Origin of the sequence: Hymenobacter saemangeumensis (assembly GCF_039541835.1) — a bacterium.
Taxonomy (GTDB): Bacteria; Bacteroidota; Bacteroidia; order Cytophagales; family Hymenobacteraceae; genus Hymenobacter; species Hymenobacter saemangeumensis.
Window position 1 is genome coordinate 1 of record NZ_BAABGZ010000082.1, and the last position, 57,671, is coordinate 57,671.

Consider the following 57,671-nt stretch of genomic DNA (forward strand, 5'->3'; position numbering starts at 1 on the left):
TACACGCTCGCGTAAATCGGTTGAATAGGCCTTCATCCTGCTAAGTTCGCACAATCCTGTACATGCATCGCGAAACCGCTCTAGTTAAAAGTTAAAAGTGAAGAGTTAAAAGCGGTTCTGCTTTTTAACTTTTAACTCTCAACTTTTAACTCCGCCATACCGCCTAACTTGCCGGCTATGCCCAAGCTTTCGGTTATCATTCCCTGCTACTACAACGAGGCCAACATCCCCGTCACCAGTCAGGAGCTACTGGCCGCCGAGCGCCTGTTTCCGGCCGATGTCACCTTCGAGTATGTGATGGTCGACGATGGGTCGGGCGACCAGACCCTGGCCGCGCTGCTGGCTTTTCAGCGGCAGTGCCCCGACAAGGTGCGCGTGGTGGAGCTGGCCGGCAACGTGGGCTCGTACAACGCCATTGTGGCCGGCATGGCCCACGCCACGGGCGACTGCCTGGCCGTGACCGGGGCCGACCTGCAGGACCCTCCCGAGCTCATGGCCCAGATGTATGGCTACTGGCAGCAGGGCTTTCGCCTGGTGCTGGGCAACCGGCAGGACCGGGAAGAAACCGGCCCCGCCCGCTGGCTGGCCGATACCTTTCACTGGCTCATGAAGCGCTTGGCCTTGCGCAACATTCCCGATGGAGGCTTCGACTTCGTATTCTTCGACCGGCAGGTAGCCAACGAGGTGCTGCGCCTGCACGAGCGCAACAGCAACGTGTTTTACCTCATGGTATGGCTGGGCTACGCCTACGTGAGCATCCCCTACGTGCGGCGCAAGCGCAGCATCGGCCGCTCGCGCTGGACGCTGGGCAAGAAAGTAAAGCTGCTGCTCGACTCCCTGCTCTCGTTTTCCTTCGTGCCCATCCGCGCCATCTCACTCATTGGGCTGAGCCTGGGCATTATTGCCACGCTGTATGGCTTCTACATCATTGGCCTGCGCCTGGTGAGCCCCAACGAGCCCCAGGGCTGGACCACGCTCATGGTGGTGCTGCTGTTTGTATCGGCCTTTCAGATGACGGCCCTGGGGGTGATTGGCGAGTACGTGTGGCGCGGGCTGGATGCCGCCCGCAACCGGCCGCTGTACGTGGTGAAGCAAGTGCACGAGCCGGGTGGCCAAACCGGGCCAGTATCTTTGCCCTGATGCAGGCGCAGGTTCCTTTTCTCTCGTTTGAGTTTCAGCACGGGCAGGCCCGGGAAGCCATTCTGGCCGCTATGGCCCGGGTCTACGACTCGCACTGGTACGTGCTGGGCGAGGAAGTGCGCCGCTTTGAGCAGGAGTACGCGGCGTTCAACGACGTGCGCGAGTGCGTGGGCGTCGCCAATGGGCTCGACGCCCTGGTGCTGGCCCTGCGGGCCCTGCATATTGGGCCGGGCGATGAAGTCATTGTGCCATCGAATACCTACATCGCCAGCTGGCTGGCCGTAACGCAGGTGGGCGCCACACCGGTTCCGGTGGAGCCCGAGCTGGCCACCAGCAACCTCGACCCGGCGCTGATTGAGGCGGCCATTACGCCCCGCACCCGGGCCATTATGCCCGTGCACCTGTATGGCCAGGCCTGCCGCATGCCCGAAATCATGGCCATTGCCGGGCGGCACAGCCTGCTGGTGGTAGAAGACAATGCCCAGTCGCAGGGCGCGGCGTTCGACGGGCAGCTAACCGGGAGCTTCGGGTCCGCCAGCGGTACCAGCTTCTACCCCGGCAAAAACCTTGGCGCTCTGGGCGACGCCGGCGCCGTCACCACCAACCGCCCCGAGCTGGCCCGGCAGCTGCGTGTACTGCGCAACTACGGCTCGGAGCGCAAGTATCACAACGAAGTGGTGGGCTACAACTCCCGCCTCGACGAGCTGCAGGCGGCCGTGCTACGTGCCAAGCTGCCGCTGCTGGCCCAGTGGACGCGGCAGCGCCAGCAGCTGGCCAGCTGGTACGGGCAGCACTTGGCCGGCATTGAGGGCCTGCGCCTGCCCGCCCTGAGCCCGGGCGCCAGCCACGTGTACCACCTCTACGTGGTGCACCATGCGCAGCGCGACGCCCTGCAGCACCACCTGACGGAGCAGGGAATTGGCACGCTCATTCACTACCCCGTGCCGCCGCACCGGCAGCCGGCCTACGCGCACCTGGGCCTGCCGCCCGGAGCCTTGCCCATTGCCGAGGCGCTGGCCGCCACCTGCCTGAGCCTGCCCCTGTGGCCGGGCATGACGGAGGAGCAGGTAGCGGCCGTGGCGGCCGCCGTACGCAGCTTCCGGCCGCTGCCTGGCCCGCATGCGCATTAGTTTAAACGCCGCATGCCAAACACCGCGTTTCTTCCCTTCCTGCTCCAGGCCCTGGCCCTGTTGGGCGCCAGCTTCGGCCTGGGCGAAGGCCTGCTGCGGCTTATGCGCACCCGGCCGCTCGAACCGTACTTTCGGCTTTTTCTGGCCCTCACGCTGGGCCTGAGCGTGCTGGTGGGAAGCTATGCGGCTGTCAGGACTAAGGGAGTAAGCATCATGCTGCCTTTGCTGGGGCTGATGCTGTTGCTGCTGCCCGCGTTAAAGCCCAAGGCTGATGAGCCAGATTCTTCGCTTGTAGATAGGCCTGCTCCGGCGGCTCACCCCACCCGGCCCTGGCCAGCGGCTGGCCTGGTGCTGCTGGCTGCCCTTATACTTTTTGCCACCCGCTGGGCCCTGCTCTACGACCCCGCTTCGCCCTTCCTGCTGACGCCTTTTCAGGACTACATCTATTACGGGCGGGTAAGCGAAGCGCTGAACCGGACGGGAGTGGAAGCCCGCTCGCTGGAGCAGCTTTTTCCGCAGTTTCTGAACGTGCAGCCCTACCACTACTACGAGCTTTGGCTTAACGCCCTGTTGTTGCGTGTAAGCAGCCACCCAGCCGTGTGGAGCCTGTACCTGTCGACTTACACGGTGCTCACCACCCTGGTTTTTGTGGGTTTTCGGGCCCTGCTGGCGTATTTCGGCTGGCGCGGGGTGCAGGCGGCCGGCCTGGCCCTGGGTATGCTGCTGGTCAGCGGCGTGTACTGGCCCGCTTTCGAGCTGCATTCCTTCGCGGAGGGGGGACGCTACGTGGCCACCAGCCTGCTCTTGCTCGAACCCAAGCTCAGTGCCATCTATATCTTCCTGCTGCTGGGCAGCCTGCTGCTGCTGCACCGGCAGTGGCGGGCGGCGGGGCTAGCGCTGGCGGCCCTGCCGCTGGTGTTCGTCACCACCATTCCGGCCGTGGCCGGGGCTTTGACGGGGCTGGTGCTCTGGCTGCGACGGCGCCTGCACCAGCCGCAGCTGCTGGGCCTGCTGCTGCCTTTTTTTCTGAGCTTGCTGTATCTGGCCGCGTTCTACCTGCTGCAGCTGCCTGCCGAGTCGCCTCCCGGGCCTGGCAACGCCCCCTTGCTAATGCAGTTGCCGGCGCTTGGGCAATGGCGCACCCTGGTGAATGTGCTGGGCGGTACCCTAATCAACGTGGCTCTGTACGCCGGGGCCTATGCGCTGCTCTTCGTCGTGCTAGGGTGGGGGAGGCTGCGCGCAAGCGGGCAGCGCTGGTCTTTTGGCCTGAAAGTACTTCTGGGCGGCCTGCTGCTTAGCACGGGGCTCTCAGCCCTGGCTTTCACCCTCACGGCCCATCTTCCCGACAGCTACCAGCTGCTGGGCAACACCTTCCCGCCCTTCTTGGCCCTGGCAGTGGCCGGCATTGCCGCCGCCCTGCTGCGGGGCAGCTCCCGGCTGCGGCGTACGATGGCGCTGGCCGGCCTGCTGGCCCTGGCCTGGGTAAACCACCGCCGGCTCTTTACCCACGACCATTCCATGCACAAGGTCACGCGCTTCTCGCCGGCCTTCCTGCAGCAGGTGCGCGGCGCATTAGCTGAAGTAGGGAACCGCGGCGGCTTCTTCATGGCCGATGCCGACTACGAAACCATCTACCACCTCACCCAGGATACCTTCACCCGGGGCACTTACGTCTCCAACTTCAGCCGCGACTATACCCTGGTGTCCTTGTCGGCCCCTGACCTGCCCACGCTGCGCACCGACCCCCGCTTTGCCCGCGACACTGCGGCGGCCGTAGCCTGCATTCGGCGCGCTTCCCTGGCCCGTTTTGTGCAGCTCAACGCCCGACAGGGCCGGCGCTGGCCCCCAGACAGCGCGCAGTACCAGCTGGTCGTTCAGCACAAGCTGCGCTTTCTCTGCCTGGCCCCGGCCGTTGCCTTGCCAGCTACCTTACAACCCCTGGTGCAGGCCCGCTACCAGGATGCTGTGTCGGGTGAGGCGTTTGTGGTGCTCAAACCCTATCCGCCTACGCAGGCCGCGCCCAGCGCCTCCGCTTCTTTCTAATTGCTTATGTTGCCCACAAACCCGCCCGTCAGCATTGTCATCACGTCGATATACCCACCCACGGAAGCCGTACGGCGCTTTGCCGGGCGGGCGGGCTACCAGACCATTGTGGTGGGCGACCGGAAAACGCCGGCCGACTGGCAGGCCCCCGGCGTGGTGTATTTGTCGGTAGCCGAGCAGGAAGCCGCGGGGTTCCGGCTGAGTACCCGCCTGCCGTACAACCACTATGGCCGCAAGATGATGGGCTACCTGCACGCCATCCGCACCGGGGCCCAGGTGATTGTCGACACCGATGATGACAACCTGCCGTATCCCGACTGGGAGTTTCCGCCTATGGAAGGCAGCTACGCCACGGCTCCGGCCGGAAAAGGCTTTGTCAACATCTACAAAAGCTTTACTACTCACCACATCTGGCCCCGTGGCTATCCGCTCGACCTTATTCTGAGCCCCGCTCACAACCTGAGCGAGGAGCAACTGCTGCCCGCGCCGGCCCGGGTGGGCGTCTGGCAGGCCCTGGCCGATGGCGACCCCGACGTAGATGCCATCTACCGCCTGGTTGACAACACGGAGGTGTTCTTCGACCAGCGCCCGCCCATTGTGCTGGCCGAGGGCACGCTCTGCCCGTTCAACTCCCAGAACACTGCCCTGCGCCGGGAGCTGTTCCCGCTGCTTTACCTGCCGGCCTACGTCACGTTCCGCTTCACAGATATTCTGCGCGGACTGGTGGCCCAGCCCATTATGTGGGCCCACGGCTACCGGCTGGGCTTCACCCAGGCCACCGTGCAGCAGATACGCAACCCCCACGACTACCTCAAGGATTTTGAGTCGGAGATTCCCTGCTACCTGCACCCCAACCGCGTGGTGGCGGCGGTTCGCGCCGTAGTAGAGCCGTCGGTGCCGGTAGGGGAGAACCTGCGCCGCGCCTACGCCGAGCTGGCCCGGCAGGGGCTGGTGCCGGCCGAAGAAACCGAGCTGCTCGAGCTCTGGCTGGCCGACCTGGCGGCCCTCACTACGTAAGCAGCCCCATGCAGGAGTTTCCGTCCGTGTCCGTCATCATCCCGTCCTGGAACCAGGGGCGGTTTATCGAGCGCACCCTCTTAAGCATTCTGCGCCAGGACTACCCCGGGGCAGTGCAGGTTATCGTGTCCGACGGCGGCTCAACCGATGAGACCGTGGCCGTGCTGCAGCGCTACAGCGAGCAGATTACCTGGTGGTCGGCACCCGACCGCGGCTTTGTGGATGCCGTGAGCAAAGGCCTGGCCCGGGCCACGGGCGAGGTGGTCGCCATTCAAAGCAGCGACGACTTCTACCTGCCCGGCGCCTTCCGGCACATGGCCCTGGCCTTCCGGCAATTTCCGGAAGCGGGCTTTATCTCCGGGGGAGAGTACGGCATCGACCTGCACGACCGCATCGAGTATGTCAACGCCTTTACCGGCCTCATCACCCCGCATTCCATTTTATTTCGGTTTGTGCCCCCCCAGCACAGCACCTTTGCCCGGCGCCCCGTGCTGGAGCTGGCCGGCGGCATGCGGGCCGAAGTAGACATGTGCGCCGACATTGATTTGTGGTACCGCGTGGCCCACTTCGCGCCGGGCCAGGCCATCCCCCAGCTGCTGTCTGCCTACCAGCTGCACCCCGAGCAGCGCACGGCCACCTCGCCCAAATGGTTTTCCAGCCTGGTAAACATGGTGGAAAGCTGCGAGGCCGATGCGTTCTACGGCCAGCGCTTTCGCCTGCAGCCCGCCGAGCGCCGCAGCCTCTACACGTACTGGGAAGTAAACTGGGCTGCCCGGCGCAGCCTGGCCGAAGCCCGGCCCCTGGCCTGGCGCAAGCTGCCAGGCCTGCTGGGCTACAGCCCCCGAACCCGCCGCACGGTGCTGGGTGCCACCATCGTGCCGCTGCTGAAAAAGCTGCTTCCCGCACGCCTGCTGGCCTGGCTCCGGCCACCGTCCTATCAGGCGACGTATGAGCAGGCAGTCGACTTTACCTGGTGGAAAAGCTGAGCTACCTGCCAATAAGCACAGGCTAGCCATCTTTGCCTTCTAATTATCAATCCGCGAACGTTAAGCCAGGCCAGGAGTAAGCCGCAGGGAAGAGTTGGCTTTGTAGTAAATGGAAAAAAACGCCAAAATATACGTCGCCGGTCACCGCGGCATGGTCGGCTCGGCCCTGCTGCGCCGCCTGCGTGCGGCCGGGTTCAGCCAGCTGCTGCTGCGCACTTCCCAGGAGCTGGATTTGCGCAACCAGGCCGCCGTAGCGGCCTTTTTTGCCCAGGAAAAGCCGGATTACGTGCTGCTGGCCGCGGCCAGAGTGGGCGGCATTCAGGCCAACTGCGACTACCCCGCTGATTTTCTGTGCGACAACCTGCTGATTCAAACCAACGTCATCCATCACGCCTACCTCAACGGGGTGAAGAAGCTGCTGTTTCTGGGGTCGTCAAGCGTGTACCCCAAGGCGGCCCCGCAGCCTCTGCAGGAGGAGGCCTTGCTCACCGGCCCGCTGGAGCCCACCAACGAGGCGTATGCCGTGGCCAAGATTGCCGGCATCAAGCTCTGCGATGCCTACCGCCGCCAGTATGGCTGCAACTTCATCTCGGCGCTGGCCACCAATCTTTACGGCCCCTACGACAACTACGACCTGCAGCGGGCCCACGTACTGCCGGCGCTGCTGCGCAAGTTTCACGAAGCCAAGGAGCAGCAGGCGCCCGAGGTGGAGGTGTGGGGCAGCGGCACGCCCCGCCGCGAGTTTCTGCACGTAGATGACCTGGCCGATGCCTGCCTCTTCCTGCTGCAGCACTACAACGAGCCCGGCGTAATAAACGTGGGCACCGGCCAGGACCTCAGCATTGCCGAGCTGGCCCAGCTGGTAGGCCGCGTGGTAGGGTACGACTGCCGCATCCGCTTCAATGGCGACTTCCCGGATGGCGCGTCAGCCAAACGCCTGGATGTGAGCCGGATGGCCGGCTTGGGCTGGCATGCCTCCATAGCGCTGGAAACCGGAGTCCGGGCCGTGTACCAGGATTTTCAGCAAGCCGTCGCGGTCTGAGCAAGCAGCCATGATAAAAGCCACGCTGTACGTGCGGGAACACCCTTGCCTGAGCAACGACGCTATTTTCTCAGGCGCTCCCATGGAGGGCATGAAGTCCGACGCCTTTATGGTGATTGAGCTGCGGCGCCTGCTGGCCGAGCACGGCATCGCCCTGGCCACCCAGGAAGTGCATCCTCCCAGCGAATCGGCCATCGTTATCAGCCACGACCATTCCCTGCCTTTCCAGGCCATGCGCCGGGCACCGGGACAGAAGTGGTACCTGCTGCTCTACGAAACCGCCACCTACCACCCGCACAACTACCAGCCCGAAAACCAGCAGGTGTTCGACCGGATTTTCACTTACAACGAAACGGTCGTCGACAACCGGCGCTTTTTCTTGTACCGATACGCCATCGACTTTGAGTCGTATCCCCCGTTTCAGCGGGTAACGGAAGCGGAATTCAACCGCCGCAAGCTGTGCACCCTCGTTGCCGCGGCCTTCGGCATCAGCCCCGCCCAGCCGGGCTCGGGCTCCCTGTTGCACGAGCGGTACCAGGCCCTGAAATGGTTTTCCGATAACCACCCGGAAGAGCTGGACTTTTTCAGCCGCGGCATCGACGAGAAGGAGCTGCAGAGCCTGCGCGGTGCGGGCCTGCTGCGCCGGGTGCTGCCTGCAGCTTTTTTCACCTGGCTGGGCCATCGCCGCCGCCGGGTGTTCGACCGCGTTTTCCGGGGCTCCATTCCGCCCGACGATAAAATCAGCCGGCTGCGCGACTACCGGTTTGCTATTGCCTACGAGAACACTGGCAACGTTCCCGGCTACCTTTCCGAAAAGCTGTTCGACTGCCTGGCTGCCGGCGTAATCCCCATTTATCTGGGCGACCCCACCGTGACAAAGACCATTCCGGCCGACTGCTTTATCGACCGGCGCCTTTTTCCCTCGTATGAGGCGCTCTACGCCTACCTCAAGCAGATGGATTACGCCGAGTATGCCCGCCGTATAGCCAGCATCGAAGCTTACCTGGCCGGGCCAGGACCGGCTCAGCTTAGCTCCCGGTCCAACGCCCAAGCCATTGCCAAAGTACTGCTGCAAGACCTGGAGCCGTCGGGGTAAATAGGACTTAAATTCGGTCACCCAGTCTTTTTGCCGTACTTTTGCAAGCTCGTTAAAGGGGCTACCTAACCTTAGGCTATAGCAATTTTTAAAGGTTATCACACTTTTTTGACACCCGATTCTACCTACACTGCCTCCGGCAAAACCCTGGCTGCTTCGTCAGAGTAAATCGGTCGCGGCAACTCGCCTCCGTCTTACCTTTGCGAGCAGCATTCTAACTGCCAGGACTTTCTTCTTCTTCCCTTTTTCTCCCGAATCCGACCTTTCATTCATGGCTGACACCACTCCCATGCCGCTTGTCGCCGGTGCCAACGTTCCGCCCGGAGGCCAGTACCTGCCGCTCTTCACCACCTACGTGAACCCCTCGGCCCAGGAGCGGGTTGCGGCCGTGTTGCAAAGCACCTTTCTGAGCGAGGGCAAGCTGGTGAAAGAGTTTGAAACCCGCTTGTCGGCTGAGCTGGGCATGGTAAATCCGGCCGCTCTCAACAGCGGCACCAGTGCCCTGCACCTGGCCCTGGAGGTAGCTGGAATCGGAGCTGGCGACGAAGTAATTCTGGCCCCCCAGACCTTCATCGCTTCTGCTCTTACCGTGGTGCAGGTAGGCGCGACGCCGGTATTTGCCGATATTCAGTACAACACCGGCAACATCGACCCCGCCGACATCGAGCACCGCATCACGCCCCGCACCAAGGCCATCATGGCCGTGCACTGGGGCGGCTACCCCTGCGACATGGCCGAGATTAAAGCCATTGCCGACAAGCACAACCTGGTGGTGATTGAAGACGCGGCCCACTCGCCCGGTGCCGTGTACCAGGGCCGCCCCATCGGCTCCATCTCCGACTACACCTGCTTCTCCTTCCAGGCCATCAAGCACCTGACCACCGGCGACGGCGGCGCTCTCTGCGCGCTCGACCCGGAGAAGGCCCGCGAAGTGTTCCGCCGCCGCTGGTTTGGCATCGACCGCGCCAACTCGCCCATGAACGAGGTAGGGGAGCGGGAGTATGACCTGTTCGACGTGGGGTACAAGTACCACCTCAACGACTACTCCGCCGCCCTGGGCCTGGCCAACCTCGACGGCTTTCACGAGCGCATGACCCGCCGCCGCGCCCTGGTGCAGCAGTATAACGAAGGCCTGCAGAACGTAGCCGGTATCACGCACTTCGAGCGCAAAGCCGACCGCGAAAGCGCCCACTGGCTGTATGGCTTCCACGTCGAAAACCGCCTGCAGTTCATCCGCACCCTCAAAGCCAACGGCATTGCTGCCTCGGTGGTGCACGACGGCATCGACAACAATACCCTGTTCGGCAGCAAGCGCATGGAGCTCAGCAACCAGCGCCGCTTCGACGAAACCCAGATTCATATTCCCCTGCACGACAACCTGACGGAAGAGCAGGTTGACTACATCATCACCACCATCAAGCAGGGCTGGTAAGCTATTTTATGAAAATTGTATTGTTTGGAGCCTCGGGCTTTGCCGGCCGCAACGTCGCAGATATGCTGCGCTCGCATGGCGTGGAGTTCGTAGGCGCATCCTTAAGCACCGGCCTGGACCTGCGCGACACCGCTGCTACGGCAGCCTTTCTGCGCGAGCACCAGCCTACGCACATCATCAACTGTGCCGCCCACGTGGGCAGCCTGAACTACGTGACCGAGAAGGCCGCCACCGTAGTGGCCGACAACTCCCGCATGGTGCTGGGTATGTACGAAGCCGTGGCCCAGGAGTGCCCCCGGGCATTGGTGATTAACCCCATTGCCAACTGTGCCTACCCTGCTTCCGCCGATATATTCCGCGAAGACGAGTGGTGGAACGGCCATCTGCACCGCTCGGTGCTGAGCTATGGCACCAGCCGCCGCCTGCTCTGGGCCGCTGCCGAATGCTTCCAGCTGCAGTACGGCATCCGCAGCATTCACTTGCTCACGCCCAACATGTACGGGCCCTACGACTCCACAGACCCCAACAAGGCACATGCCCTGAACGCGCTGATTTCCAAGTTCGTGAAAGCCGGTAAAACCGGACAGCCGGAGCTGCCGGTGTGGGGCACCGGCGTGGCCATCCGCGAGTGGCTCTACGCACCCGACTTTGCTCGCTTGGTGTGGGACGTACTCCAGAATCCCGACCGTGAAGGCCTGCAGCAGCCCACTAACCTGGCCCAGAACGACGGCCTAAGCGTGAAGGAGCTGGTCAACATCATCCAGGACAAGTTCAGCTACCCGGGGCAGATAGCCTGGGATACTTCCAAGCCCGACGGTGCGCCAAAAAAGGTGATGGACGACACCAAGTTTCGCCAGGTATTCCCCGACTTCAAGTTCACCGACTTCGAGGATGGCATTGCCGAAACTGTGAAGTACTACGAGTCGGTTTATCCTTACTAAGCTAGTTATGGCCGGAACTGTTCAACCCCTGCAAAGCGCACAGTACGATACCACCTTGCTGCAAAGCTGCGGCGAAGACGTGTTCATCAGTGCCAACGTCGAAATTCGCAGGCCTCACCTGGTGCGCGTGGGCAGCCACGTTGCCATCGACTCCGGTGTGTACCTGACCACAGCGGCGGAGATTGGCGACTACATTCACTTGTCGCCTTATCTCACCGTTATTGGTGGCGCCCAGAGCAAGCTGGTGGTGGAAGACTTTGTTACCATTGCTGCTGGCAGCCGCTTAATCTGCGGTTCCGACCGGTTTATGGGAGATGGCTTTACCAGCGTAACAGTGCCCGATGAGTACCGCGACACGGTCGACTTCGGCACGATACGCTGCAGCCGCTTCTCGGGAATCGGGACCAACGTGGTGATTATGCCCAACGTAACCATCGGGGAGGGCTCCGTAATTGGCGCCTGCTCGCTCGTAACCAAGGATACTGAGCCCTGGACGGTGTATGTTGGGGTGCCTGCCCGACCCGTAAAGGTGCGGCCCCGCGAAAAAATGCTGGAATACGCCAAGCAACTGGGCTACTAAGTTCTGGAGCCCCCAACCTGACCTGCCGATTACCAATATTTTACTGATAAGTTCCTGTACTGCATGTCCGAATTCGCCATCAGCTACGTCGTAACGACCTACAACAAGCTGCCGTACCTGCGGCAGGTGCTGGGTCGGCTGGTGGCCGCCCGGCTGCCGGACGAAGAAATTGTAGTGGCCGACGGTGGCAGCTCCGATGGTACTGCTGAGTATTTGCGGGGGCTATTTGAGGCCGGGAAGATTCAGCAGTTCGTGTCGGAGCGCGACAAGGGCGAGTCGCATGGCTTCAACAAGTGCATCCTGATGGCCAAGGGTGACATCGTGAAGCTTATCACCGACGATGATGCCTTTAACTACCCAGCTATCCGTAAGGCGGCCGCGTTTATGCAGGCTCATCCAGACGTTGACGTAGCCATGGGCTACACCGGCCTGCTGCCGCTGGAAAACCTGCATACTATTTCCTTGTACGAAGACGTAGCCGACAACTTTAAGCGCTGGCTGAACCATAAAGAGGCCGTATGGATGATTGGGCTGCCTATTTTGATACGGCGCAGCTCTCTGGCGCTTACGGGCCTGTTCAACACCGGCGTGGTGCAGGTTGATACCGAGTTTACCTACCGCCTCACCAGCCTGAATGTAAGCCTGGCCTGGAGCTCCCAGGTGCTGAGTGTGCGCATCGAAAATCCGCAAAGCAACTTCCGGGTGATGGGCCGCAAAACCAGCCAGGACGAGGCCGACCGCATGCGCTACTTCTACGACAAGCGCATCGGCCACGGGTTTATCGACTACATACGGCACAAGTCGGGCTGGCTTGAAAGTCTAAAGAAGCCTATCCGCCCCCTCAAGCGTAGTTTGTTCGGCATGCTGAAGGTACCGCAGTACCAGGACCACGTTCCCATGTCGTCAGGCTACGTGCCCGTACCCGGCGAGGCTCCCCTCGAAGCGGCCTTCCGGGTTGCCGACGACTTTATGGAGCGCTACAACGCCGAGCATCCCGCCGAATTCCTCTACAAAGCCCAAACCCTGACCAAGGCTTTGAAGCAATAGCTTGAGGGGGCAAATTCTTATTGTTTTGCTGGTTTTTTAATCTTTCTCCGTGTCAGCTTACCGCGTTTCATACCTTGTAACGACGTACAACAAGCTGCCCTACCTTAAGCAGGTACTGGGCCGGCTGGTGGCCGCCCGATTGCCCGACGAGGAGATTGTGGTGGCCGACGGGGGAAGTTCCGACGGTACGCCGGCTTTCCTGCAGGAGCTATACGAAGCCGGGAAGATTCAGCAGTTTGTGTCGGAGCGGGATAAAGGCGAGTCGCATGGCTTCAACAAGTGCATGCTCATGGCCCGCGGCGAAGTGCTGAAGTACATCACCGACGACGATGCCTTCAACTACCCTGCCATTCGGGCCTGCGTCGACTTCATGCACGCCCATCCCGACGTAGATGCAGTGATGGGGTATAATGCGACTACTCAGGAGGAAGACTTAACGTATGCCCGCGTAAAGGAAGACCCCGCTGTGGACTTTATGCGCTGGTATGAGCACAAGGAGCCTTTCTGGATGATTGGTCTGCCTTTGCTGATTCGCCGCTCCTCCCTGCCACTGCTGGGCTTGTTCTACACCGGGGTGGTATTTGTCGACTTGGAATACACCTACCGAATTTCTACGGTAAAAGCCAATATCGCCTGGTGCACGGCCCTGCTAAGCATGCACGTCGACAATCCAAATGGCAACTTCAACCGTATGAGCCCGAAAAGCCGGGAGGCGGAGTATACCCGCGTCCGCAATTTTTTCGTGAAGCCTACCCGTCGCGGTCCCGGACAGTTCTTGCGTGATACGATTGAAGCGGCAAAACGACCCATCCGGCCCATGAAGCGTCGCTTTTTCGACCGCATGGGCTGGGCGCAGTTTCAGAACCCGGAAGTGTTTTCAACCGGTTACGTCCCTAAGGAAGGCGAAGACCACCTTATGGCAGTATTTCGGGTTTGCGATGAATTTATGGCTGCACAGAATACGCTGCGTAAAACGGAATTTATTTACAAAGCCCAGGCCGTAACCAAGGTTATGCCTCACTAAGTGGCAGGTGTTGCGCCTTATCCCCTTAATTTTCGCTGAACATTTTATTTTTTCCTTATGAAAGTTGCGCTCATTACCGGTATTACCGGCCAGGATGGTGCTTACCTCACCGAGCTCTTGCTCGAAAAGGGCTACGACGTACACGGCATCAAGCGCCGCTCCTCGCTGTTCAACACCGACCGTATTGACCACCTCATGGCCGACGACCACGGCCGCAAAAACCCGCGTCTGACCAACCATTACGGCGACCTGACGGACTCCACCAACCTGATTCGTATCATCCAGGAAGTACAGCCCGACGAGATTTATAACCTCGGCGCCATGTCACACGTGAAGGTGTCGTTCGACGCTCCCGAGTATGTGGCCGACGTTGATGGCGTAGGCACGCTGCGTATTCTGGAAGCCGTGCGCCTGCTGGGCCTCACCAAGAAAACCAAAATCTACCAGGCCAGTACCTCCGAGCTCTACGGTCTGGTGCAGGAAGTACCGCAGCGCGAAACCACGCCCTTCTACCCCCGCTCGCCCTACGCCGTAGCCAAGCTGTATGGCTACTGGATTACGGTGAACTACCGCGAGGCTTATGGCATGTTTGCCTGCAATGGTATTCTATTCAATCACGAAAGCCCACTGCGCGGTGAAACCTTCGTAACCCGCAAAATTACCCGCGGTGTAGCCCAGATTGCCTTGGGCATGCGCGACGACATTGCCCTGGGTAACCTGGATGCCAAGCGCGACTGGGGACATGCCAAAGATTACGTGGAAGCTATGTGGCTGATTCTGCAGCAAGACCAGCCCGAAGATTTCGTCATTGCAACCGGTGTTACTACGACTGTGCGTGACTTCGTGCGCATGGCCTTTGGAGAAGTAGGCGTTGAGCTGGCTTTTGAGGGCGAAGGCGTTGATGAAATCGGCCGGGTAGCAGCCTGTAATAACCCTGATTACCAGATTCCCGTAGGCAGCGTCGTGTGTCGCGTTGACCCGGCTTACTTCCGTCCGACGGAGGTGGAGCTGCTCATCGGCGACCCTGCCAAATGCAAGGCCAAGCTGAACTGGGAGCCCAAGCACGACCTGCCCTCTCTGGTAAAAGATATGATGGAGGCCGACCTGGACCTGTTCAAGCGCGATGCTTACCTGCTTAAAGGGGGTCACAAAGTATCCTGGCAGCACGAGCAGCACCAATAGTCATTTCTGAAAGCCAAGACCCTACCTGCCTCCGCCCGGCCGAATGGCCGGGCGGTTTGGGCATATATCCCTCCCTACCATGCCTACAGCTCCTCTGCCGCGTCCCTCCTTGTGGCAGCGCACAAAACGGGTGATTGACCGCGCTTTGGGAACGGCGAGTAAAGCCTTAAGCAGGGCACCTGCGGCGCGGGAAATTGAAGTTGCACCCATTCCCGATAGTGCCCAGGGGCCTCTCCCGGTGAATGCACACATGGTGCCACCGGTGTTTCTACAGGGCTTCGCAGATATTTTTGCCGAGATTCAGCCCAACCTGCGCCAAGTGGTCTACCACCTGCAGCAGGTGCAGGTGGCCTGGCACGGTACCGTGTTGCGCGGGCTGCGTGTTTTTCTGCCCAGCCTGCCGCAGCCCTGGATGGAGCTGGAGTTCGCCGGTACCTTCCTGCTGCGCCAGCTTACCGGGCGAAAGGTGCCGTTGCTGATGGAAAATCCGGTTGGCCTGGCGTTCGACAGCTGGTCGGGTAACTACTTCCACTGGATTGCCGAGGTGCTGCCCCGCTTGGTGCTGCTGCGCAAGGTACAGCCCAACTGCGTGGTGCTCCTGCCCGGGCCAACGCCACCGGAATACATCACCCAAACCGTGAGCGCGCTTGGTTTCAACCGCACCTACACCGTGTCGCCCGGCGAGCTGGTGCACGTTCCCGATTTATGGGTGGCAGTGCGGCCCGGCCGCCACGGCTACATGGTGCCGGAGCTGGTGCGGGAAGTGCGGGAAGCCCTGATGGTAAAGCTGCAGCCGCATTTCGACCCCGGCAAGAAAGCCAGCCGCCGCTTGTACGTTTCCCGCAGCCGCCAAAGTTGGCGGCAGCTGACCAATGAGGAAGAGGTGGTAGCCGTGCTCAAGCAGTACGACTTTGAGGTAATTTACTTTGAAGACATGACCTTCGTGGAGCAAGCCCGCACCATGTACGAGGCAGCTATATTTATTGGGATTCACGGCGCTAACATGACCAATATTCTGTTCATGACCCCTGGAAGCCATGCGATTGAGCTGATGAGCAACACGTATGTAAATCCCAGCTATCTGTCGATGGCTAGCAGCATTGGCGTAAACTATTCGCTGGTTCCTTCCACGCTGGGCTCGCCGCCGGAGGTGGAATATAACTACGCCGATATTACTGCCGACCCCGCTCTCGTGGAGCAGGTGGTGCGTCCGCTGTGCGTTGGTCAATAGCCGGATGGGCGGGCATTTTCTTTTGTAATACTCCGTTAATTTGAAGCATCGCATCAAGCAATTTGTGCGGCAGAACTTGCAGGCATTACTGCAAAAAGGCTCGTTCGCACAAAACTTCGCGGTTACCCTGTCGGGCTCGGCAGCCGTGACGGCCATTGGGTTCCTGCTCACGCCGGTAATGTCGCGTATTTACCCACCGGCCGCGTACGGGCAGTTTGCCGTGTTTAACTCCTTGCTCAGCAACCTGAGCATGGTAACGACCCTCACTTATCAGGGAGCATTTTTGTTGCCCAAGGATAAAGAAAAATTCTTTTCCCTGGTGCAGCTTACCGTAACGCTCACTTTTATTACCACGGCCAGCCTGCTGGTTATTTTGCTGCTGGCAGGCGAGCATGTGATGCGGCTTTTCAGTCTGGAGGCCATGGGCAAGCTGTTCTACACCTTGCCGGTGCTGATGCTGCTGTTTAATCTCAACAGTATCATGCACAGCTGGTACCAGCGGGAAAAGCAGTTTGTTAAGCGCAGCAGCGTGGAGGTAACTACCTCGCTGGTAGGCCGGGGCGCTACTATTGGCTACGGCTGGTGGGCCGGTGGGAGCGTAGTGGGCTTGCTGCTGGGCGAGTTCTTTAACCGCCTGACCAGTACCGTAAGCCTGGCAGCTGGCACCATCCGCCATTCGTTTGGTGAGCTATGGCGCGGCTATACCTGGTCGGGAGTAAAGGCGGTTGCCAAAGAGTATAAAAGCTTCCCGCTATACATGTTGCCGGCCAGCTTTATCAACGTGTTTTCTTCTCAGCTGCCCATCTATGCCCTTAGCTCGGGCTTTGGCTCAACCCCCGTTGGCCTGTATTCCTTTTCGGTGGGCCTGCTGGAAATTCCTATCACGCTGATTGGAAATGCTATACTGCCCGTGTTCTGGCAAAAAGCGGCCGAAACGCATCACAACGAGCCCGAGCGGCTGCCCGGCATTACACTTAGCTTATTCAACAAGCTCCTGTATCTCGGCCTGATACCTTTTGGCATCATCACGGTGTACGGCGATATTCTTTTCAAATTCGTCTTTGGTGCCCGCTGGGAGATGGCCGGCGTGTACACGGGCTATCTGGGCTACTACTACGTGTTCAAGCTCATGTCGCAGGCTACTTCGCCTATCTACACCATCATGGAAAAGCAGCGCTATATCCTGTGGAGCAACATTGCTCTGCTCAGCGTCCGGGGGCTCGGACTGGGTATAGGCTTGTGGCAGAACGACCTCAACCTGGCCTTGCTGCTATTTGGTTTGGGTAGTCTGCTGGCCACCTTTGTTATTGATTTACAGGTGCTGTCGCTCCTGCGCTTGCCCATACTCCGCATCGGGCTGCGCACCATCGTCATTGTCGGTATTACCCTTCTGGCGTTGAAAGCTACTCGTATAGGGTTTGAGTGGATAATGCTATAACTGTCGGCAGGTAGAAGGCCTGTTAATCTCACGCGTTGCGTAAGCTTGGGTTCCTCCGCCTGGTAATAACCCTGGTTTGAGCTCTACCCCATGATGCCGCCTTTCCAGCAGCGGGCGGCTATCTCTCCTGAGCCTGGACAATCCTACACCCGCTTAGCACGAACATACACTACGGGAGTCCAAATGGTACCATTTGGACTCCCGTAGTTGTAAATGCCCCTTCCTATACAAGGCATCCTCTTTTTGATGGGGACGTACCTTTGCCCCATGAGTGCACCGGCTTCTCCTTTCTTTTCTGTCGTCATTCCCACCTACAACCGGGCCACGTTTATTGCCGCCACCCTGGATTCGGTGCTGGGCCAGACGTTTTCCAGCCTGGAAATCCTGGTCGTCGACGATGGCAGCAAAGACAACACGGCCGAGGTGGTGGGCCGCTTTACCGACCCGCGCCTGAGCTATTACCCCAAGGAAAACGGCGAGCGTGGCGTGGCCCGCAACTACGGCTTTGCCCGCGCCCGGGGAGCGTATGTGCTGTTTCTCGACTCCGACGACCGGTTTCACCCCGAACACCTGGCTACGCTGCACCGCAAGATTCAGGAGCTGAAGCAGCCCAACTTCATTGCCACCAAATACGACTTCGACCGCGACGGCGTAATTGCGCCCAGCGACATGGCCGGCCTGCCCGAAGGCTGGTACGGGCTCGACACCTTCGTACGGGGCAATGCCCTGGCCTGCAACATCTGTGTGCGCCGCCAGAACCCAGCGCTGCACCTGTTCGAGGAAGACCGCCGCTACGCGGCCGTGGAAGATTGGATGTTTATGCTGGAAAATACCCAGCAGGACCGCATCTACATCGTGGACGCCGTGACGCTGACGATGAACGACCACGACCAGCGCTCCATGCGCTCCGACAACTCGGCGCTGGTGCGGCGCCTGCAGCTGGCCCTGGACTGGATGCTGCAACGCGTAAAGCTAACGGCCGGGCAGCGCCGTATTCTTACTGGCCGGGTGTATTACCTCTGCGCCATTCATGCCTATGCCGACGGGCACCGCGGCGAGTCGCTGCGCTTCGCCCGGCTGGCGGCGCCCCACCTGCCCAAAACCCAGGCCGCGGTGCTGCTGGCCCGCTGCGTGGTAGGCCCGGGGCTGGTGGGCCTGGTAAAAAAGCTGCGCGCCTGAAGCCCAGGGTGAAGTAAACACCGGCCTCTGCTCACTTTTCGAGCCTTCTTATTGTTAATGCTGCTATGCGCATCCTGTTTTTAAGTTATTGGGGGCTGAACGACGGCCTGACGACGTCGACGGTATTTCCGCACCTGCGCTTGCTGCAGGAGCGGGCCGATGTGACGGCTATCCGGCTCGTCACCATCGAGCGCGGACCCGATGCCCAGGCGGAGCTTACTTTCCAGCCCGGCTTTGCGGCCGATAAAATCACCTTCGAGCCGCTACGCTCCCGGCCCGGGCGCAACGTCATCCTCAACAAGATTGAGGACTTCACCCGCTTCCCGCAGGAGCTGATTCGGCAGGCCGAAGCGTTTAAGCCGGATTTCATTCTCGCCCGCGGCGCGCCGGCCGGCGCCCTGGCCTACCTGGTGTGGCAGAAAACCAGGCTGCCTTTCTACGTGGAGTCTTTTGAGCCGCATGCCGACTACATGCTGGAGTCGGGCGTGTGGCGGCGCTACGACCCGCGCTACCTTTTTCAGCGCTATTGGGAAAAGCGGCAGAAGCAGCTGGCACTGGGACTGATGCCGGTGGCGGAGAACTACCGCCGTCAGCTTATAACGGAAGGAGTGCCCGCCGGCCGCATCGTCACGGTGCCCTGCTCGGTCGATGCCCAGGCTTTTGCTTTTGATGCAGCCAGCCACACCCGGGTGCGCCAGCAGCTTGGCTTTGCCGGGTCGGACACCGTGGGCATTTACGTCGGCAAATTCGGCAGCATCTACTACGATGCCGAAGCCTTTGACGTCTTCAAAGCGGCTGCCGACCATTTTGGCGCGGGCTTCCGTCTCATCATCCTTACGCCCGACCCCATTGCCGACGTGCAGCGCAAGCTGGCGGCGGTTGGTCTGCAGCCCGGGCAGGTGTTTATCACCAAGGCCCCGCATGGCGAGGTGCCGGGCTACCTGTCGGCGGCCGACTTTGCCTTTGCCACAATCAAGCCCGCTCCCTGCCGGCTGTACTGCTCGGCAATCAAGATTGGTGAATACTGGGCCAGCGGGCTGCCAGTGCTGGTGCCGCCGGGCGTAGGCGACGATTCGGCTATTATTGAGGCGGAAAGTGGGGGAGCAGTATTCGACCTGGACCGCCCGGGCAGCGTGGCAGCGGCCCTGGCCCGGCTGGATGCCATTATGCAGGTGCCCGATTACCGGGCTCGCATCCACGAGCTGGCCCTGCGCCACCGCAGCCTGAGCCGGGCCCGCGAGGCCTACGCTGCCCTGCTCCCGGCAGAGAACGTCGCCACTGTTTAACTTCGTCGTGTTCCGGCAGCGTTGCTGCCTTACTTCTGCGTGCCTACTGCTGTTCGCCCTCTTATTTCCATCGTCAGCCCCGTATATGGCGCCGAAGCCGTGGTGGAGGAGCTGGTGCGGCGCATTCAGGCCAGTGTGGGCACGCTGACGGAGCACTATGAAGTGCTGTTGGTGGACGACCGCAGCCCGGACAGCTCCTGGGCGCATATTCAGGCTGAGGCGGGCCGCGACCCGCGGGTGCAGGGCCTGCGTCTGAGCCGCAACTTTGGCCAGCACCGGGCCATCACCGCGGGGCTGGACCAGGCCCGGGGGGAGTGGGTGGTGGTAATGGACTGCGACCTGCAGGACCGCCCGGAGGAAATACCGGCCCTGTATGCCTTAGCCCAAGGCGGCTACGACCTGGTGCTGGCCCAGCGCCTGGACCGGCAGGATGCTTGGAGCAAGAAGCTGCTCTCGCGGCTGTTCTACCGGGTGTTGTCTTATCTCACCGAAACGCCCCAGGACCCCAGCGTGGCTAACTTCGGCATTTACCACCGCCGCGTGATTGATGCCGTGCTGACCATGCGCGAAAGCGTGCGCTACTTCCCGACCATGGTGCGCTGGGTGGGCTTCCGGACGGCTTACCTGGGCGTAGCGCATGCCGGCCGCAGCAGCGGCCGCAGCAGCTACGGCCTGAGCCAGCGCCTGCAGCTGGGGCTCGACATCCTGCTGGCCAATTCTGATAAGCCCCTGCGGCTGACCGTAAAGCTGGGGCTGCTGCTGTCGGGAGGCGCCTTCCTGCTGGTTCCTATTACCCTGCTGCGCTACCTGGGCGGACAGATTTCCCAGCCCGGCTACACCAGCCTGATTATTTCCATCTGGTTTTTCTCGGGCTTGCTGCTATCCGTTTTGGGCATGGTTGGCCTTTACATCGGCAAAACCTTTGAGCAGGTAAAAGGCCGTCCCCTCTACATCTTGGATAAAGCCACGGAGCCTGCGGCTACCCCGCCGACACCATAATGGGAGGGAAGCTGGAGAAACTGCCCTGGGACAGCCAATGGCTAGGCCTGCCGGTGGCACGCTACGTGGCAGACGCGGGCACCATGGCCGAAGCCCAGGCCGCAGCTAAAGAGGCCCGGGAAGGTGGCATCCGCCTGCTTTACCTGGTGATGCCACCACATAGCAGAGAAGAAGTGTCGGGTATTCAGGCATTGGGGGCCAGGCTGCTAGATGAAAAGCTAAGCTATGTTATGGCCCTGGTAGCCGAGCGGCCGGTAGAGCTGCCTCATGGCCTGGTATTACAAAAGGTTAAGGCACCTGTGAGCCCACTGGAAGAGCTGGCCATTCAGAGCGGTGCTTATTCCCGGTTTAGGCTGGATGCCCGAATCGGGCCGGCGGCGTTTGAGGCGTTGTACCGCCGCTGGCTGCACCAGTCTGTGGAGAAAGGTGACGTCTGGACAATTCAATCAGCAGGAAAAGAGCTTGGGCTTTTGGCTCTGGGGCAGCGTGGGACTATGCTTAGCATCGAGCTGTTGGCCGTGGCACCGCCGGCCCGGCGCCGGCGGCTGGGGCGCTTACTGGTGGCGTGCGCGGCGCGCGAAGCCCGGCAGCAGGGCCTGGACGGATTGCAGGTGGTTACCCAGGGGGCAAATGAGCCCGCCCGCCGCCTTTACGAAAGCTGCGGCTTCGAGCTGGCCCGCACGGAGTACGTCTACCACTGGTGGCTGTAAGCGCAGCCCAAAGCCAGGCCCTACCTTTGCAGGCCTTTCCGCTGCGCATGCACCCCCGTATTCCCTTTAACAAACCGTATTTCTCCGGCAACGAAACTCGCTACATCGAGCAAGCGGTACGCTCCGGCAAAATTTCCGGCGATGGGCTCTTTACCCAGCGGGTGCACCGGTTTTTCGAGCAGGAAATGGGGTTTGCCAAGGCGCTGCTGACCACTTCCTGCACCGATGCCCTGGAAATGGCCGCCCTGCTGCTCAACATCGGGCCCGGCGATGAGGTCATCATGCCCTCCTTCACCTTTGTGAGCGCCGCCAACGCTTTTGTGCTGCGCGGCGCCAGCGTAGTGTTTGCCGACAGCACCGCGCTAAATCCCAACCTGGATGCGCTGGCGCTGGAAGAGCTGCTGACGCCCCGCACCCGCGCCATCGTGCCGGTGCACTACGCCGGCATTGCCTGCGACATGGACCCTATTCTGGCCCTGGCCCAGGCCCGGGGCGTGGCAGTGGTGGAAGATGCCGCTCATGCCATTGCCAGCTACCACCGCGGCCGACCACTGGGTAGCCTGGGCACGCTGGCGGCCTTTTCCTTTCACGAAACCAAAAACATTATTTCCGGTGAAGGGGGACTGCTGGCCGTCAACGACCGGCAGTATGGCCCCCGGGCAGAGGTTATCCGCGAGAAAGGCACGAACCGCTCCGCTTTTTTTCGGGGCGAGGTAGACAAGTACGGATGGCTGGACGTGGGCTCCTCGTTTCTGCCTTCGGATATTATTGCCGCCTATTTATGGGCTCAGATTGAAAACCTGCAGGATATTCAGCAGCAACGCCGGGCCATCTGGCTGCGCTATGAGGCCGGCCTGTCGGCTCTGGCAGCACGGGGCGTGGGCTTGCCGGCTCTGCCCGACTATGCCAGCAACAACGGGCACCTGTTTTACCTCGTATGCCGCAGCCTGGACGAGCGCACGGCCTTGATTGACCACCTCAGGCAGCAGGGCATCTGGGCCGTGTTTCATTACCAGCCCCTGCACCAAAGCGCCTACTACGCGGCCCGGCACGACGGCCGGCCCCTGCCCTGGGCCGTGCATTACGCCGATTGCCTGCTGCGCCTGCCCCTTTATTATGAGCTCAGCGAAGCCGACCAGCACTACATCATCGATGCCGTCCTAGGCTTTTACCAGACTTATTAATCTACTACCGTGCGTATTCTGTTTCTAGTTCCTTACCCACCCGGCCGCGCGCCCTCGCAGCGCTTCCGCTTCGAGCAGTACCTCGACGCACTCAAGGCCCATGGGCACCAGTTCGTCATGGCGGCCTTCCTGGACGAGGCCACCTGGGCGATTCTCTACAAGCCCGGCCACACCGCCAGCAAGGTGCTGGGCATCCTGGCCGGGCTGTGGCGGCGCTTCCTGCTGCTGTTTACCATGAGCGGCTACGACTTCGTGTTTATTCACCGCGAAGCCGCCCCCATCGGCCCCCCGGTTTTTGAGTGGATTATCGCCAAAGTGCTTGGTAAGAAGATTATATACGACTTCGATGATGCCATCTGGATGAAAGACCCGGCCGGGGAGCAGGGCATTATCGGCAAGCTGAAGTGGCAGCAGAAAGTGGGTTCCATCTGCCGCTGGGCCTACAAGGTAAGCTGCGGCAATGCCTACCTGGCTGACTACGCCCGGCAGTTCAACTCCCAGGTCGTCATCAACCCAACCACGCTGGATACCGACCTGCTGCACAACCAGGTGCGCGACCAGAACCTGGCCGGTCCGCCCGTTATCGGCTGGACCGGCACGCATACCACCCTGCGCCACCTCGACCTGGTGTGGCCGGTGCTGGAGCGGCTGGAGCGCGAGGGCCACGAGTTTGTGTTCCACGTCATCTCCAACGAGCCCCCGGCTTACACCGGGCTGCGCAGCCTGCGCTACTCCCCCTGGAAAAAGCAGTCGGAAATCCCCGACCTGCTGCAGTTCAACCTGGGCCTGATGCCGCTGGTGGACGACCCCTGGGCCCGGGGCAAGTGTGCTTTCAAGGCCTTGCAGTACATGTCGCTGGGCATGCCCGCCCTGGTGTCGCCGGTAGGCATGAACACTGAAGTAGTAGAGCACGGCATCAACGGCTTTGTGTGCGATACCCCGGATGAGTGGTACCAAGCTCTGCGCCAGCTGCTGGCCAGCCAACAGGAGCGCGCCCGCCAGGGCACTGCGGCCCGCCGCACCATTGTGGAGCGCTACTCGGTAGCATCGAACACGCGCAACTTCCTAAATCTGTTTCAATAGAACCCGCGGCAGGGGAGGAGCAGGTTCCTTCTCGAAAGCCGTTCAATACTTGCCATGCCCCAACCCGCTGAATCAAGCAGCCCGCAACCCGGCGCCCTGGTTATTTCCCTGGATTTTGAGATAAACTGGGGCGTGCGCGACCAGCAGACCCTGGCCCAGTACGGGGCCAACCTGCTCGGCGTGCGGGAAGCCGTGCCGGCCATGCTTGCCCTGTTTGCCGAGTTTGGCCTGCACGTCACCTGGGCTACCGTGGGGCTGTTGTTTTTCAACAGCAAGGCCGACATGCTGGCCAACTTACCTGCCGTGCGCCCAGCTTATGCCGACCCCAACCTTTCGCCTTACCTGGCGCTGGATGAGGTAGGCGAAACCGAAGAGCAAGACCCCTACCACTTTGGGCTCTCGCTGATTGAGCAGATAAGAGCCACGCCGGGGCAGGAAATGGCTTCCCACACCTTCTGCCACTATTACTGCCTGGAGCGCGGCCAGACGGTAGAAACCTTCCGCTACGACCTGCAGGCCGCCGTGCGGGTAGCAGCGCAACAGGGCATGACGCTTAAGAGCCTGGTGTTTCCACGCAACCAGTACAATGCTGCCTACCTTGCTACTTGCCAGGAAGCCGGCATCACGAGCTACCGGGGCAACGAGCAGAGCTGGATATACAAGGAGCGCAGCGAAGAGCAGCAGTCGCTCTACAAGCGCGGGGCCCGCCTGCTCGATGCCTACGTGAACCTGTCGGGCGAGCATACCACTCGCTGGACCGACATGGCCGCCAGCTTTCCGTATAACATCCCCGCGAGCCGCTTTCTGCGGCCCTGGTCGGGCCGCCTGAAGGCGCTGGAAAGCCTGCGCCTGCGCCGCATGCTGAACGGCATGGAGCATGCCGCCAAACACGGCGAGGTGTATCACCTCTGGTGGCATCCCCATAATTTCGGTGTCAACCTGCAGGAGAACATGGCGGTGCTGCGGCAGCTTGCCGCGCATTTTCAGCACCTGCAGAGCCGCTATGGCATGGTCAGTTTGAGCATGGCCGAAGTGGCAGACCGCCTTGAATCCCTTAAAACTACCTCTGCTGCATGAGTGCTGCCCCTGAATTCGCCGGTAAGAAAATCGTGATGCTCGCCGGCCCCGGCGAGTCCACCGATATCCTGTTTCATGCCCTCGACGCCGAGTTCGGGGTGCACCGCATCATTGTGGAAACGCCCGTAGGCCAGAAGCAGCTGCTGAAGCGACGCGCCGAAAAGCTGGGCTGGGCTACCGTGATGGGGCAGATTGCCTTTAAGCTGCTGGTGGCGGCGCCGCTAGGCCGCTCATCGCGGCCCCGCCTGCAGTCCCTCAAGCAGGCGCATGGCCTCAACGACGGCGCCTTACCAGAAGACCGTACCATCCGGGTGCCCTCGGTGAACGACCCGGCGTGCATTGCCACCCTCCAGGCCCTAAACCCCGACGTGGTGGTGGTGAATGGCACCCGCATCATTGCGAAGCGCGTGCTCACCAGCCTATCCTGCCCATTCATCAACACCCACGCGGGCATTACGCCCCTGTACCGGGGCGTACACGGGGGCTACTGGGCACTGGCCAACGACGACGCGGCCAACTGCGGGGTATCGGTGCATCTGGTCGATGCCGGCATCGATACGGGGGGCATCATCGCCCAGGCCCGCATCCAGCCCGAGCCGGAAGACAACTTCACTACCTACCCCTTGCTCCAGCTTATCGCCGGCCTGCCCTTATTGAAGGATGCCATTCGGGCGGCACTTGCCGGCACCATCACGCTGCAGCCCGCCCCGGAAGGAAGCTCCCGCCTGTGGTCACACCCTACCCTGGCAGAATACCGCGCCAACCGCCGCCGCAACGGAACCCGTTAAAGAACACCCCAGGGCAGGAGCTGGAGTTAAATGCGAATGCCAGCCTGAGAAGCGCGCTCCTGAGAAACGGGGAAGCCCGATTACGCTGTCTGTAATGCTTTGCGGGCCGGTTTCTTCGCCGCTTTAGCATTAGCCCGGGTAATGTCGTCGAGGATGTAGAGCGCCGACAGGTAGAAGGGGATAAGCGGAATCTTGTAGCGCACCAGCGTGCCGAAGTTTGAGGTAGACACCCCAACAGATGCGGCGAATATCAGCGAAAACAGGAAGGACAGCGTAAGTACCGGCGTGGTAGTAATTACCGTCATCGTTTTCAGAAAGCCCACCCTGAGAAATATCCGTAGGGTAAACAACAGGAAGTACAATGCTTCTAATGCCGAAAGCAGCATAACGGGGTTTTTGGCTTCCCAGAGAAAAGGACGGTAAAGGGAAGTGACAATGGCCAATGGCGCCAGCTTTACCATGCCGCCAATGGTGCCGTCGAGCTCACCCAGGTGATACGCCGAGCCTTCCTGCTTCAGGCTGACCTCGTAGATATAGTCGGCGGTGATTTTGCTTCTTTCCCCAATCTTTTCTACATCGTAATGGTCGTCGCCCTTGGTGAGGGTAGTAGCCGCAAACAAGGCCAGGGCGCCACCTACACCCAGAAAGAGCGGCTTGGATATCCAGCGAAGCACAGCATTTTTAATGCGGCTGCTGTTTTCGTTAAACACCCAGAGCAGCGCCGCTGGCAGAAAACACAGCAGGATGTACACTTTAATAAGAAAGAGCATGTACGCTGCGAAAAAGCCAATCATCGCTGATTGCAGGACTTCACGACGTTGAATAGCTCCCTTGTAAAAGGCATAAAACACCCAGCCCAGCGCGCCAATACATAGCGAATCCTTGCCCAGCCCTGAGCCCCAGAAAAACAGCGAGGGCACGAAAAACAGGGCAACGGCCAGCTCTTTATACGCGCCGGGCCTCAATTTTACGAACGTAAGGTAAAAAGCCCACATCCCGCTGAAGCTCACTGACGAGAACATCAACGCTGTAATGCTGTAAGTGTGAAAGTTAACCAAGCCAAACAAGGCCGATATGCGGGCAATAAGGTATTCCGGCGAGCCGGCTTCGTACCAGAACATGCTGGCTACAAAGGGAGCGGTTTCGGGGTCGTAGGCACCGCCACTGGTCATAATCAGCTTCCAGCCGGTAGCAAAGCTGTGGGCAAATGCCTTATTTATCATCCATGAGTGGTAGAAGTAGTTGTACGTATCGCCACCATTGTAGTAAAACTGATAAATAAGGCCCATCGAAATGGCACCTACATACTTGAGGGTCAGAGCGGGTATGAAGTACTTTTTGGTGTAGATGTTTGTAACCTTTGGCCTGAAATAATAAGCCAGGGCGTAGAAAAATATGAGATAGATAGGCGTCAGAAATAAATCTTTAATTTCCATAGCAATTCTATTTAGGGTGCTTTTTCAACCAGTCCTTGGCTTCGCGATACTGTTCCGACTTATGCTCGGCTTTATCACGTACTACTTCATAGTAGCGCCGGCTGGCAGCTAAATCTTTGGCCCGGTCGGCCAGCCGGGCCAGGTTTACATTGGCGAATAAGTAAAAGCCGCCGGCGGTATCGCCACTGCTTTCGGCAAACACAATGCAGCGCTGGTAGTAATCTTTGGCTTTTTCCAGGTCGCGGTAGCGGTGCTGCATCAGGTAGCCCAGGAAGTAGCTGGCATAGCGCCCGCTGATGGCTTCGTACCCAGGCATGCCCCGGTTGATTTTATCCAGAATGTCGCGGCTTACCCGCTCGCACTCGTTGAACTCCCCCTGGTCGTAAGTCAGCAGCGCGTAGAAGCGCTGGAAGTAGCCATTGTCGGGGTAGGTAGTGGCCAGCTTTCTGGCCACGGGCATGGCTTCTTCGGCATTATTCTCCTCGTTTTTCAGAATACGCATCAGAAAAACGCGGGCCTCGGTTCCGGTATAAAAGCCGTTGGCCGCCACCGTGCGCAGCTGCTGCAGCCCAAGCTTGCTGTCGCCCTTGGGAAAGAACAGCAGCACGGGCTTCAGCAGGGGGTAGTTTTTGGGAATCCAGACGGCGTAGTAGTTGAACAAGGCCTGGCCAAAGAGGAATTCCGGACTAAGGCCGTTGGCTTCCTGGCTTTTGCGCAGGAAGTTGAGGGAGCGTTTGCTGCTTACGGTTGCCTTGCGCCAGTCGCGGCGCTCGGCATGCAGGCGGGCATCGAAGCCGTAGCCGGCCGCCAGAAAGAAGCTGGCCTCGTAGTTATTGTTGTCGGCCTCGTACATCTTTTCGGCCTTCTGCACGGTGGTGTCCATGTAGGCAAAAAAGGCTTTGTCGTACTGCTTGGTCTGGATGTTGGTGGGCATGATTTTCCACCAGGTGTTCAGGCCCAGTAAAAAGTACGGCATGGGGTGGTTGGGGTAGCGCCGCCGCAGGGAGCGGAATTGCTTTTCCGCCTTGTCGTACTTGAAGTTATAAAGGTTATAAACGGCCCCTTCCAGCTCAGTCTGAATGTCTTTGTCGAGCAACAGCCAGCCTTTGGTGTCCACGGCGCTGGGCAGCACATCGATGTTATCAATTTCAACGGTGGGCATTCTGGGCAACCGCGTAGTGTCGGTTACCTGTGCCTTTCCTAGCAGTGGTACACAAAGAAGGAAGCAGACACAAAGCAGTGAGCGAAGCATAGGAAGGAAGCTTGGGGCGGACCAAGGCCGCTTCCCGGCCAGCGTCAGGGCTTGGCAAACGGGGGTACTAAAGTACGGACTTTGACCTAGCTTTGGCTGAAAATCCTGCTTTCTATGCAACTCCTCCATGCGCTTTGCCGCTTCCCAGCCCCTGCTGGTAACGAAGCTGGTTTGTCCCGATTTCTCCTCGATTACATTCATCAGCACCAGGCTGGCTGGAAGCAGCAGCCCCAGATTCTGGCCGACGAGCGGTTTCAGGACTGCATCCTGCTGGTGTTTGGGCAGCCGCGCACGGCCGTGTTTGCCCACCTCGACAGCATAGGGTTTACCGTGCGCTACGGCCGGCAGCTGGTACGCATTGGCGGGCCCCGGGCCGAAGCCGGCTACCGCCTGGTAGGTCAAGATTCGCAAGGAGAGATAGACTGTACACTAACCATAGATGAAGAAACGGGGGAACTGGGCTATGCGTTCCACCGCGACATTGACCGCGGCACCGAGCTTACCTTCTACTGCGATTTCCGCGAAACCGATACCAGCGTGCAGAGCTGCTACCTCGACAACCGCCTGGGCGTGTGGAGCGCCCTGCAGCTCTGCCAGACGCTGGAACATGGCATCGTCGCCTTTAGCTGCTGGGAAGAGCACGGCGGCGGCTCGGTAGCCTACCTGGCCAAGTACATCTACGAAACCTACGGCGTCCGCCAAGCCCTGATTTCGGACATTACCTGGGTCACCGAGGGAGTACATCCCGGCCAGGGCTGTGTCATCTCCCTGCGCGACTCCCTGATTCCCCGCCGCGCCTACGTCGACCGTATCCGGGCCATTGCCGCGGCCTCGGGCATCCCGTTTCAGCTCGAGGTAGAAGGCAGCGGCGGCTCCGACGCCAAAGAGCTGCAACACGGGCCCCAGCCCTGGGACTGGTGCTTTGTGGGGGCCCCCGAAGACCACGTGCACTCCCCCGACGAACTGGTTGATAAGCGCGACATTGCCAGTATGGTAGCCCTCTACCGCGTTTTGATGCAAGAATTATAACGCAGGCGTATACCTTTGCCACCCTTCACTTTGTTTTTTCTAATAGCTTTTCTTCACACACTCACCCCATTTTATGACCCCATACCTTTACGCAGTGCCCGCCCTAGGGCTCTTTGCGCTTCTTTACACCTGGCTACGCTCGGGCTGGGTTTCCCGCCAGGAAGCGGGCGACGAGCGGATGCGCACCATTGCCGGCTACATCGCCGACGGCGCCATCGCCTTCCTCAAAGCTGAGTACAAAGTGCTGGCCCTGTTTGGCCTGATTGCCGGCGCCTTCCTGTTCTACCTGGGCAGCACCAGCGAAAACTCCAGCCCCGTCATCGTCATTGCTTTCCTGATTGGCGCGGTGTTTTCAGCTCTGGCTGGCTACATCGGGATGAAGATTGCTACCAAGGCCAACGTGCGCACGGCCCACGCCGCCCGCACCAGCCTGTCGGCGGCCCTGAACGTGTCGTTCTCGGGCGGCTCGGTAATGGGCATGGGCGTAGCGGGCCTGGCCGTGCTCGGCCTGGGCTCGCTGTTCATCGTTTTCTATAAGATGTTTGTGCCCAGCGGCCTGGCCAACGGTGCCGAAATGGAAAAGGCCCTGGAAGTACTCACCGGCTTCTCCCTCGGCGCCGAAAGCATTGCCCTGTTTGCCCGCGTTGGCGGCGGCATCTACACCAAGGCGGCCGACGTGGGCGCCGACCTCGTGGGTAAGGTAGAAGCCGGCATTCCCGAAGACGACCCCCGCAACCCCGCTACCATTGCCGACAACGTGGGCGACAACGTGGGCGACGTAGCCGGCATGGGCGCCGACCTGTTCGGCTCCTACGTGGCTACCATCCTGGCTACCATGGTGCTGGGACGTGAAGTAGTAGTAAACAACGACAGCTTCGGCGGCCTGTCGCCCATTTTCCTGCCCATGGCCATTGCCGGCATGGGCATTATTGCCTCGCTTATCGGCATCCTGTTTGTGCGCGTGAAAGAAGGCGGCAACGTGCAGGGCGCCCTTAACCTGGGCAACTACATCTCGGTAGCTATTTCAGCAGTAGCCTCTTACTTCCTCATCAAGTGGATTCTGCCCGAGGGCAACTTCACCATCCGCGGCGTCTCGTTCGATGCCATGGATGTGTTCTGGGCAGTAGTCGTCGGCCTGATTGTCGGCACCCTGATGAGCATCATCACCGAGTACTACACGGCTATGGGCAAGCGCCCCGTGCTCAGCATTGTGCAGCAGAGCAGCACCGGCCACGCCACCACCGTTATTGGCGGTCTGGCCGTAGGCATGGAGTCGACGGTACTGCCCATCATCGTGCTGGCGGCCGGCATTGTGCTTAGCTATGAGTTTGCCGGCCTCTACGGCGTGGCGATTGCCGCCGCCGGCATGATGGCCACCACGGCCATGCAGCTGGCCATCGACGCCTTCGGCCCCATCGCCGACAACGCCGGTGGCATCGCCGAGATGAGCGAGCTGCCCAAGGAAGTGCGCGAGCGCACCGACATCCTCGATGCTGTGGGCAACACCACCGCCGCCACCGGCAAAGGCTTCGCCATTGCCTCGGCTGCGCTCACTTCGCTGGCTTTGTTTGCCGCCTTCATGGGCACGGCCAAAATCACCTCTATCGACATCAGCAAGGCCCCCGTGCTGGCCGGCGTATTCATTGGCGCCATGATTCCCTTCATCTTCTCCTCGCTGGCTATTGCCGCCGTGGGCCGGGCCGCCATGGCCATGGTGCAGGAAGTGCGTCGCCAGTTCCGCGAGATTAAGGGCATCATGGAAGGCACCGGCCGGCCGGAGTACGAGAAGTGCGTGGCCATCAGCACCCAGGCCGCCATCCGCGAGATGATTCTGCCGGGCGCCATCGCCCTGCTTACGCCCATCGTGGTGGGCTTCGGCTGCCGTGGGGTATTCTCCACGGCCTCGGCGGCCGAGGTGCTGGGCGGCCTGCTCGCCGGCGTAACGGTAAGCGGCGTGCTCATGGCCATGTTCCAGAGCAACGCCGGCGGCGCCTGGGACAACGCCAAGAAGTCGTTTGAAAAAGGTGTGATGGTAAACGGCAAGATGGAGTTCAAAGGCTCGGATGCCCACAAGGCTTCCGTAACCGGCGACACCGTGGGTGACCCGTTCAAGGACACGTCCGGCCCTAGCATGAACATCCTCATCAAGCTGATGAGCATCGTCTCGTTGGTAATTGCCCCGCATATTGCCGAGCGCGGCGAGCGGGGCATGGCCCCCGTGCAGCCGGAAAAGGTGCGTACCGAAATGGCGGTGCAGCCCAAAGTGCGCTACGCCGAAACGCTGGCTCCCGCGGCGGCGAAGTTCATCTTCACCACCCTGCGCAAGTAGGTCTGAACCGCAGATTCTGACGGATTTAACGGATAAGAACGGATTCGAAAATCCTACAGTTAGTTAGAAAACCAAATGTAATGGCCACTGCTTCCTTTGCGGTGGCCATTACTTTTTGATAAAAGAGCAGGCGGAACTGAATCTGTGTAATCCGTTAAATCTGCGTCAATCTGCGGTCCAGAATCCGTGGTTCAGACAGATTCCGTGCCTCAGGCAGTACCTTTGCAGCTCAATACGCTTTCATAATCGCATGGGCTCGTCCCTTATAACGCTTCACGACAAGCAATTTCAGCCTTACCTGCCAGCCAACCGGCTAGCGGAAGCTATTGACCAGCTGGCTCTTCGCCTCAATGCCGATTATGCCGACCGCAACCCCTTGTTTGTGGTGGTGTTGACTGGCGCCTTCATGTTTGCTTCCGATTTGCTGAAGCGCATTACCGGCAACTGTGAAATCGTGTTCATCCGCGTGGCCTCCTACCAGGGCGATGCCAGCTCAGGCCAGGTGCAGGAAGTGCTGGGCCTGCGCGAAGACGTGCAGGGCCGCCATCTGATTATCGTGGAAGACATTGTTGACACCGGCACCACCATGCATTACCTGCTGCCCAAGCTGCAGGCTCAAGGCCCGGCCTCGGTTGAGATTGCCACTTTATTCTTCAAGCCGGCCAGCCTGCGTCACGAATTACGCCTGAATTACGTAGCACTGGAAATTCCCAACGATTTCGTGGTTGGCTATGGGCTCGACTACGACGGTCTGGGTCGTAACCTGCCCGACGTGTACGTGGCTGTGTAGCCGGCCTTTTGTTACCGATTGATTAACTTGCCCAGACCCACCATTTCCTCCTCTCGCGCAAACTCCTGTTTTTCATGTTGAACATCGTGCTGTTCGGCCCGCCCGGTGCCGGAAAAGGAACCCAAAGCCAGAAGCTTATCGCCCGCTACAACCTGGTGCACCTGAGCACCGGCGACCTGCTGCGGGCCCAGATTGCCCAGGGTACTGAGCTTGGTCTCAAAGCCAAAAAGCTGATGGACGAGGGCCTGCTGGTGCCCGATGAAGTAGTGATTGGCATGATTGACAGCTCGCTGCAAGCCAACAAAACGGCCGGCGGCTTTATCTTCGACGGCTTTCCCCGCACCGTGCCCCAGGCCCAGAGCCTCGACGAGCTGCTGGCCAAGTACGACAACGGCATCAGCTGCATGGTAGCCCTGGAAGTAGCCGAGGAGGAGCTGGTAACCCGCCTGCTGGAGCGCGGCAAAACCAGCGGCCGCCCCGACGACCAGGACGAAAGCAAAATCCGCAAGCGGGTAACGGTGTACAACACCGAAACCGCGCAGGTGGCCGGCTACTATGCCGCCCAGAACAAGTTTCATGCCCTCAACGGCATCGGCCCCATCGACAGCATCTTCGAACAGATTTGCGAGCTGGTGGACAAGCACAAGCCCGCCGTGGCAACAGCCCCGGCCGCCGCAACCAGCGAGGTGAAAGCCTAGGCGGCTGCGCCTGTTATGAGTTAAGAGTTATGAGTTATGAGTTTCGGTCGCATAGCCCGGAGTTCATAACTCATTTCTTTAGCGCCTACCCAGCCAACTCATAACTCATAACTCATAACTCATAACTCAAAACTGTGGCTTCCAATAACTTCATCGATTACGTCAAGCTCATCTGCCGCTCGGGTAAGGGCGGGGCGGGCTCCCGTCATTACTTCCGCGCCAAAGGCCTGCCCAATGGCGGCCCCGATGGGGGGGATGGTGGCCGCGGCGGCCACATCATCCTCGAAGGCAACTCCCAGCTCTGGACCTTGCTGCACCTGCAGTACCAGAAGCACGTGTTTGCCAAGGATGGAGACAGCGGGGGCGAAAACCTGCGCACCGGCGCCCAGGGCGACGACGTGGTGCTGCAAGTGCCCCTGGGCACCGTGGCCCGCAACGCCGAAACCGGCGAGCAGATGCTGGAGATAACCGAGCACGGGCAGCGCCTGGTGCTGCTGCCCGGCGGCCGCGGCGGCCTGGGCAACGACCATTTCAAAACCTCCACCAACCAGGCGCCCGACTACGCCCAGCCCGGCGAGCCCAGCGTGGAGGCGGCCGTGATTCTGGAGCTGAAGCTGCTGGCCGACGTAGGCCTGGTGGGCTTCCCCAACGCGGGTAAGAGCACCCTGCTGTCGGTGGTGAGCGCGGCCAAGCCCAAGATTGCCGACTACGCCTTCACCACCCTCACGCCCAACCTGGGCGTGGTGGCTTACCGCGACTACAAGTCCTTCGTGATGGCCGACATCCCCGGCATCATCGAAGGCGCGGCCGAAGGCAAGGGCCTGGGCACGCGCTTCCTGCGCCACATCGAGCGCAACTCCATGCTGCTCTTCATGATTAGCTGCGACAGCCCCGACATCGCCGCCGAGTACGAAATCCTACTGGGCGAGCTGCGCGAGTTCAACCCCGAGCTGCTGGAGAAAAAGCGCCTGCTGGCCATCACCAAAACCGACATGATTGACGAGGAGCTGGAGGCTGAGATGCGCGAGACGCTGCCCAAGGACATTCCCTCCATCTTCATCTCCAGCCTTACCAACAAGAACATTGTCCAGCTCAAGGACATGATATGGAAGGCTCTGGAGGAAAGCCGCCGCGACGCGCCTAAGACCATGCGGCTGGGCTGGGATGATGAGAACTTGTAGAAGGAAATCGTGTAAACCAGAAAGTTAATTAAGTGTTGACTTGGTTTTGGAGGAGGCGCCAGCCTTCGGGGACCTATCCGTGAGCATATTTCTCGATGTCTGAAGCGGTGTTGAGATACTTGGGCTTGGTGTAACTAGGCCCATTATCAATGGGATTATGGGCGCTATAAGTCCTATGGCGCCAAGCTTTCACTAATGCTTGCTCTGCCAATGCTAATCCCTGCCAGTTCTCCCTTATGCTGGCTTGATGCCATTCATGGAGAATTCTGGCACCATCTATATTATTAAGCCGCTGAAATGTGGCTTTATCATAATGCTAATGGGTCATAAAGATGAAAGACTCATATGGCTCGTGCGCAACCCAGCACCATAGGCTTTGACATTCGGGACACCTCTGTAACAGAATATAATTGCCGTTACAAACATTTGGTAAGCTTGGATAACCTTTAATTGCCCATAAAGTCCGGCTTGGTGCTTCGCAGAGTGTGCAGTTCATGGTTTTAAAAGTAGATTCCAAAACAGATTGTGAACGCAATGTAAAAAGTCTGATGATGAGCTTGTGCCAACCTGTCAGCCCCGTACCCTTTGGCAAGCTCCTTGACACCATGTCCTAGCCTAAAGGCTAAAACCCGTGAAAAACCCTTTCCGACGAATATTTCCGAAAATGGCTGACGATAAAAACCTGCCCCAGGACGACAATTTGACTTCTCAAACCGGCAACGCGGCTGGCGAAATGGCCGACAACGACGGCGAGAACACCGATACGCAGGCCTCGGCCGATGCTACGGCTTCGGCACCCGCTGCTGATAACCGCGCCGACGCCGAGCTGGCCGACTTGAAAGACAAGTACCTGCGCCTGGCTGCCGAGTTTGAGAACTACAAGCGCCGCACCACCAAGGAGCGCATCGACCTGTTCAAAACCGCCAACCAGGAGCTGATGACCGCCCTGCTGCCGGTACTCGACGACTTTGACCGGGCCCGCCACGCGACCCGTGACACCGACGATGCCAACACCGTGCGCGAGAGCATCGAGATTATTCACGGCAAGCTGAACAAAACCCTGCAGCAAAAGGGTTTGACGGCTATGGACGTGAAGGGCGGCGACTTCGACGCCGAGCTGCACGAGGCCATTACCCAGATTCCGGCGCCCAGCGACGACCTTAAAGGCAAAATCGTGGACGAGGTAGAGAAAGGCTATTATTTGGGCGACAAGGTGATTCGCCACGCTAAAGTGGTGTTAGGGCAGTAGTATCTTTGTGAATTAAGCTCCCTGAAAAGAATTAGAAGACGATGGCAACCAAGCGCGATTATTACGAGATATTAGGCATCGCCAAGAACGCGGGCGCCGACGAAATCAAGTCGGCCTACCGTAAGATGGCCATCAAGTACCATCCCGATAAAAACCCCGACGACCCCACGGCCGAGGATAAGTTCAAGGAAGCCGCTGAGGCCTACGAGGTGTTGAGCGATGCCGATAAGCGCGCCCGCTACGACCGGTTCGGTCACCAGGGCATGGGTGGTGGTGGCCATGCGCCCAATATGGAAGACATCTTCTCGCAGTTCGGCGACATCTTCGGCGGGGGCGGGGGCTTCGAGGGCTTTTTCGGTGGAGGACGCCAGGGCGGCCGCCGCGTGCGCAAAGGCTCCAACCTGCGCATCAAGCTCAAGCTCGACCTCGAGGAAATCGCCAACGGCGTGGAGAAGAAAATCAAGGTGAAGCGCTACGTGGCCTGCCAGCCCTGCAGCGGCACCGGCGCCAAAAACGGCTCCGAGCTGAAAACCTGCGGCACCTGCAACGGCAACGGACAGGTGAAGCGCGTGGTGAACACCATGCTGGGCCAGATGGTGAGCAGCAGCACCTGCCCCACCTGCAACGGCGAAGGCAAGACCGTAACGGCCACCTGCGACGTGTGCAAGGGCGAAGGCCGGCAGCTGCACGAGGAGGTTATTCCCATCAACATCCCCGCTGGGGTTGCTAACGATATGCAGCTCTCGATGGGGGGCAAGGGCAACTACCCCGAGCGCGGCGGCGTGCCCGGCGACCTGCTCATTCAGATTGAGGAGGAGCCGCACGAGTTCCTCAAGCGCGACGGCAACAACATCATGTACGAGCAGTACATCTCCTTCGTGGATGCGGCCCTGGGCGCCAGCCTGGAAGTGCCCACCATCGAGGGCAAGGTGAAAATCAAGGTGGAGCCCGGCACCCAGCCCGGCAAAATCCTGCGCCTGCGCGGCAAGGGCATTAAAGACCTGAACGGCTACGGCCGCGGCGACCAGCTTATTCATCTCAATGTGTGGACGCCCAAGAGCGTGAGCAGCCAGGAGCGCGAGCTGCTGGAAAAGCTGCGCGACTCCGACAACTTTGCCCCGCACCCCGGCAAAAACGAGAAAGGCTTCTTCGAGAAAGTAAAGGAGTACTTCGCGTAAGCAAAGACGCAGAAGCTATCAAAATAAAAAAAGCTCGCCCGGCACACGCCGGGCGAGCTTTTTTATTGCTGGAGCAGCGGGTGATGGATGGCAGATGAAAGCATAGGAAAAAATATTCTGGAAGGTCTGTAATGCCGGAAGGAGAGTGTCGATTAACTACCTGCTAGTATTGCTTTCCCATGGACGTTTCTGCCCGCCCGCCTGATTTTGTGACCATGCTCAACCAGCAGCAGGCCCTGTTGCGGCGGGTGTGCCGGCTCTACTGCCAGGATGCCGACGACCGTCAGGACCTGTTCCAGGAGATAGTGCTGCAGCTCTGGCGGGCCTACCCGCGCTACGTGCCCCAGCCGGGGGTGAAGCTCAGTACCTGGCTCTACCGCATTGCCCTGAATGTGGCCATCAGCAGCCTGCGGCAGCGTACCCGCCGCCCGGCCACCGACGAGCTTGATGCCGAAGCCCTGGCTGTGGCCCAGGCTCCTGATGCCGGGCCCGATGCGGACGACCGCGCCGCTTTGTACGAGGCCATCGGGCGGCTGTCGGACGTGGATAAAGCCTTTGTGCTGCTCTACCTCGAAGGCCGGCCCTACGAGGAGATGGCCGACATCCTGGGCATTACCCAGAACAATGTGCGGGTGAAAATGCACCGCATTCAGGAAAAGCTCCGTCAATTATTCGTTCGCTGCTAATTGCCTTTCTTTTATGGACCTTGATGAACTCCGTCGGCAGTGGCAGCAGCCCGAAGCTGCCCCGCCGCCTTTGAGCCCGGCCGAGCTTGATGAGCTGCTAAAGCAGAAGTCGAGCAGCCTGATTGATAAAATGCGCTTCAATGCCCGGGCCGAAGCAGCCTTCACGGCTGTGATGGGGGCGGCCATGCCAGTACTGCTGCTGTTTGTGCACAACGCGCTGCGGCAGGCCCAGGTGCTTAGTGTATTTTTTCTGTGCCTGGTCATGCTGGCCTACTACTATCGTAAGCTGGCCATGCTACGCCAGATGATGCAGCCCGAAGCTAATGTGCGCGGCAGCCTGCTGCTGCTTTGCGGGGGGCTGCGCGACATGCTGCGCTTCAACTACCGGCTGTGTGTGGCGACGGGACCGGCTTCGCTGCTGCTCGTGTACGGGTATGCCGTAGCCAGGGAAGTAACCCGGCCGGGTGGCATTCGCCCCAGCAAGCTGCTCGCAATAACCGGGGTGCTGCTAGGAGTAGGCATCGTTCTTTACTGGGGTGCGAAGTGGCTGACACAATGGTATCTGCAGCGCCTCTACGGTCGGCACCTCGACCGGCTGGAAAGCCAGCTGCGGGAGCTGGACGAGCCCACTCATCTCGCCCTGGAACTACCGTAGCTTAATTCCGCATACTTTTATCGCCAAATAGTTCTTTTCACCAACCCTGCGCAACCCGTGTCTACACCTGACCATCCTGCGATTCTCGAAGCCCTAAACGTGCGCAAGGCCTACGCTGCCCACGTTGCCCTTGATGGCGTGAGCCTGAGCATTCCCGAAAAAAGCATTTTTGGCTTGCTGGGGCCCAACGGGGCCGGCAAGACTTCGCTTATCCGCATCATCACCCAGATTACGGGGGCCGACAGCGGCGAAATCCGCTTCCGCGGGCAGCGCCTCAGCCCCGAGCACGCCGCCCACATCGGCTACCTGCCTGAGGAGCGGGGCCTCTACAAGAAAATGAAGGTAGGGGAGCAGCTGCTGTACCTGGCCCAGCTCAAGGGCCTGAGCAAGGCCGACGCTACCCAGAAAATCAGGTATTGGCTCGACCGCTTCGAGATGAAGGGCTGGGGCAATAAAAACGTGGAAGACCTTTCCAAAGGCATGCAGCAGAAGGTGCAGTTTGTGGCTACCGTACTGCACGACCCTTCGCTTATCATCCTCGACGAGCCCTTCTCCGGGTTTGACCCCATCAACGCCAATCTGCTCAAAGACGAGATTCTGGCTTTGCGCGACGCCGGCGCTACCATCATCTTCTCGACGCACCGCATGGAGTCGGTAGAGGAGCTGTGCGACCACATTGCCCTCATCAACCGCTCGCAGAAGGTATTGGACGGGCCGGTGCGGCAGGTGCGCGACTCCTATCGCACGCATACCTACGAGATAGAGGGCCAGGGTGCCCTGATGGTGCTGCACCCGGACTTTGAGGTGCTGGAGCAAAAGAAGCGGGAAAACGGCTACTTCTACGCCCGCATCCGCATTCTGCACGGCCTGACCCCCAACGACCTGCTGCGCTACCTCATTGGGCCCGGCAAGGTAGAAGTGCACGCTTTCCGGGAGCGGGTGCCCAGCATCAACGAGATTTTCATTCAGCGCGTGCGCGAAACCCACCCCGACTACGTGCCCGATGCCGAAGAGGCGGTCAACGCCTGAAATTTAGCTGATAGCTATTAGCTGATAGCCAATAGCTGTTGGCTTTTGCATTTGAGCTTCAGACCAATTATCTGATTTGCAAGGCAAAGAGGAGTAAGCATCTAAGCCCTAAGACCCTAAGTCCCCAAGTCCCTAAGTCCCCAAGTCCCTAAGTCCCCAAGTCCCTAAAACCTATGTCTAAAATCTGGCTTATTGCCCAGCGGGAATACATTACCCGGGTGCGCAAAAAGAGTTTCATCATCATGTCGCTGCTCGGGCCGCTGCTTACCATAGCACTGTTTGCTGTCCCCCTCCTCATTGCCAAGATGTCGGATAAGGATAAGCTCGTGGCGGTGGCCGATGCCGGCAACCTGTTTGCCGGCGAGCTGCCCGCCCCCAAAGAAGACGTGCGCTTCGTGGCCGTGCCTACCGACCTGGCCCAGGCCAAAGCCCAGTACAAAGCCGGTAAGTACGACGCCCTGCTCTACGTGCCGCCCTTCGAGATGGAAAACCCGGCCGGCTTCCAGATATTTTCCAAGCAGGGCGTGGGCCTCTCGCTGGAATCGGACCTGCGCAAGACCATCAACAAGCAGATTGAGATGCAGCGCCTGCGCAAGTCCGGCATCACCCGCGAAACACTCGATAAGCTGAAGGCCGACATCGACCTGCAATCCATCAGCCTGAGCGAAAACGGGGAAAAAGCTGCCAGCACCGGGGTGAGTACCGCCGTGGCCTACGGCGCCGGCTTTTTGATTTACATCTTCATCTTTCTGTACGGCGTGCAGATTATGCGCGGCGTGATGGAAGAGAAAACCAACCGCATTGTGGAAGTTATGATTTCCTCGGTGAAGCCCTTTCAGCTGATGATGGGCAAGGTGGTGGGAATTGCGGGCGTGGGCTTCACTCAGCTGGCCCTGTGGGTGCTGCTTTCAATGGGCATCAGCACCGTATTCGCCGGCTCGGTAAGCCCGGCCAGCGCCGTAGCGGCCCGCACGGCTCAATCTGGCAAGTTGGCGCAGGCAGCTGTCGAAGACGATGACACGGCCGTGGTGCAAAGCGAGACCGCTGCCGAAAAGACCGAGCGCAAGCAGGCCACCTTGGTCAGCAAGCTTTCCAAAGGCTTGTCCGACATGAACATGCCCCTGATTATTGGCTGCTTTCTGTTCTACTTCCTGGGCGGCTACCTGTTTTATGGCTCGCTGTTCGGCGCCATCGGCTCGGCGGTAGATAATGAGACGGATACCCAGCAGTTTATGATGCCCGTGACCATGCCCCTGGTGCTCACCTTCGTGGTGTCGCAGGCCGTGCTTACCACCAATCCCAACGGCTCGGTGGCTTTCTGGATGTCGATGATTCCCTTCACCTCGCCCATTGCCATGATGATGCGCCTGCCATTTGGGGGCGTGCCGGCCTGGCAGCTGGCCCTGTCCATGGCCCTGCTGATTGGCGGCTTTATCGGCACCATCTGGCTGGCCGGCCGCATCTACCGCGTGGGTATTCTCATGTATGGCAAGAAGGTAACCTACGGCGAGCTCTCGCGCTGGATGTTCTACAAGGGGTAAAACTGATTCAAACCTTAGACCTTAGAATCGTTCTGATGGAAAAACATTCTAACGTCTCATGTCTAGCCTTTAAGCTCTACTTTCGTGCTATGAAAACCTTACTTCGCCCCACGTGGGTCTTGTTTCTGCTGCTGCCATTGCTTGCCCTTAAATGTGAGAAGGACGACATTGTGAAAGCCAACCGGTTTGAGATAACCGTGCGCGTGACCGGCACCCACCTCGACGGGCTGGGAGCGGAGATGCACGTCAGCTCCGTGCTGAACGTGCTCAACCCCACCACGGGCCCCACGCTTACATACAGCTACGGCAGCAGCGTCAGCCAGACCTACACCCTGGGTACATTCGGCATACAAGACCAGTTTACTGCAGTGGTGGCTTTCCGCAATGTTACCTGCAACAGCAGCTTGCAGCCGGCCACCGACAGCAGGCTGCGCCTGGAAGTGCTGGCCAATGGGGTGCTCGTGAATGTGGTGGAGCTGGCTCCCGGCTCGCGTAGCGGCAGCTTCAGCTGCAGCCCGTACTGGATTAATACCACCGTGGGCAACGGCGACGACTGGGACTAGTCGCTTCTGCTGGCACCAAATAGGGGCGGGGCTTGCTGCTGCCCGCCGTTGAACGGTTTCGTTCTGACGGCGGGCAGCAGCAAGCCCCGCCCCGCTGGTTTAACGCCCCTTTGCTCCGTATTTTGGCTTATGCATTTGCGTCGCTTCTTTCTGATTGCCCTCTTGCCGCTGCTGGCCTTTACCACGGCCGACCGGCCCGCCTACCGCCTGTTCACCGCCACGGGGCAGGTGGCCGACTACGATAAGATGCTGGCCGAGCTGGCCCAGGCCGACGTGGTGCTGTTTGGCGAGCAGCACAACGATGCCCTGGCGCACTGGCTGGAGCTGCAGGTGGCCAAGGACCTGCTGCGCCTGAAAAAGCCGGGGCAGCTGGTGCTGGGCCTGGAGATGTTCGAGCGCGACGTGCAGCCTTTGCTGGCCCAGTACGCGGCCGGAACTCTGCCCGACTCGGCCTTGGAGCGCCAGGCGCGGCCCTGGCCCAACTACGCCACCGACTACCGCCCCCTGCTGCAGCTGGCCCGGGCCAATGGCCTGCCCATCATTGCCACCAATGTGCCCCGGCCCTACGCCCGCGCCGTGGCCAAAGGCGGGCTGGCGGCCCTCGACCAGCTGCCGGCGGCCGAGAAAGCCCTGCTGGTGCCGCTGCCGCTGAAGGTAGACTACGAGCTGCCCGGCTACAAGAGAATGGCTGCTATGTTTGGCGATGGCAGCGCGGCGCACGGCAGCGGAGCCCAGAAAATTATTCAGGCCCAGGCCCTGAAGGATGCCACCATGGCCTACTACATCTGGGGCAGCGTGGGGCCAGGCCACACTTTGCTGCACATCAACGGCTCCTTCCACTCCGACTACCACGATGGCATTGTGGCTTACCTGCGCGAGTATGCGCCCAAGCTGCGGGTACTTACCATCAGCACGGTGGCACAGCCGCAGCTGCAAAAGCTGGAGAAAGAGCACCTGAATGTGGCCGATTTTGTGCTGGTGCTGCCCGAGGACATGACCAAAACGTATTAGGCAGCGCCCTACTTGGCCACCGCTTCTTACCACACTTTTGCACCTGCTATGATTTCCACCCAGAATTACGATGCCCTGCCCGACGCCAACAGCTTAAAGCGCCTGGCGAAGGCGCTGGCCGTGCTCGATGCCGTCAACTCTCCCGACCTGGAGTTTCGCTACTATACGTTTAATGCCGAGTGGAGCGAAGACGAACAGGTGCTGGAGATGAGCGACGGCGAAGGCGACCAGATGCTGGTGCTGTTTCGGCCCGAAGGCTGCGTCATCAACGGCTACCTCGACGGGTTGGAGCAGCCGGATAAAAGCCAGGTAACGCGCGGCCTGCCCGCGGCATTCGACGACTTCATGTTTGGCGAGCCGGTCAGCTCCATTGGCACCAGCTTCTGCCTGTGGTACACCCCCGGCCAGGGCTGGCAAACCGGCGTGGTAGGCGACGACGACAGCTCCGAAGAGCTGCTGTACATGCTCGACGGCAACCCCGAAACCTACGCGGACTGGGCCGACGAGTACTACGGCGATGAAACGGAACGCTCGCCCATCGATGCCGATACCGTGGCCCAGGTGTACCGCGGCGAAACCCTGACCAAAGCCATGGTGCTGCGCATTGTGGATGAGGTGGAGGACTGGGCGCAGCTCGAAACCGACCTGCAGGCCATTGGCTACCCTTATGATTTTAGTTAACCTACCGGCACTCCAATGAGCGCCACCAAGTCAGCTGCTGATGTTTATTCGCGAAGCTCGGGTTCAGGATATTGACGCTATGTCGGCGGTGCGGCTGGCAGTAAAGGAGAACGTGCTTTCCAACCCCGCGCTGGTCACCTATGACGATTATGTAGACTATCTATTCCGCCGCGGGCAGGGCTGGGTGGCGGAAGTGGAGGAGCGCATCGCCGGCTTTGCCATTGTCGACTTGCAGGAGCATAACGTGTGGGCCCTGTTCGTGCATCCCGATTTCGAGGGGCAGGGCCTGGGCCGCGCCCTCCACGACACGATGCTAAGCTGGTATTTCAACCAAACCCGCAAAACCCTGTGGCTGGGAACTGCGCCCGGCACCCGGGCCGAGGCGTTTTACCGCAAAGCGGGCTGGCGCGATTTGGGCCTGCGCGGTAACGGCGAAGTAAAATTTGAGATGCAGGCCCTGCCGCGGTAGCGCAGCATCTGTACTGGGCCTTGCCAAGGATTCGTAAGCTAAGTTTGCAGGAATGAGCCGCTAGGTAACCGGCCATCCAACCCATTCTGTGCTTTCTATGAAGTCCGCTTTCATTCTCTTCTTCAGCCTGCTTGTAGCAGTATCGACCTACGGGCAGAATTTTGAGGGCCGCATCCTGTACACCAACTCCTACAAAAGCAAGATGGCTAATGTGGTCGACCAGCAATGGAGCGACATGATGGGTGTTACGCAGGAGTATTTCATGAAAGGCGGCGACTACAAATCCATTATGAATGGAAAAATGGTGCAGTGGCAGCTCTACCGCAGCCAGGATAACAAGCTGTACACCAAAATGGCTAACTCCGAGGCCGCGCTGTGGAACGACGCCGGCGTAAACCCGGACGAGGTATTGAAGGCCGAGGTGAAGAAAGGCGCCGCGACTGTACTCAACTATAAGTGCGACGAGCTGACGCTGACCTGCAAAAGCGGCATTCAGAAATACTACTTCAGCTCCACGCTGGGCATCGACGCCAGGCTGTTCGCCAACCACAAGTATGGCAACTGGAGCGAAGTGGTAAAACATAGCAGAGCGGTGCCGCTGAAGATGGTTATTGAAAGCCCGCAGATGACCCTGGTTGCCATTGCTACGGAGGTGAAGCCCCAGAAGCTGGATGCGAAAATGTTCGAGCTGCCGGCTGGCCTGAAGGCCGAAAAGAGCCCGTACTAAGGGTTGCCCGGCAGGTGGTGGTAAAAGGCAGCCCACGGTATCTGCCGTAACTTGCAGGCCCCATTTCAGCCACTTCGCTATTCGCTAAGCATAATGCAGGATAATAACGCCGAGAAAAAAGCTCTATTCCAATTAGTTGCCGACAAGCTTCAGCAGCAGGGCTTCGGTATTGAAAAGCAGGACCAGACCCGCCCCTGGGGCGGTTTCTTCGTCATTCAGGAAGACCAGGCGCAGCAGTTCGCCGATACGTACTTCGACGGGCTGTCGGTCGACCAGCTGCGCATCTCCGGCAAGCTTAGCCCCAAGGTGCTGCTGGTAGCGCCGCAGCAGCGCCTGAGCTGGCAGTACCACCACCGCCGGGCCGAGATATGGCAGGTAGTGCAGGGCCCGGTGGGCGTAGCCACCAGCCCCACCGACGAGCAGGGAGAAGTTAAAACCTACCACGCGGGCGAGCGAATTGTGCTGCAGCAAGGCGAGCGGCACCGCCTCGTGGGCCTCGACAGCTGGGGGGTGCTGGCCGAAATCTGGCAGCATACCGATGCCGACAACCCTTCCGACGAGGAGGACATCGTGCGGGTGCAGGACGACTTCGGCCGCTAGCAGCTTTCCGGCATTTCAGGCCGAAAAGCGCCATATTACGAACACAAAGGGCCTTGCCAGCATAGAGCGAACCGCGCTAACCGCGCTATTCCCTCGGCTGGCAAGGCCTTTTGCTTTTCTTCAGTAGCGTTAATTGCCGGGCGCCAAAGCGGGACGGAGGCCCAGCGCTATTCTCCGGGCCGGTAGCTGCGCTCGGTATGGGCCTGCACTTCTTCGGGGTAAAACCAGACCTGCTTGAACTGCCCGTTGGTATAGAGACTGGCCTGGTCGGTAAAGTGCGGCGTGCCGGGCCGGCTGCTTTGGCCGCCCGTTACCACCGAGCGGGCTTTGATGCGCGGGCCAAACTCCACCACGGCCACAAAGCTGTTGCCCACCGTGCCGTAGCGCTTTTTGGTGTTGGGGTAGGCCCTGGCGCCATAGGCGGCAAGTGAGCCCCAGGCCGACGAGGCAAACGCTACCGGTAGGCTGGGCAGCTGGTCGTTGTACGTTTCCTGAATCTTGCCGGTCAGGCGCTGAAAGCGGTTCACCTCGCCCCAGGGCTTGCGCCAGGTGCCAAAGTCCTTGCTCAGGTCGTTGAGCGTTTCGGCCAGGGCGCCCAGCTTTTCCGGGGCGCTGGTGTTGCGAAGGGTAAACTGCACAAAGCTCATATAATCGGGTGCAGGCTTGTCGGCCGGCAGCCGGGTGCGGGCCAGGGCCTGCAGCTTCTCGGCCCAGTAGATGGCCACCGTCTGCGCTACCGAAGTCGTGCTATAGTTGTGGTCCCAGGCCTGGAGCAGGGCAATAGCATCAGCTACCGCCTGCGGCGGGCGCACGGCAGCCGTGTCCTGCTCGGCTTCGAACACCGCGATGAGGGGTGGAATAAGGTCGTCGAATGCGGTCAGGTGCGGGTCGTTAGCCGCGGCAATGAGGGTGTCGAGGGTAAATTTCTGGCGCCGGCTGAGCACGCGCACGGCATTCAGGCCGCGGTAGTTTTCGGGGTCGGGGGCCATGTAGGCGGGGTACTTTTCCCGGCTGGGGCTGCCGGGGCCCGCCACGGTAAACGGGGTTGAGTTGCAGTTCTGAATGTAGCCGCTGGCGGGGTTGCGCACCTGTACCAGCTCCTCCACGCCGTGAAAGCCCTGCCACTCGGTTTGTGGGTTGGCGCCATCCACCGGCTGGCTCCAGTCGAACTGCGGGGCGCGGCGGGGCATGAAGTTGCCGTGCCAGTAGGCAATGTTGCCCTGGGCATCGGCAAACACCGTGTTGTTGGAAGCGTTGCCGTTAAGCTGCTGCACTTCCTTGAATTTGGCATAGCCATCGGCTTTGGTACGGAGGTAGGACTGCGACAAGGCCGCCAGGGGCTCGTTCATCATGCGCACGGCCACCCAGTGGGAGTTGTCTTTCTGGCCCACGATGGGCCCGTGGTGAGTGCGGTAAATGGTGAATTCCCGGTGCAGCACCTTTTCCCCGTCCCGGTAAGGCAGCCGCACCTTTTCGGCCCGCACCGGCCGCAGCTTATTGCCGTAGCGGTAATAGAAAGCGCCTTTCTTTTTCTCAATGGTTTCCAGGTACTCGTCCATGCTGTCGGCGTAGCTGGAAGTGTGCATCCAGCCGCAGTGCTGGTTGAAGCCCTGGTACACAAAAAACTGGCCCCAGGTAACGGCGCCATAGGCGTTCAGGCCGGCTTCGCTCACCATCTGCACCTCCGAGCGGAAGTAGAACGAGGTATGGGGGTTGATGAGCAGCAGCGCGTGGCCGCTGGCACTTTTAGCCGGGGCAATGGCAAAGCCATTGGAGCCCACCGCCTCCCGCTGGTATCGTTCGCGGTCATTATCCAGCCACGTAGAAGACTTTTTCTCGGAGTAAAAAGCCTTGATGCGGTCCAGCGGCACCACGCTGATGTTGCCCCCAATGCTGCCCTCGCTGAACATGAGCGGCATCCAGGGCTGGAAGCGCGTGAGCAGGCGCGGCTTCACTGTAGGGTGGGTGTGCAGGTAGTAGTTGGTGCCCGCGGCGAAGGCATCGAGCAGCTCCTTCATCCACGGCGGGCTTTTGCGGTACACGGCAATGGCCTGGGTCGAGTCCATGAACAACCGAGCCCGCAGGTCGTGGTAAAGGGCGCTTTCGCCTTCAACTTCCGCCAAGCGCCCAATGGCGTCGAGGTAGTTCATCTCCACCCGGTCGAAGTCGTCCTCGCACTGCGAGTAAAGCAGGCCGAACACGGCATCGGCGTCGGTCTTGCCATAGATGTGGGGCACGCCCCAGGTGTCGCGCACAATGCGCACCCGCTGGGCCTGCTGCTGCCAGCGGGCCACTTCCTGGGGCGTGAAGGCCTGAGCTGCCGGGCCAGCAGTCCAACAAAGCAGCAGCAAAAGCAATCCACGTAACACCATATAAGCAGGAATTAAGATGAGGCGGCAAAAATGCAAAAAGCTCCGGCCGTAGCCAGAGCTTTTCAGTTTGAGAAGAAAATCAGCGCCATCCCAAAAATCAGCGCCAATCAGTGATTATGCGGAGAACGAGGAGCCGCAGCCGCAGGTGCTCTTGGCCTGGGGGTTGTTGAACACAAAGCCCCGGGCGTTGAGGCCGTCCTGAAAGTCTACTTCCATGCCCAGTACGTACATGGCGTGCTTTTTATCCATGATGAGCAGCAGCCCGTCGAGGTCGTAGGTTTCGTCCTGCTCCTTGGCTTTGTCGAAGCCCAGCAGGTAGCTCATGCCCGAGCATCCGCCGCCTTGCACGCCAATGCGCAAGCCATAATCGGCCGGCACATTCTTTTCCTGGATGATATTCTTCACCTCGACCACGGCGCGGGGGGTGAGGCTGATAGGGGCGATTTTAGTGGCCGTTGCCATAATGTGAATCGTTAAGAATAAGGTGAAGTGCAAAGATACGGCGGCCGGCCTTGTGGCCTGCCGGGGCGTACCATACGTAAACAGCAGTTGGGGGGCCACGGTTCACGGCGTAAGTTTGCCTGCTACACCAAGCAGCCCGCGGCTGCGTTATACCGCCCCCACCACCCCTTTTACGTGCCAGGCTGCCGCCTGGTGTTTGTGCATGGATACCACTGCCTATCTTTTCGACCTGCTGAAAATCATTCTACCCGCCCTCATCGTGGCCGGGGCCATCTTTCTGCTCATTCAGCAGTACCTGGAAAAAGAGCAGCAGCGCCGTGTTATCGAGCTGCGTCTGGAAAACAGCAAGGCCACCCTGCCCATTCGCCTGCAGGCCTACGAGCGTATTATCCTGTTCCTGGAGCGCATCTCGCCCAACAACATCCTGGTGCGCTTGAGCAGCGCCGGGCAAACGGCCGCCGACTACCACCGGCAGCTGCAGCACGAAATCCGGGCCGAGTACGAGCACAACCTCTCCCAGCAGCTCTACGTGTCGCCCGAAGCCTGGAACCTGGTGAAGGAAGCCAAAGAAAACGTGCTGACCATGGTGAACCGGGCCTACCACGGCCTGCAGAACCCCACCCAGCTGCGCGGCACCGAGCTGGCCAAGCGCATCCTCGAAGGCATGATGACCGACGCCGCCGACCCCACCGACCAGGCCCTGAGCTCGGTGAAGCGCGAGGCCGCCGGGCTGTTTTAAGTCAGGAGAACGTGTCATTGCGAGTGCAGCGCAGCGGAACGCGGCAAACGCAGTTCGGGTAGCCAATCCGTCCTCTAGCATTCAGTCGCCACTGAGGTGTGATGCATAAAAAAGCCCCAACGCCTATGCTGGCGTTGGGGCTTTTTCTATGTCTGGGTTTACCTGGTTTCTGAGTGCTAGAGGAAAGATTGGCTACGCCGAACTGCGTTTGCTGCGGCCTACGGCCTCGCAATGACACGAAACAACTTACGCCACCACACTCTGTGCCGCCTCAATGGCGCTGCGGTAGCACTCCTCGTACATGGGCACAATCTGCCCAATCTCAAACTCCTCGGCCCGGGCCCGTGCGGCGTCCTTAAAGCGGGGGAGGTTTTCATCGTCCAGGATGAAAAGGGCATTCTTCACCATGTCGGCCACGTCGCCGATTGCGCTTACGGTGCCGGTCACGCCGTGCACGTTCAGCTCGGGAATGCCGCCGGCGTTGGTACTCACCACGGGCACCTCGCAGGCCATGGCTTCGAGGGCAGCCAGGCCGAAGCTTTCATTCTCGGAGGGCATCAGGAACAGGTCACTCACGCTGAGCACTTCCTCCACCGCTTCCAGCTTGCCCAGGAAGCGAATGTCCTGCTGCAGGTTGAGGTCGCGGGCCAGCTTTTCCATGCGCGAGCGGTCGGGGCCGTCGCCCACCAGCAGCAGCTTGGCGGGCAGGGCGGCCCGCACGCCGGCAAAGATGCGCAGCACGTCTTCCACCCGCTTCACCGAGCGGAAGTTGCTGGTATGAATGAGCAGCTTTTCGCCATCGGGGGCAATGGCGGCCCGGAAGTGGCTTTTGTTCTGCTTCCTAAAGCGGCTCAGGTCGATGAAGTTGGGGATGACCTGAATGTCTTTCTCAATGGCGAAATACGCGTAGGTTTCCCGCTTGAGGTCGGCCGACACGGCCGTCACGCCGTCGCTCTGGTTGATGCTGAACGTGACCACCGGCTCGTAGCTGGCGTCTTTGCCCACCAGGGTAATATCGGTGCCGTGCAGGGTCGTAACCACCGGAATGTTGATGCCGCGGGTGCGCAGAATCTGCTTGGCCATGTAGGCGGCCGAGGCGTGCGGAATGGCGTAGTGCACATGCAGCACGTCGAGCTTCTCGTTCTGCACGATGTCGACCATCTTGCTGGTTAGGGCCAGCTCGTAGGGCGGAAACTGGAAGAGGGGGTAGGCCGGCACGTACACCTCGTGGTAAAAGAGGTTTTCGTTGAAGAAGTCGAGCCGGACCGGCTGGCTGTAGGTGATGAAATGCACGCGGTGGCCGCGCTGGGCCAGGGCTTTGCCCAGCTCGGTGGCCACTACGCCGGAGCCGCCAAAGGTGGGGTAACAAACAATGCCGATGTTCATGCGAAAAGCAGAAGAGGAAAGCTCAGCTAGCCAAACCGGTATTGCGTCCGGATGTTGGCTAAGCCAAGGTCTTTGCAAAGACGATTCAGGGCCCCCAATGTTGCTTTTTTATTTCGCAGTAGCCCCCTTTCGGTCGAAGCCGGGCGCTAGTCTTTCTGCTTGGCCGCCGCCATGGCCTTGTAAATCACGTCGTGAATGCGCGTGCGGATGTTGTACTGCCGCAGCTTGTTGTTGGCCGCGTCGGGGTACACGCGGTTGGAGAGGAAGATGTAGAGGATTTTGTTTTCCGGGTCCATCCACACGCAGGTGCCCGTGAAGCCGGTGTGGCCGAAGGTGCTGGGCGGCGAAAGGCTGCTGGTAGGCCCTTCGGCTTTTTCCGGGGTACCGTGGTCCCAGCCCAGGCCGCGGCGGTTGCCGGCCGTCTGCACCCGGGCAAACTCCGATACCACCGGGTTCTGAAAATAGGTGATGCCACCGTAGCGCCCGTTTTGCAGGTTCATCTGCATCAGCACGGCCAGGTCGTTGGCTGTGGCAAACAGCCCGGCGTGGCCGCCCACGCCGCCTACCAGGGCCGCGGTTTGGTCGTGCACCGTGCCTTGCAGCAGGCCCCGGCGGAAGTATGTGTCCTTCTCCGTGGGCGCGATGCAGCTCTTGGGGAAGCGCTGCAGCGGGTTGTAAGTCATGCTGCCCAGGCCCAGCGGACGGTAGAAGTTGTCTTGCAGGAATACGTGGATGGGCTCGCCCAGCAGCTTCTCGCTCAGGCGCTTCATAATGATGAAGCTCAGGTCGGAGTACTCCACCGGGTACTTGCCCTTAATCTTGGGCATGAGGCTGGAGCGCATGGTCCAGGCCCATACCGAGTCGTCGGCGGCTTTGGTGCTGTACTCGCCGGGCGCTACTTCGTTGGGAAAGTCGTCGGAGCGGGTGCTGGCGTAGAACGTAGGCTTGAGGCCGCTGCTGGTGATGGTGCGCTCCCAGGTAGGAATGCCGGGCTTGAGGCCGGCCTGGTGCAGCAGCACCTCGCGCACGGTCATCTCCCGCTTGTTGGTACGGGCCAGTTCGGGCAGGTAGGTGGCTACTTTCTCGTCGAGGTCGAGCTTGCCCTGGTCCTTGAGGTACATCACGGCCTGCAGCGTGCCGGCCACTTTGGTCACCGAAGCCAGGTCGTAGAGCGTGCTGCTCGTTACGGGCTGCGACTGGTCGTAGGTGCAGTAGCCGTAGCTCTGGTCGAACACCACGGTACCGTTTTTAGCTACCAGCACCTGGCAGCCGGGGGCGGCGGCGTAGGTCTGGCTTTCGAGGGCAATGTTGTCAATCAGGGCCAGGGTGCGCGAGTCCAGGCCTTCGCTCTCCGGGGCCGCGTAGCGCAGGCGGTTCAGCTCGGGCGTGGCAATGCCGGTACCCACGGGCAGCAGCGGCGACACGGTAACCGGTAGCTTGCCGCGGGCCGGCAGGGCGCCAAACAGCACCTGCGGCACCACAATCTGACCTGCGTAATGGTCTTCGTAGCCGCACACCAGCGTGCGCGAATTCTCCAGGAACTTCAGGGCGTACGCGTTGCCCATGGCCACTACCACGGTTTTAATACGGGTGTTGGCCTGCAGCTGCTTGATGAAGTTGAGGGCCCCATCGCCCAGCCCGTAGTTGTGGGCGGGCGTGTTGTTCATGTTGTGGAGGCTCACCACCACCACATTATAGCCCCGCAGCCGCGCCCGGATACGGCCAAAAGTCGAGTCGGGGGCGTAGCGGTCCGACACGGCGAACACCGGGCCGGGCTGGTACTTGTTGAAGATGGTAGCGTAGGGCCCCTCGGCATGGGTGCCGATGGTGATGGCCGCAATGCGCAACGTATCAAGCCGCTTGAATGGCAGCAGCTTGTCTTCGTTCTTCACCACTGTGATGGCGTGCTCGAAGATGCTCTGAGCCAGTACCCGGGTGCTGGGCCGGTTCAGGCTGTCGTGCAGCACCGAGAGCCGCACCGGCTTGTACTGAGAGAGCCCGGCCCAGTACTTGGCCCGCAGGATTTTCTTTACCCGCAGGTCAATGTCGTCCTGTTTGAGCTTGCCCGCGGTAATGGCTTCGCGGATGCGGCGCAAAGCCGCCGGCACGTCTTCCGAGAACAGCAGCACGTCGTTGCCGGCCGCCAGGGCCTGGGCATCAAGCTCGCCGTCGTTGTAAATCTTGCTGACGCTCTTCATGTTCAGAGCATCGGTAAACACCAGCCCCTTGAAGCCCATCTTGTCCTTCAGCAGGCCCGTCACCAGGTTGTAGGAGAGGGTAGTGGTGCGGGCGTTGGTGGTGTCGAACAGGGGCATGTAGAGGTGGGCCACCATCACGCCCATCACCCCGGCTTCGAACGACTTCTGGAAAGGGAACAGGTCTACTTTGGTCAGCCGGGCCAGGTCGGTGTTGATAACCGGCAGGGCCACGTGCGAGTCGGTGTCGGTGTCGCCGTGTCCGGGAAAGTGCTTGGCCACGGCCATTATCCCATTATCCTGCAGGCCTTTGATGTATTGAATGCCCAGCTTGGCCACCTTCTCCTGGTTTTCGCCGAAGGAGCGGTTGCCGATTACCGGGTTGCTGGGGTTGGAGTTGACGTCGATTACCGGCGCAAAGCTGATGTGTACGCCCAGGGCGCGCATCTTGCGGGCAATCTCGCGGCCCATCCGGTACACGTACTTCTCGTCGTCCATCGCGCCCAGCGTCATCTGCTTGGCGAAGTGGGCCGAGGAGTCGAGGCGCATGTCGAGGCCCCACTCGGCGTCCATGGCGATGAGCAGGGGCACCTGGGCGGCGGCCTGCAGGCGGTTGGTCATCAGCGCCTGGCGCTTGGGGCCGCCCTGCAGAAACATCACCCCGCCAATGGCCTGGTTGCGCACCAGCTGCTCGATGCGGTTGGCATGGGCGCGCTCCTTGTTGGAGTAGGCAGCCACCATGAACAGCTGGCCCAGCCGCTGCTCGGGCGTGAGCGAGTTGAACACACTATCCACCCAGGCCATTTCTATAGGTGCTGCTGGCAGAGGGTCGGCGGGCAGCTTCTTTGGCTCCGAAAACGACAGCAGCAGGCCCGATGCCAACAACAGCACGGCGACGAGGCCAAGCCGAAAATTGGTGCGAATCAGCCCTACAGGGTTGTTTAGTGAGTTCAAAGGGTAATCAGGGCCGGCAGGCCGTACTTTTGTCGTGGTTAGCAGCGGAACCGCGCCAGGGGTTTGCGGGTTCCGTTTGGGTGGTCTGTGCAAGCAAAGAACCTGGAGAAGAAGGTGCAAGTTTTTGGCTTTCACCCCAGGTAATTCGCTGGCAAAGGTACGCAAAAAACCGTGTGGCGGGTTGAAAACGCCACAGAATAAGCAATATTGTAGCATAAGCTGCGGCTTGTCTCTCAAAAGCTTAAGCGCCCCAAAAACTGTGCTGCTCCCCGCCACTTTTCGCACCCAACTATGCCCGATATCATTCAACTGCTTCCCGAGTACCTCGCCAACCAGATTGCGGCCGGCGAGGTGGTGCAGCGGCCGGCTTCGGTGGTGAAAGAGCTGCTGGAAAATGCCGTCGACGCCAAGGCCACCCAGGTCCAGCTTATTGTAAAGGAAGCCGGAAAACAGCTGGTGCAGGTGGTCGACAACGGGGCCGGTATGTCGCCCACCGATGCCCGCATGAGCCTGGAGCGGCACGCGACCAGCAAGATACGCTCGACCGAAGACCTGTTCCGGATTCGTACCCTGGGCTTTCGGGGCGAGGCTCTGGCCTCCATTGCGGCCGTGGCTCAGGTGGAAATCCGCACCAAGCAGCGTGAGTATGACACCGGCACCCTGCTGCTGGTGGAAGGCTCGCAGATAAGCAGCCAGCAGCCCACGGCCTGCCCTGATGGGACGAGCATCGCCGTTAAGAACCTGTTCTTCAACGTGCCGGCCCGGCGCAACTTTCTGAAGAGCAATGCCGTGGAGATGCGCCACATTCTCGACGAGTTCCAGCACGTGGCCCTGGCCAACCCCCAGATTGCCTTTTCCCTGTACCAGAACGACCTGGAAGTGTTCAGCCTGCCGGCCGGCAAGCTCAGCCAGCGTATCGTGGCCTTGCTGGGCAATGGCTACAAGGAGCAGCTCGCGGCCTGCGAGGAAGTAACGCAATTCATCACCGTGAAGGGCTTTGTAGGCAAGCCGGAGTCGGCTAAGAAAAGCCGGGGCGACCAGTTTTTCTTTGTCAACAACCGCTTTATCCGCTCGGCTTACCTCAACCACGCCGTGCTGGCCGCCTACGAAGGCCTGCTGCCCCGGGAGGCTCACCCGTTTTACGTGCTGTTTCTGGAGCTCGACCCCAAGGCCATCGACATCAACGTGCACCCCACCAAGACGGAAATCAAGTTTGAGGACGAGAAAACCGTGTATGCCGTGGTGCGGGCGGCCGTCAAGCAAAGCCTGGGCCTGCACAACATCGCGCCCTCGCTCGACTTTGAGGGCGACGTCAACTTCGCGCCCATCCGGCCCCTGCGCGGCGGCAAGGGCGACGCCGGCACTGGCGCCCACCTGCCCGCTGCCAGCCCGGCCGACCGCGCCGCGGGCAGCCGGGCCGACTTCCGCCCCGACGCCCTGGCGGCTTCAGTGGAGCCCCGGGCGGCAAGGCCGGCCTCGGCCAGCTCGGGCTTTGGCAACTTTCATGCGGACACCCGCACCGATGGCTTCGAGCGCCGACCCAGCGAGCAGGCCAAGCGCGAGCTGGAGGCTTTCTACCGCGAGCTGGGCCAGCCGGTACAAAGCGAAGACGACCTGCTGGGCGGCGAGCAGCCAGCCGTGGCTTCCTCGCGGCCGATGCCCACGTTTGTGCCCGAGTTCGACCAGCCCTCTGGGCTGGCCGCAGCCCCCGTCCTGCCGCTGGAGATGCCCGAGCCAGCCCCGGCCGCGGCCATGCCCTCGCGCGAGAGCGGCGGAGCCGGGAGCCGGGCGGTGCAGGTGCAGCAGCGCTTCGTGCTCATGCCGGTGAAGTCGGGCGTGCTGCTACTCGACCAGGAAGCGGCCCGGGAGCGCATTCTCTACGAGCAGTACAGCCAGGAGCTGAGCCGCACGGCCGGTACTTCGCAGGCGCTGCTGTTTCCGCGCACGGTGACTTTCTCACCGGCCGACTTTGCGGTGCTGCGTGAGCTGACCGAGGCGCTGCATGCCCTGGGCTTTCGCTACAGCGACTTTGGGCCCAATACCATTGCCATCGAGGCTGTGCCGGCGGGGATGCCGTCTCAAAACGAAAAAGAGCTGCTGGAAGGGCTGGTGGAGCAGTTTCGTACGGCACCGGGGCCCGTGAAGCTCGACCGCCACGACCGCCTGGCCCGGGCGCTGGCCCGGCGCGTGGCGGTGGCCACCAGCGCCCCCCGCCTGCCTGAGGCGGAGCTGACCGCGCTGGCCGACCGTCTTTTTGCCTGCCAAGTGCCCGGCTACACCCCGGACGGGCGCCGTACCCTGGTTAATATCGACGGGCAGCAGCTGGCGGATTTTTTCCGTAAGTAGGGCGGCGCGTATCCTTGCTCTGGGTCTGCCGCCGCTGGGAGCCGCGCCCCGTACTAGTTTTGCCCGGGCTTGTGGTGCTCGCTTACGGGCGATGCGGCCCAAGCCATCAGAAACCAATGCTCCTGCATGTTTAACCTGACCCCGACCGTCCGCAGTCTGCTTTTTGCCAACGCCTTTATCTACCTGGCGCAGGTAGCTTTTCTGCCGCAAATCATGCAGATTGGCGCCCTGTATCCCATCGGCTCGCCTTACTTCCAGCCCTGGCAGTTCATCACCTATATGTTCCTGCACGGGGGGCTGATGCACATTTTCTCCAACATGTTTGGCCTGGTATCTTTCGGGCCTTTGCTGGAGCAACGCTGGGGCAGCCAGCGCTTTCTCACTTTCTGGATGATATGCGGCATCGGAGCCGGCGTGCTTTACGAAGGGGTGCGCTTCTACGAAGGGCAGCAGGTGGAAAAGGCCCGGCAGGAGTTTGTGGCCCAGCCCTCGGGCGGCGGCTTTGCCGAGTTTTTTCGCGAATATGCGCCCAGCTACACGGGCTACGAAACCCTGGCCCGGGCCATGGAATCTGACCCGCAGAACCAGGATTACATCGGGGCCGCGGTGAAGTCGGTAAACACGGTGGTAAGCGAGATGCAGAACTCCAAGAGCGGGGGCATGGTCGGCGCATCGGGGGCCTTGTTCGGGCTGCTGTTCGCCTTCGCCTACCTGTTCCCCAATACCGAGCTGATGCTGCTCTTCTTTCCGTTTCCGATAAAGGCCAAGTATTTCGTGGGGCTGTACGCCTTGTATGAGCTCTACGCGGGCGTGCACCGCACGCCCGGCGACAATGTGGCACACTTCGCCCACCTGGCCGGCTTGTTGATTGGCTTTATCGTACTCAAGTTCTGGGAGCGGGGCCGGCAAGAGTTCTATTAGTACCTGTTCCTTTTTTCGAATTTCTGATTTTGGATAGGACTGCTTTGGTACGTATCTAAGGCTCCGGCCTTAGCCAGCAAAGCAGAACCAGCACCCCAACTAATACGTGGTAGCACCATGAGCATCACCGACGACATCAAAAACGTTTTCACCCGTCGCGACAACGCCCTCAACCAGTTGATTGTGTTGAACGTGCTGGTTTTTGCTGTGCTGATTGTGGTGCAAGCCATTTTTACTTTAAGTGGTGTTAAGCATTGGTTTGACACAGTAATAAAGCAATTTGAACTAAGTTCCAATTTAACAGTAGTGTTAAGACACCCTTGGACATTATTGACATATGCTTTTACTCACCGAGGAGTCCTTCACATTCTTTTTAATCTGCTCAACTTATACTGGTTTGGGCAATTAATACAAGAGTATCTTGGAGACCGTCGCCTAGTCAGTTTATATATTTTAGGCGCATTGTCAGGAACTGTAATTTTTCTAATATCATTTAATTTTCTCCCTGGTATTCAACAGGTTGGTGAAGTGCCAACAATGATTGGTGCATCTGCAGCAGTCACAGCTATCATTGTAGCTGCAGCGACCTTGCTGCCAGACTACACCTTTATGCTAATCCTGTTGGGCCCGGTAAAAATTAAATGGATTGCAGCAGTTGTTGTCTTATTATCGATAGCTGGTATTAGTGGTAGCAATATTGGTGGCAACCTTGCCCACCTCGCTGGGGCGCTGCTGGGCTTCGTCTTCATCAAGCAGCTCAAAGCCGGCCGCGACCTGGGCCGGCCGGTTCAGGCCGTGGGCAGCTGGTTCAGCAACCTGTTCAACCGCCGGCCGGCCATGCGCGCCAGCAGCACGCGCCGCCCCGAGCCGGTGGTTACGGCAGCCACTGGCGCCGGCCCCGCCAGAAAACCGGTAAACCAGCAGCTTCAGGATGAAATCGACCTCATTCTGGACAAGATTTCCCGCTCCGGCTACGAAAGCCTGAGCAAGGAGGAAAAGCAGAAGCTGTTCAAGGCTAGCCAGCAGTAACCTGCTCGCAGCCAGCGTGCTCGCGTGTCGTGTCCTGCGTTAGCGGGCCATGTACAGCTGACGGCGAACAGGGTCGAGCTTCTCGATGGCGTAGCGCAAAGCGGTTCGGGGCAGCTGCCGGGCATGGTCGGCCAGGAATTCTTCCAGTGCTTCCGGGCTGCGCTTGCCTACTTCCCGCAGCATCCAGCCCATGGCTTTATGAATCAGGTCGTGGCGGTGATGCAAGAGCTGCTCTGCTAAGGCAAAGGTGTCGGCAAACTGCCCCTTGCGAATAAAGGCTAGGGTAGACACAATGCTCATGCGCTGGCTCCAAAGCTGGTCTTCCGCCGCAAGCTCGTACAGCAGGCTACGGTCTTTATCCATTAGGTAAGTGCCCAGCAGCAGCGGACAGGTAATATCCACCAGGTTCCAGTTGTTGACGCGCTGCCGGTTGCGCAGGTAAGCTTCGTGTATGGCCTGCCGCCCGGCCGGGCCGGCTTTGGCAAACTGCAGCGTCCAGATGATAAGGCCCGTCTGCCGGAACTCGTG

51 protein-coding genes (1 of these 51 running past the window's edge) are annotated in these 57,671 nt (G+C 60.1%); 44 read left to right on the top strand and 7 right to left on the bottom strand.

Translation table 11 applies throughout. The features are described from left to right. The first annotated feature begins 177 nt into the window (after positions 1–177). The 23 genes from ABD919_RS22735 (at position 178) to ABD919_RS22845 (ending at position 25,635) form a co-directional block, all read left to right on the top strand. Positions 178–1,140, top strand: coding sequence for a glycosyltransferase family 2 protein (locus ABD919_RS22735; protein ID WP_345238391.1), 963 nt, complete (start codon positions 178–180; stop codon positions 1,138–1,140). Next, positions 1,140–2,270 (top strand): DegT/DnrJ/EryC1/StrS family aminotransferase, encoded by a 1,131-nt coding sequence (locus tag ABD919_RS22740; RefSeq protein WP_345238392.1) that lies wholly within the window; start codon positions 1,140–1,142, stop codon positions 2,268–2,270. The genes ABD919_RS22735 and ABD919_RS22740 overlap by 1 nt, the downstream gene beginning before the upstream one ends. Before the next feature lie 12 nt (positions 2,271–2,282). Beyond that, positions 2,283–4,313: a hypothetical protein gene (locus ABD919_RS22745; RefSeq protein ID WP_345238393.1), complete on the top strand. Its 2,031-nt coding sequence runs from the start codon at positions 2,283–2,285 to the stop codon at positions 4,311–4,313. Positions 4,314–4,319: 6 nt separating this feature from the next. Further along, positions 4,320–5,330, top strand: coding sequence for an STELLO glycosyltransferase family protein (locus tag ABD919_RS22750; protein WP_345238394.1), 1,011 nt, complete (start codon positions 4,320–4,322; stop codon positions 5,328–5,330). Between the two features lie 8 nt (positions 5,331–5,338). Then, positions 5,339–6,316, top strand: coding sequence for a glycosyltransferase (locus tag ABD919_RS22755; RefSeq protein ID WP_345238395.1), 978 nt, complete (start codon positions 5,339–5,341; stop codon positions 6,314–6,316). 109 nt (positions 6,317–6,425) lie between these two features. Further along, positions 6,426–7,358 (top strand): GDP-L-fucose synthase family protein, encoded by a 933-nt coding sequence (locus ABD919_RS22760; RefSeq protein WP_345238396.1) that lies wholly within the window; start codon positions 6,426–6,428, stop codon positions 7,356–7,358. Positions 7,359–7,368: 10 nt separating this feature from the next. Then, complete coding sequence (locus ABD919_RS22765) at positions 7,369–8,454, top strand: glycosyltransferase family 10 domain-containing protein (RefSeq protein WP_345238397.1); 1,086 nt, start codon at positions 7,369–7,371, stop codon at positions 8,452–8,454. 271 nt (positions 8,455–8,725) lie between these two features. Further along, positions 8,726–9,886, top strand: a complete 1,161-nt coding sequence (locus ABD919_RS22770; protein WP_345238398.1) for a DegT/DnrJ/EryC1/StrS family aminotransferase — start codon at positions 8,726–8,728, stop codon at positions 9,884–9,886. 8 nt (positions 9,887–9,894) lie between these two features. Next, positions 9,895–10,827: an NAD-dependent epimerase/dehydratase family protein gene (locus tag ABD919_RS22775; protein WP_345238399.1), complete on the top strand. Its 933-nt coding sequence runs from the start codon at positions 9,895–9,897 to the stop codon at positions 10,825–10,827. Between the two features lie 7 nt (positions 10,828–10,834). Beyond that, complete coding sequence (locus ABD919_RS22780) at positions 10,835–11,407, top strand: acyltransferase (RefSeq protein WP_345238400.1); 573 nt, start codon at positions 10,835–10,837, stop codon at positions 11,405–11,407. A gap of 63 nt (positions 11,408–11,470) precedes the next feature. After that, positions 11,471–12,454, top strand: coding sequence for a glycosyltransferase (locus ABD919_RS22785; RefSeq protein WP_345238401.1), 984 nt, complete (start codon positions 11,471–11,473; stop codon positions 12,452–12,454). A gap of 49 nt (positions 12,455–12,503) precedes the next feature. After that, entirely contained in the window at positions 12,504–13,478 is a 975-nt protein-coding gene (locus tag ABD919_RS22790) for a glycosyltransferase family A protein (RefSeq protein WP_345238402.1), read from the top strand. A gap of 57 nt (positions 13,479–13,535) precedes the next feature. Then, on the top strand, positions 13,536–14,660 hold the full coding sequence (gene gmd / locus ABD919_RS22795; protein ID WP_345238403.1) for a GDP-mannose 4,6-dehydratase: 1,125 nt from the start codon (positions 13,536–13,538) through the stop codon (positions 14,658–14,660). A gap of 238 nt (positions 14,661–14,898) precedes the next feature. Further along, positions 14,899–15,891 (top strand): glycosyltransferase family 61 protein, encoded by a 993-nt coding sequence (locus tag ABD919_RS22800; protein WP_345238404.1) that lies wholly within the window; start codon positions 14,899–14,901, stop codon positions 15,889–15,891. A 40-nt stretch (positions 15,892–15,931) separates the two neighbouring features. Then, entirely contained in the window at positions 15,932–17,329 is a 1,398-nt protein-coding gene (locus tag ABD919_RS22805; protein WP_345238405.1) for a lipopolysaccharide biosynthesis protein, read from the top strand. A 267-nt stretch (positions 17,330–17,596) separates the two neighbouring features. Continuing rightward, positions 17,597–18,508: a glycosyltransferase family 2 protein gene (locus tag ABD919_RS22810; RefSeq protein WP_345238406.1), complete on the top strand. Its 912-nt coding sequence runs from the start codon at positions 17,597–17,599 to the stop codon at positions 18,506–18,508. Positions 18,509–18,573: 65 nt separating this feature from the next. Next, positions 18,574–19,794, top strand: coding sequence for a glycosyltransferase (locus ABD919_RS22815; RefSeq protein ID WP_345238407.1), 1,221 nt, complete (start codon positions 18,574–18,576; stop codon positions 19,792–19,794). A 39-nt stretch (positions 19,795–19,833) separates the two neighbouring features. Then, on the top strand, positions 19,834–20,793 hold the full coding sequence (locus tag ABD919_RS22820) for a glycosyltransferase family 2 protein (protein WP_345238408.1): 960 nt from the start codon (positions 19,834–19,836) through the stop codon (positions 20,791–20,793). After that, the gene (locus ABD919_RS22825) at positions 20,793–21,503 is read left to right on the top strand and encodes a GNAT family N-acetyltransferase (RefSeq protein ID WP_345238409.1); all 711 of its coding nucleotides are present in this window, start codon (positions 20,793–20,795) and stop codon (positions 21,501–21,503) included. The genes ABD919_RS22820 and ABD919_RS22825 overlap by 1 nt, the downstream gene beginning before the upstream one ends. Before the next feature lie 47 nt (positions 21,504–21,550). Then, positions 21,551–22,687 carry a dTDP-4-amino-4,6-dideoxygalactose transaminase gene (gene rffA / locus ABD919_RS22830; protein ID WP_345238410.1) on the top strand — a complete coding sequence of 379 codons (1,137 nt, stop codon included), beginning with the start codon at positions 21,551–21,553 and terminating at the stop codon, positions 22,685–22,687. Positions 22,688–22,696: 9 nt separating this feature from the next. Then, a complete protein-coding gene (locus ABD919_RS22835) occupies positions 22,697–23,770 on the top strand; it encodes a glycosyltransferase family 4 protein (RefSeq protein WP_345238411.1) in 1,074 nt (357 codons plus the stop codon). Positions 23,771–23,824: 54 nt separating this feature from the next. Continuing rightward, on the top strand, positions 23,825–24,847 hold the full coding sequence (locus ABD919_RS22840; RefSeq protein WP_345238412.1) for a polysaccharide deacetylase family protein: 1,023 nt from the start codon (positions 23,825–23,827) through the stop codon (positions 24,845–24,847). Continuing rightward, on the top strand, positions 24,844–25,635 hold the full coding sequence (locus ABD919_RS22845; RefSeq protein ID WP_345238413.1) for a formyl transferase: 792 nt from the start codon (positions 24,844–24,846) through the stop codon (positions 25,633–25,635). Before ABD919_RS22840 ends, ABD919_RS22845 begins: the two co-directional genes overlap by 4 nt. A gap of 80 nt (positions 25,636–25,715) precedes the next feature. On the opposite strand, the gene ABD919_RS22850 is transcribed toward ABD919_RS22845, so the two are convergent. Both ABD919_RS22850 and ABD919_RS22855 read right to left on the bottom strand, forming a co-directional pair. Continuing rightward, entirely contained in the window at positions 25,716–27,071 is a 1,356-nt protein-coding gene (locus ABD919_RS22850; RefSeq protein WP_345238414.1) for a hypothetical protein, read from the bottom strand. A gap of 7 nt (positions 27,072–27,078) precedes the next feature. Then, positions 27,079–28,233, bottom strand: a complete 1,155-nt coding sequence (locus tag ABD919_RS22855; protein WP_345238415.1) for a tetratricopeptide repeat protein — start codon at positions 28,231–28,233, stop codon at positions 27,079–27,081. A gap of 204 nt (positions 28,234–28,437) precedes the next feature. Between ABD919_RS22855 and ABD919_RS22860 the strand changes: the two genes are divergently transcribed. The 17 genes from ABD919_RS22860 (at position 28,438) to ABD919_RS22940 (ending at position 44,739) form a co-directional block, all read left to right on the top strand. Next, the gene (locus ABD919_RS22860) at positions 28,438–29,352 is read left to right on the top strand and encodes a M20/M25/M40 family metallo-hydrolase (protein WP_345238416.1); all 915 of its coding nucleotides are present in this window, start codon (positions 28,438–28,440) and stop codon (positions 29,350–29,352) included. A 73-nt stretch (positions 29,353–29,425) separates the two neighbouring features. Next, positions 29,426–31,681, top strand: coding sequence for a sodium-translocating pyrophosphatase (locus ABD919_RS22865; RefSeq protein WP_345238417.1), 2,256 nt, complete (start codon positions 29,426–29,428; stop codon positions 31,679–31,681). Between the two features lie 250 nt (positions 31,682–31,931). Then, positions 31,932–32,471 (top strand): hypoxanthine phosphoribosyltransferase, encoded by a 540-nt coding sequence (gene hpt / locus ABD919_RS22870; RefSeq protein WP_345238418.1) that lies wholly within the window; start codon positions 31,932–31,934, stop codon positions 32,469–32,471. A gap of 74 nt (positions 32,472–32,545) precedes the next feature. After that, positions 32,546–33,169 (top strand): adenylate kinase, encoded by a 624-nt coding sequence (locus tag ABD919_RS22875; RefSeq protein ID WP_345238419.1) that lies wholly within the window; start codon positions 32,546–32,548, stop codon positions 33,167–33,169. 134 nt (positions 33,170–33,303) lie between these two features. After that, positions 33,304–34,350 (top strand): GTPase ObgE, encoded by a 1,047-nt coding sequence (gene obgE / locus ABD919_RS22880; protein WP_345238420.1) that lies wholly within the window; start codon positions 33,304–33,306, stop codon positions 34,348–34,350. 664 nt (positions 34,351–35,014) lie between these two features. Next, entirely contained in the window at positions 35,015–35,599 is a 585-nt protein-coding gene (locus tag ABD919_RS22885) for a nucleotide exchange factor GrpE (RefSeq protein WP_345238421.1), read from the top strand. Positions 35,600–35,640: 41 nt separating this feature from the next. Continuing rightward, entirely contained in the window at positions 35,641–36,777 is a 1,137-nt protein-coding gene (gene dnaJ / locus ABD919_RS22890) for a molecular chaperone DnaJ (RefSeq protein ID WP_345238422.1), read from the top strand. Between the two features lie 179 nt (positions 36,778–36,956). Further along, the gene (locus ABD919_RS22895; protein WP_345238423.1) at positions 36,957–37,463 is read left to right on the top strand and encodes an RNA polymerase sigma factor; all 507 of its coding nucleotides are present in this window, start codon (positions 36,957–36,959) and stop codon (positions 37,461–37,463) included. A gap of 13 nt (positions 37,464–37,476) precedes the next feature. Further along, a complete protein-coding gene (locus tag ABD919_RS22900) occupies positions 37,477–38,118 on the top strand; it encodes a hypothetical protein (RefSeq protein WP_345238424.1) in 642 nt (213 codons plus the stop codon). A gap of 57 nt (positions 38,119–38,175) precedes the next feature. Beyond that, positions 38,176–39,147: an ABC transporter ATP-binding protein gene (locus tag ABD919_RS22905; RefSeq protein WP_345238425.1), complete on the top strand. Its 972-nt coding sequence runs from the start codon at positions 38,176–38,178 to the stop codon at positions 39,145–39,147. Positions 39,148–39,320: 173 nt separating this feature from the next. After that, on the top strand, positions 39,321–40,688 hold the full coding sequence (locus tag ABD919_RS22910; RefSeq protein ID WP_345238426.1) for an ABC transporter permease: 1,368 nt from the start codon (positions 39,321–39,323) through the stop codon (positions 40,686–40,688). A gap of 89 nt (positions 40,689–40,777) precedes the next feature. Further along, positions 40,778–41,251 (top strand): hypothetical protein, encoded by a 474-nt coding sequence (locus ABD919_RS22915; protein ID WP_345238427.1) that lies wholly within the window; start codon positions 40,778–40,780, stop codon positions 41,249–41,251. A gap of 129 nt (positions 41,252–41,380) precedes the next feature. Continuing rightward, positions 41,381–42,262, top strand: a complete 882-nt coding sequence (locus ABD919_RS22920; protein WP_345238428.1) for a ChaN family lipoprotein — start codon at positions 41,381–41,383, stop codon at positions 42,260–42,262. A 48-nt stretch (positions 42,263–42,310) separates the two neighbouring features. Then, on the top strand, positions 42,311–42,943 hold the full coding sequence (locus ABD919_RS22925; RefSeq protein WP_345238429.1) for a hypothetical protein: 633 nt from the start codon (positions 42,311–42,313) through the stop codon (positions 42,941–42,943). Positions 42,944–42,983: 40 nt separating this feature from the next. Next, entirely contained in the window at positions 42,984–43,412 is a 429-nt protein-coding gene (locus ABD919_RS22930) for a GNAT family N-acetyltransferase (protein WP_345238430.1), read from the top strand. 97 nt (positions 43,413–43,509) lie between these two features. After that, positions 43,510–44,139: a hypothetical protein gene (locus ABD919_RS22935; RefSeq protein WP_345238431.1), complete on the top strand. Its 630-nt coding sequence runs from the start codon at positions 43,510–43,512 to the stop codon at positions 44,137–44,139. A gap of 93 nt (positions 44,140–44,232) precedes the next feature. Further along, the gene (locus tag ABD919_RS22940) at positions 44,233–44,739 is read left to right on the top strand and encodes a cupin domain-containing protein (protein ID WP_345238432.1); all 507 of its coding nucleotides are present in this window, start codon (positions 44,233–44,235) and stop codon (positions 44,737–44,739) included. A gap of 167 nt (positions 44,740–44,906) precedes the next feature. Here ABD919_RS22940 and ABD919_RS22945 read toward each other — a convergent pair whose 3' ends face one another. Further along, positions 44,907–47,111, bottom strand: a complete 2,205-nt coding sequence (locus tag ABD919_RS22945; RefSeq protein WP_345238433.1) for a penicillin acylase family protein — start codon at positions 47,109–47,111, stop codon at positions 44,907–44,909. 114 nt (positions 47,112–47,225) lie between these two features. Continuing rightward, positions 47,226–47,573 carry a HesB/IscA family protein gene (locus ABD919_RS22950; RefSeq protein WP_345238434.1) on the bottom strand — a complete coding sequence of 116 codons (348 nt, stop codon included), beginning with the start codon at positions 47,571–47,573 and terminating at the stop codon, positions 47,226–47,228. A 202-nt stretch (positions 47,574–47,775) separates the two neighbouring features. On the opposite strand from ABD919_RS22950, the gene ABD919_RS22955 reads away from it, so the two are divergent. Further along, positions 47,776–48,312 carry a DUF7935 family protein gene (locus ABD919_RS22955; protein WP_345238435.1) on the top strand — a complete coding sequence of 179 codons (537 nt, stop codon included), beginning with the start codon at positions 47,776–47,778 and terminating at the stop codon, positions 48,310–48,312. Positions 48,313–48,558: 246 nt separating this feature from the next. Here ABD919_RS22955 and bshA read toward each other — a convergent pair whose 3' ends face one another. Continuing rightward, on the bottom strand, positions 48,559–49,698 hold the full coding sequence (gene bshA / locus ABD919_RS22960; protein WP_345238436.1) for an N-acetyl-alpha-D-glucosaminyl L-malate synthase BshA: 1,140 nt from the start codon (positions 49,696–49,698) through the stop codon (positions 48,559–48,561). Positions 49,699–49,844: 146 nt separating this feature from the next. Beyond that, the gene (locus tag ABD919_RS22965) at positions 49,845–52,847 is read right to left on the bottom strand and encodes a serine hydrolase domain-containing protein (RefSeq protein WP_345238437.1); all 3,003 of its coding nucleotides are present in this window, start codon (positions 52,845–52,847) and stop codon (positions 49,845–49,847) included. Positions 52,848–53,138: 291 nt separating this feature from the next. On the opposite strand from ABD919_RS22965, the gene mutL reads away from it, so the two are divergent. The 3 genes from mutL (at position 53,139) to ABD919_RS22980 (ending at position 57,143) form a co-directional block, all read left to right on the top strand. Continuing rightward, positions 53,139–55,193 carry a DNA mismatch repair endonuclease MutL gene (gene mutL, locus ABD919_RS22970; RefSeq protein WP_345238438.1) on the top strand — a complete coding sequence of 685 codons (2,055 nt, stop codon included), beginning with the start codon at positions 53,139–53,141 and terminating at the stop codon, positions 55,191–55,193. Between the two features lie 126 nt (positions 55,194–55,319). Then, a complete protein-coding gene (locus ABD919_RS22975; RefSeq protein WP_345238439.1) occupies positions 55,320–56,114 on the top strand; it encodes a rhomboid family intramembrane serine protease in 795 nt (264 codons plus the stop codon). Positions 56,115–56,231: 117 nt separating this feature from the next. After that, entirely contained in the window at positions 56,232–57,143 is a 912-nt protein-coding gene (locus ABD919_RS22980) for a rhomboid family intramembrane serine protease (RefSeq protein ID WP_345238440.1), read from the top strand. A 39-nt stretch (positions 57,144–57,182) separates the two neighbouring features. On the opposite strand, the gene ABD919_RS22985 is transcribed toward ABD919_RS22980, so the two are convergent. After that, positions 57,183–57,671, bottom strand: the 3' portion of a protein-coding gene (locus tag ABD919_RS22985; protein ID WP_345238441.1) for a DNA alkylation repair protein. The gene runs 240 nt beyond the window's last position; only the last 489 of its 729 coding nucleotides appear in the window; its start codon lies off the right edge, out of view — the gene reads right to left on this strand; its stop codon occupies positions 57,183–57,185.

Coding starts and splice junctions, on each gene's coding strand:
- ABD919_RS22810 (WP_345238406.1), top strand. CDS start 17,597: ATGAGTGCACCGGCTTCTCCTTTCTTTTCTGTCGTCATTCCCACCTAC.
- ABD919_RS22885 (WP_345238421.1), top strand. CDS start 35,015: ATGGCTGACGATAAAAACCTGCCCCAGGACGACAATTTGACTTCTCAA.
- ABD919_RS22755 (WP_345238395.1), top strand. CDS start 5,339: ATGCAGGAGTTTCCGTCCGTGTCCGTCATCATCCCGTCCTGGAACCAG.
- ABD919_RS22900 (WP_345238424.1), top strand. CDS start 37,477: ATGGACCTTGATGAACTCCGTCGGCAGTGGCAGCAGCCCGAAGCTGCC.
- ABD919_RS22785 (WP_345238401.1), top strand. CDS start 11,471: ATGTCCGAATTCGCCATCAGCTACGTCGTAACGACCTACAACAAGCTG.
- ABD919_RS22760 (WP_345238396.1), top strand. CDS start 6,426: ATGGAAAAAAACGCCAAAATATACGTCGCCGGTCACCGCGGCATGGTC.
- dnaJ (WP_345238422.1), top strand. CDS start 35,641: ATGGCAACCAAGCGCGATTATTACGAGATATTAGGCATCGCCAAGAAC.
- mutL (WP_345238438.1), top strand. CDS start 53,139: ATGCCCGATATCATTCAACTGCTTCCCGAGTACCTCGCCAACCAGATT.
- ABD919_RS22910 (WP_345238426.1), top strand. CDS start 39,321: ATGTCTAAAATCTGGCTTATTGCCCAGCGGGAATACATTACCCGGGTG.
- ABD919_RS22740 (WP_345238392.1), top strand. CDS start 1,140: ATGCAGGCGCAGGTTCCTTTTCTCTCGTTTGAGTTTCAGCACGGGCAG.
- ABD919_RS22770 (WP_345238398.1), top strand. CDS start 8,726: ATGGCTGACACCACTCCCATGCCGCTTGTCGCCGGTGCCAACGTTCCG.
- ABD919_RS22980 (WP_345238440.1), top strand. CDS start 56,232: ATGAGCATCACCGACGACATCAAAAACGTTTTCACCCGTCGCGACAAC.
- ABD919_RS22780 (WP_345238400.1), top strand. CDS start 10,835: ATGGCCGGAACTGTTCAACCCCTGCAAAGCGCACAGTACGATACCACC.
- ABD919_RS22875 (WP_345238419.1), top strand. CDS start 32,546: ATGTTGAACATCGTGCTGTTCGGCCCGCCCGGTGCCGGAAAAGGAACC.
- ABD919_RS22865 (WP_345238417.1), top strand. CDS start 29,426: ATGACCCCATACCTTTACGCAGTGCCCGCCCTAGGGCTCTTTGCGCTT.
- ABD919_RS22930 (WP_345238430.1), top strand. CDS start 42,984: ATGTTTATTCGCGAAGCTCGGGTTCAGGATATTGACGCTATGTCGGCG.
- ABD919_RS22860 (WP_345238416.1), top strand. CDS start 28,438: ATGCAACTCCTCCATGCGCTTTGCCGCTTCCCAGCCCCTGCTGGTAAC.
- hpt (WP_345238418.1), top strand. CDS start 31,932: ATGGGCTCGTCCCTTATAACGCTTCACGACAAGCAATTTCAGCCTTAC.
- ABD919_RS22940 (WP_345238432.1), top strand. CDS start 44,233: ATGCAGGATAATAACGCCGAGAAAAAAGCTCTATTCCAATTAGTTGCC.
- bshA (WP_345238436.1), bottom strand. CDS start 49,698: ATGAACATCGGCATTGTTTGTTACCCCACCTTTGGCGGCTCCGGCGTA.
- ABD919_RS22750 (WP_345238394.1), top strand. CDS start 4,320: ATGTTGCCCACAAACCCGCCCGTCAGCATTGTCATCACGTCGATATAC.
- ABD919_RS22775 (WP_345238399.1), top strand. CDS start 9,895: ATGAAAATTGTATTGTTTGGAGCCTCGGGCTTTGCCGGCCGCAACGTC.
- gmd (WP_345238403.1), top strand. CDS start 13,536: ATGAAAGTTGCGCTCATTACCGGTATTACCGGCCAGGATGGTGCTTAC.
- ABD919_RS22975 (WP_345238439.1), top strand. CDS start 55,320: ATGTTTAACCTGACCCCGACCGTCCGCAGTCTGCTTTTTGCCAACGCC.
- ABD919_RS22935 (WP_345238431.1), top strand. CDS start 43,510: ATGAAGTCCGCTTTCATTCTCTTCTTCAGCCTGCTTGTAGCAGTATCG.
- ABD919_RS22895 (WP_345238423.1), top strand. CDS start 36,957: ATGGACGTTTCTGCCCGCCCGCCTGATTTTGTGACCATGCTCAACCAG.
- ABD919_RS22845 (WP_345238413.1), top strand. CDS start 24,844: ATGAGTGCTGCCCCTGAATTCGCCGGTAAGAAAATCGTGATGCTCGCC.
- ABD919_RS22815 (WP_345238407.1), top strand. CDS start 18,574: ATGCGCATCCTGTTTTTAAGTTATTGGGGGCTGAACGACGGCCTGACG.
- ABD919_RS22950 (WP_345238434.1), bottom strand. CDS start 47,573: ATGGCAACGGCCACTAAAATCGCCCCTATCAGCCTCACCCCCCGCGCC.
- ABD919_RS22745 (WP_345238393.1), top strand. CDS start 2,283: ATGCCAAACACCGCGTTTCTTCCCTTCCTGCTCCAGGCCCTGGCCCTG.
- rffA (WP_345238410.1), top strand. CDS start 21,551: ATGCACCCCCGTATTCCCTTTAACAAACCGTATTTCTCCGGCAACGAA.
- ABD919_RS22765 (WP_345238397.1), top strand. CDS start 7,369: ATGATAAAAGCCACGCTGTACGTGCGGGAACACCCTTGCCTGAGCAAC.
- ABD919_RS22825 (WP_345238409.1), top strand. CDS start 20,793: ATGGGAGGGAAGCTGGAGAAACTGCCCTGGGACAGCCAATGGCTAGGC.
- ABD919_RS22850 (WP_345238414.1), bottom strand. CDS start 27,071: ATGGAAATTAAAGATTTATTTCTGACGCCTATCTATCTCATATTTTTC.
- ABD919_RS22920 (WP_345238428.1), top strand. CDS start 41,381: ATGCATTTGCGTCGCTTCTTTCTGATTGCCCTCTTGCCGCTGCTGGCC.
- ABD919_RS22840 (WP_345238412.1), top strand. CDS start 23,825: ATGCCCCAACCCGCTGAATCAAGCAGCCCGCAACCCGGCGCCCTGGTT.
- ABD919_RS22955 (WP_345238435.1), top strand. CDS start 47,776: ATGGATACCACTGCCTATCTTTTCGACCTGCTGAAAATCATTCTACCC.
- ABD919_RS22915 (WP_345238427.1), top strand. CDS start 40,778: ATGAAAACCTTACTTCGCCCCACGTGGGTCTTGTTTCTGCTGCTGCCA.
- ABD919_RS22925 (WP_345238429.1), top strand. CDS start 42,311: ATGATTTCCACCCAGAATTACGATGCCCTGCCCGACGCCAACAGCTTA.
- ABD919_RS22945 (WP_345238433.1), bottom strand. CDS start 47,111: ATGGTGTTACGTGGATTGCTTTTGCTGCTGCTTTGTTGGACTGCTGGC.
- ABD919_RS22855 (WP_345238415.1), bottom strand. CDS start 28,233: ATGCCCACCGTTGAAATTGATAACATCGATGTGCTGCCCAGCGCCGTG.
- ABD919_RS22735 (WP_345238391.1), top strand. CDS start 178: ATGCCCAAGCTTTCGGTTATCATTCCCTGCTACTACAACGAGGCCAAC.